Origin of the sequence: Pseudodesulfovibrio hydrargyri (assembly GCF_001874525.1) — a bacterium.
In the GTDB taxonomy this organism is placed as follows: Bacteria; Desulfobacterota; Desulfovibrionia; order Desulfovibrionales; family Desulfovibrionaceae; genus Pseudodesulfovibrio; species Pseudodesulfovibrio hydrargyri.
The window spans coordinates 2,728,494-2,786,164 of record NZ_LKAQ01000004.1 but is presented as its reverse complement, the minus strand read 5'-3'; the positions used below and the strand labels follow the sequence as shown (position 1 = coordinate 2,786,164).

General features: G+C 63.8%; 47 protein-coding genes and 1 tRNA gene (2 of these 48 cut by a window edge). 14 read left to right on the top strand and 34 right to left on the bottom strand.

The window, feature by feature from the left end; all coding sequences use genetic code 11:
- A protein-coding gene (locus BerOc1_RS17235; RefSeq protein ID WP_071546993.1) for an NAD(P)H-dependent flavin oxidoreductase crosses the window boundary here: on the top strand, positions 1–567 show its 3' portion. 603 nt of this gene lie to the left of the window's left edge; the window shows 567 of its 1,170 coding nt (coding positions 604–1,170); its start codon lies beyond the left edge, outside the window; the stop codon is at positions 565–567.
- Between the two features lie 451 nt (positions 568–1,018).
- On the opposite strand, the gene BerOc1_RS17230 is transcribed toward BerOc1_RS17235, so the two are convergent.
- The 9 genes from BerOc1_RS17230 to ybgF form a co-directional block, all read right to left on the bottom strand.
- On the bottom strand, positions 1,019–1,525 hold the full coding sequence (locus BerOc1_RS17230) for a peptidylprolyl isomerase (protein WP_071546992.1): 507 nt from the start codon (positions 1,523–1,525) through the stop codon (positions 1,019–1,021).
- 13 nt (positions 1,526–1,538) lie between these two features.
- Positions 1,539–2,489: a tyrosine recombinase XerC gene (xerC, locus tag BerOc1_RS17225; RefSeq protein WP_071546991.1), complete on the bottom strand. Its 951-nt coding sequence runs from the start codon at positions 2,487–2,489 to the stop codon at positions 1,539–1,541.
- Positions 2,464–3,426 carry a GGDEF domain-containing response regulator gene (locus BerOc1_RS17220; RefSeq protein WP_071546990.1) on the bottom strand — a complete coding sequence of 321 codons (963 nt, stop codon included), beginning with the start codon at positions 3,424–3,426 and terminating at the stop codon, positions 2,464–2,466. The genes xerC and BerOc1_RS17220 overlap by 26 nt, the downstream gene beginning before the upstream one ends.
- A 100-nt stretch (positions 3,427–3,526) precedes the next feature.
- On the bottom strand, positions 3,527–5,950 hold the full coding sequence (locus BerOc1_RS17215) for a methyl-accepting chemotaxis protein (RefSeq protein ID WP_071546989.1): 2,424 nt from the start codon (positions 5,948–5,950) through the stop codon (positions 3,527–3,529).
- Positions 5,951–6,286: 336 nt separating this feature from the next.
- Positions 6,287–7,123 (bottom strand): HDOD domain-containing protein, encoded by an 837-nt coding sequence (locus tag BerOc1_RS17210; protein WP_071547173.1) that lies wholly within the window; start codon positions 7,121–7,123, stop codon positions 6,287–6,289.
- A 2-nt stretch (positions 7,124–7,125) separates the two neighbouring features.
- A complete protein-coding gene (locus BerOc1_RS17205) occupies positions 7,126–7,527 on the bottom strand; it encodes a hypothetical protein (RefSeq protein WP_071546988.1) in 402 nt (133 codons plus the stop codon).
- A gap of 72 nt (positions 7,528–7,599) precedes the next feature.
- Positions 7,600–7,872 carry a TMEM165/GDT1 family protein gene (locus BerOc1_RS17200; RefSeq protein ID WP_014320867.1) on the bottom strand — a complete coding sequence of 91 codons (273 nt, stop codon included), beginning with the start codon at positions 7,870–7,872 and terminating at the stop codon, positions 7,600–7,602.
- A gap of 15 nt (positions 7,873–7,887) precedes the next feature.
- Positions 7,888–9,117 carry a DNA-processing protein DprA gene (dprA, locus tag BerOc1_RS17195; protein ID WP_071546987.1) on the bottom strand — a complete coding sequence of 410 codons (1,230 nt, stop codon included), beginning with the start codon at positions 9,115–9,117 and terminating at the stop codon, positions 7,888–7,890.
- An 87-nt stretch (positions 9,118–9,204) separates the two neighbouring features.
- Complete coding sequence (ybgF, locus tag BerOc1_RS17190) at positions 9,205–10,107, bottom strand: tol-pal system protein YbgF (protein ID WP_071546986.1); 903 nt, start codon at positions 10,105–10,107, stop codon at positions 9,205–9,207.
- 193 nt (positions 10,108–10,300) lie between these two features.
- Between ybgF and BerOc1_RS17185 the strand changes: the two genes are divergently transcribed.
- Positions 10,301–11,227, top strand: coding sequence for a hypothetical protein (locus BerOc1_RS17185; RefSeq protein ID WP_071546985.1), 927 nt, complete (start codon positions 10,301–10,303; stop codon positions 11,225–11,227).
- A 371-nt stretch (positions 11,228–11,598) separates the two neighbouring features.
- Here BerOc1_RS17185 and BerOc1_RS17180 read toward each other — a convergent pair whose 3' ends face one another.
- From BerOc1_RS17180 to BerOc1_RS17160, 5 genes are all read right to left on the bottom strand, one after another.
- Positions 11,599–14,589, bottom strand: coding sequence for a chemotaxis protein CheA (locus BerOc1_RS17180; RefSeq protein WP_071546984.1), 2,991 nt, complete (start codon positions 14,587–14,589; stop codon positions 11,599–11,601).
- A gap of 92 nt (positions 14,590–14,681) precedes the next feature.
- Positions 14,682–15,050 carry a response regulator gene (locus tag BerOc1_RS17175; RefSeq protein WP_071546983.1) on the bottom strand — a complete coding sequence of 123 codons (369 nt, stop codon included), beginning with the start codon at positions 15,048–15,050 and terminating at the stop codon, positions 14,682–14,684.
- A gap of 58 nt (positions 15,051–15,108) precedes the next feature.
- The gene (locus tag BerOc1_RS17170) at positions 15,109–15,984 is read right to left on the bottom strand and encodes a CheR family methyltransferase (protein WP_071546982.1); all 876 of its coding nucleotides are present in this window, start codon (positions 15,982–15,984) and stop codon (positions 15,109–15,111) included.
- Positions 15,985–15,999: 15 nt separating this feature from the next.
- Positions 16,000–17,931, bottom strand: coding sequence for a HEAT repeat domain-containing protein (locus BerOc1_RS17165; RefSeq protein WP_071546981.1), 1,932 nt, complete (start codon positions 17,929–17,931; stop codon positions 16,000–16,002).
- 34 nt (positions 17,932–17,965) lie between these two features.
- Positions 17,966–19,015 (bottom strand): protein-glutamate methylesterase/protein-glutamine glutaminase, encoded by a 1,050-nt coding sequence (locus tag BerOc1_RS17160; protein ID WP_071546980.1) that lies wholly within the window; start codon positions 19,013–19,015, stop codon positions 17,966–17,968.
- Between the two features lie 239 nt (positions 19,016–19,254).
- On the opposite strand from BerOc1_RS17160, the gene BerOc1_RS17155 reads away from it, so the two are divergent.
- Together BerOc1_RS17155 and speA are read left to right on the top strand one after the other, a co-directional pair.
- Positions 19,255–19,331: transfer RNA gene (locus BerOc1_RS17155), tRNA-Pro, on the top strand.
- 297 nt (positions 19,332–19,628) lie between these two features.
- On the top strand, positions 19,629–21,542 hold the full coding sequence (speA, locus tag BerOc1_RS17150) for a biosynthetic arginine decarboxylase (RefSeq protein ID WP_071546979.1): 1,914 nt from the start codon (positions 19,629–19,631) through the stop codon (positions 21,540–21,542).
- Positions 21,543–21,661: 119 nt separating this feature from the next.
- Here speA and BerOc1_RS17145 read toward each other — a convergent pair whose 3' ends face one another.
- Entirely contained in the window at positions 21,662–22,555 is an 894-nt protein-coding gene (locus BerOc1_RS17145) for a LysR family transcriptional regulator (protein ID WP_071546978.1), read from the bottom strand.
- Between the two features lie 132 nt (positions 22,556–22,687).
- Between BerOc1_RS17145 and BerOc1_RS17140 the strand changes: the two genes are divergently transcribed.
- Positions 22,688–23,908 carry an MFS transporter gene (locus BerOc1_RS17140; protein WP_071546977.1) on the top strand — a complete coding sequence of 407 codons (1,221 nt, stop codon included), beginning with the start codon at positions 22,688–22,690 and terminating at the stop codon, positions 23,906–23,908.
- Between the two features lie 153 nt (positions 23,909–24,061).
- On the opposite strand, the gene BerOc1_RS17135 is transcribed toward BerOc1_RS17140, so the two are convergent.
- The 16 genes from BerOc1_RS17135 to BerOc1_RS17060 form a co-directional block, all read right to left on the bottom strand.
- Positions 24,062–26,176 (bottom strand): FAD-dependent oxidoreductase, encoded by a 2,115-nt coding sequence (locus tag BerOc1_RS17135; RefSeq protein WP_071546976.1) that lies wholly within the window; start codon positions 26,174–26,176, stop codon positions 24,062–24,064.
- A gap of 25 nt (positions 26,177–26,201) precedes the next feature.
- The gene (locus BerOc1_RS17130) at positions 26,202–26,777 is read right to left on the bottom strand and encodes an electron transport complex protein RnfA (RefSeq protein WP_071546975.1); all 576 of its coding nucleotides are present in this window, start codon (positions 26,775–26,777) and stop codon (positions 26,202–26,204) included.
- A gap of 2 nt (positions 26,778–26,779) precedes the next feature.
- Positions 26,780–27,469, bottom strand: a complete 690-nt coding sequence (gene rsxE / locus BerOc1_RS17125; protein ID WP_071546974.1) for an electron transport complex subunit RsxE — start codon at positions 27,467–27,469, stop codon at positions 26,780–26,782.
- A gap of 10 nt (positions 27,470–27,479) precedes the next feature.
- On the bottom strand, positions 27,480–28,049 hold the full coding sequence (gene rnfG / locus BerOc1_RS17120) for an RnfABCDGE type electron transport complex subunit G (RefSeq protein WP_071546973.1): 570 nt from the start codon (positions 28,047–28,049) through the stop codon (positions 27,480–27,482).
- A 2-nt stretch (positions 28,050–28,051) separates the two neighbouring features.
- On the bottom strand, positions 28,052–29,023 hold the full coding sequence (locus BerOc1_RS17115) for an RnfABCDGE type electron transport complex subunit D (protein ID WP_071546972.1): 972 nt from the start codon (positions 29,021–29,023) through the stop codon (positions 28,052–28,054).
- Between the two features lie 48 nt (positions 29,024–29,071).
- Entirely contained in the window at positions 29,072–30,217 is a 1,146-nt protein-coding gene (locus BerOc1_RS17110; protein ID WP_071546971.1) for a 4Fe-4S dicluster domain-containing protein, read from the bottom strand.
- A 3-nt stretch (positions 30,218–30,220) separates the two neighbouring features.
- On the bottom strand, positions 30,221–30,649 hold the full coding sequence (locus BerOc1_RS17105) for a cytochrome c3 family protein (RefSeq protein WP_341349798.1): 429 nt from the start codon (positions 30,647–30,649) through the stop codon (positions 30,221–30,223).
- A gap of 812 nt (positions 30,650–31,461) precedes the next feature.
- Positions 31,462–32,505, bottom strand: a complete 1,044-nt coding sequence (locus BerOc1_RS17100; protein WP_071546969.1) for an FUSC family protein — start codon at positions 32,503–32,505, stop codon at positions 31,462–31,464.
- A 131-nt stretch (positions 32,506–32,636) separates the two neighbouring features.
- Entirely contained in the window at positions 32,637–33,983 is a 1,347-nt protein-coding gene (locus BerOc1_RS17095) for a sigma-54-dependent transcriptional regulator (RefSeq protein ID WP_071546968.1), read from the bottom strand.
- Positions 33,980–35,467: a PAS domain-containing sensor histidine kinase gene (locus BerOc1_RS17090; protein WP_071546967.1), complete on the bottom strand. Its 1,488-nt coding sequence runs from the start codon at positions 35,465–35,467 to the stop codon at positions 33,980–33,982. The genes BerOc1_RS17095 and BerOc1_RS17090 overlap by 4 nt, the downstream gene beginning before the upstream one ends.
- A gap of 134 nt (positions 35,468–35,601) precedes the next feature.
- Entirely contained in the window at positions 35,602–36,288 is a 687-nt protein-coding gene (locus BerOc1_RS17085; RefSeq protein ID WP_071546966.1) for a hypothetical protein, read from the bottom strand.
- A gap of 4 nt (positions 36,289–36,292) precedes the next feature.
- Positions 36,293–37,570 carry a sulfite exporter TauE/SafE family protein gene (locus BerOc1_RS17080; protein WP_071546965.1) on the bottom strand — a complete coding sequence of 426 codons (1,278 nt, stop codon included), beginning with the start codon at positions 37,568–37,570 and terminating at the stop codon, positions 36,293–36,295.
- A 60-nt stretch (positions 37,571–37,630) separates the two neighbouring features.
- The gene (locus BerOc1_RS17075; protein WP_071546964.1) at positions 37,631–38,014 is read right to left on the bottom strand and encodes a response regulator; all 384 of its coding nucleotides are present in this window, start codon (positions 38,012–38,014) and stop codon (positions 37,631–37,633) included.
- Positions 38,011–38,421, bottom strand: coding sequence for a response regulator transcription factor (locus BerOc1_RS17070; RefSeq protein WP_242653030.1), 411 nt, complete (start codon positions 38,419–38,421; stop codon positions 38,011–38,013). Before BerOc1_RS17070 ends, BerOc1_RS17075 begins: the two co-directional genes overlap by 4 nt.
- A 4-nt stretch (positions 38,422–38,425) precedes the next feature.
- Complete coding sequence (locus BerOc1_RS17065) at positions 38,426–38,857, bottom strand: response regulator (RefSeq protein ID WP_071546963.1); 432 nt, start codon at positions 38,855–38,857, stop codon at positions 38,426–38,428.
- Complete coding sequence (locus BerOc1_RS17060; protein ID WP_071546962.1) at positions 38,850–40,565, bottom strand: sensor histidine kinase; 1,716 nt, start codon at positions 40,563–40,565, stop codon at positions 38,850–38,852. The genes BerOc1_RS17065 and BerOc1_RS17060 overlap by 8 nt, the downstream gene beginning before the upstream one ends.
- A 568-nt stretch (positions 40,566–41,133) precedes the next feature.
- Here BerOc1_RS17060 and BerOc1_RS17055 point away from each other — a divergent pair.
- A complete protein-coding gene (locus BerOc1_RS17055; protein ID WP_071546961.1) occupies positions 41,134–41,502 on the top strand; it encodes a response regulator in 369 nt (122 codons plus the stop codon).
- A 91-nt stretch (positions 41,503–41,593) separates the two neighbouring features.
- Here BerOc1_RS17055 and BerOc1_RS17050 read toward each other — a convergent pair whose 3' ends face one another.
- Positions 41,594–42,847 carry a glycosyltransferase family 2 protein gene (locus BerOc1_RS17050; protein ID WP_071546960.1) on the bottom strand — a complete coding sequence of 418 codons (1,254 nt, stop codon included), beginning with the start codon at positions 42,845–42,847 and terminating at the stop codon, positions 41,594–41,596.
- A gap of 243 nt (positions 42,848–43,090) precedes the next feature.
- Here BerOc1_RS17050 and BerOc1_RS17045 point away from each other — a divergent pair, with 243 nt between their 5' ends.
- From BerOc1_RS17045 to BerOc1_RS17015, 7 genes are all read left to right on the top strand, one after another.
- A complete protein-coding gene (locus BerOc1_RS17045; RefSeq protein ID WP_071546959.1) occupies positions 43,091–45,262 on the top strand; it encodes a malate synthase G in 2,172 nt (723 codons plus the stop codon).
- Between the two features lie 22 nt (positions 45,263–45,284).
- Entirely contained in the window at positions 45,285–46,646 is a 1,362-nt protein-coding gene (locus BerOc1_RS17040) for an L-serine ammonia-lyase (RefSeq protein WP_071546958.1), read from the top strand.
- A gap of 168 nt (positions 46,647–46,814) precedes the next feature.
- The gene (locus BerOc1_RS17035; RefSeq protein WP_071546957.1) at positions 46,815–47,543 is read left to right on the top strand and encodes an amino acid ABC transporter ATP-binding protein; all 729 of its coding nucleotides are present in this window, start codon (positions 46,815–46,817) and stop codon (positions 47,541–47,543) included.
- Positions 47,544–47,618: 75 nt separating this feature from the next.
- Positions 47,619–48,443 (top strand): ABC transporter substrate-binding protein, encoded by an 825-nt coding sequence (locus BerOc1_RS17030; RefSeq protein WP_071546956.1) that lies wholly within the window; start codon positions 47,619–47,621, stop codon positions 48,441–48,443.
- A 73-nt stretch (positions 48,444–48,516) separates the two neighbouring features.
- Positions 48,517–50,280: an amino acid ABC transporter permease gene (locus BerOc1_RS17025; RefSeq protein ID WP_071546955.1), complete on the top strand. Its 1,764-nt coding sequence runs from the start codon at positions 48,517–48,519 to the stop codon at positions 50,278–50,280.
- A 249-nt stretch (positions 50,281–50,529) separates the two neighbouring features.
- Entirely contained in the window at positions 50,530–50,922 is a 393-nt protein-coding gene (locus tag BerOc1_RS17020) for a cytochrome c3 family protein (RefSeq protein ID WP_071546954.1), read from the top strand.
- Between the two features lie 242 nt (positions 50,923–51,164).
- A complete protein-coding gene (locus BerOc1_RS17015) occupies positions 51,165–51,509 on the top strand; it encodes a hypothetical protein (protein ID WP_071546953.1) in 345 nt (114 codons plus the stop codon).
- Between the two features lie 71 nt (positions 51,510–51,580).
- On the opposite strand, the gene BerOc1_RS17010 is transcribed toward BerOc1_RS17015, so the two are convergent.
- Both BerOc1_RS17010 and BerOc1_RS17005 read right to left on the bottom strand, forming a co-directional pair.
- Complete coding sequence (locus BerOc1_RS17010) at positions 51,581–53,785, bottom strand: RelA/SpoT family protein (protein ID WP_071546952.1); 2,205 nt, start codon at positions 53,783–53,785, stop codon at positions 51,581–51,583.
- 15 nt (positions 53,786–53,800) lie between these two features.
- Positions 53,801–55,438 carry a peptide-binding protein gene (locus tag BerOc1_RS17005; RefSeq protein WP_071546951.1) on the bottom strand — a complete coding sequence of 546 codons (1,638 nt, stop codon included), beginning with the start codon at positions 55,436–55,438 and terminating at the stop codon, positions 53,801–53,803.
- 198 nt (positions 55,439–55,636) lie between these two features.
- On the opposite strand from BerOc1_RS17005, the gene BerOc1_RS17000 reads away from it, so the two are divergent.
- Positions 55,637–57,671, top strand: the 5' portion of a protein-coding gene (locus BerOc1_RS17000) for a DEAD/DEAH box helicase (protein WP_071546950.1). 1,175 nt of this gene lie beyond the right edge of the window; the window shows 2,035 of its 3,210 coding nt (coding positions 1–2,035); the start codon lies at positions 55,637–55,639; its stop codon lies beyond the right edge, outside the window.

Below are 57,671 nucleotides of genomic sequence, written 5' to 3'. Positions count from 1 at the left end.
GCCGTTCAGCCCTACCGCGACAAGCACGAAAAGCCGATCCCGGTCATCGCCGCCGGCGGCGTGTACACCGGCGAGGACATTGCCCGCTACCTCGAGATGGGCGCCTCCGGCGTGCAGATGGGCACCCGGTTCGTGGCCACCGAGGAATGCGACGCGGACATGGCCTTCAAACAGGCCTACATCAACGCCAAGGCCGAGGACGTGACCATCATCAAAAGCCCGGTGGGCATGCCCGGCCGCGCCCTGAAGAACACCTTCCTCGACGCCGTGACCGCAGGCCTCAAGCACCCCAAGAAGTGCGTGCACAAATGCCTGCACTCCTGCGCCGAGGACAAGTCGCCCTACTGCATCGCCCAGGCCCTGGTCAACGCCTACAAGGGCAAGCTCAAGAACGGCTTCGCCTTCTGCGGAGCCAACGCCTACCTGGTGGACAAGATCATCACCGTCAAGGAACTGATGTCCTCCCTCAGCGAAGAGGCCGAACGCAAATACCAGGAAGTCGGCCAGAAAATCGCCGACACCAAGGAACAGGCCGCCCAACGCATCAAGGACGTCCTCAACAAGTAGCCTGACGTATTACTTGAATAAAAAGGCCGCCCAACGCATCAAGGACGTCCTCAACAAGTAGCCTGACGTATTACTTGAATAAAAAAAGCCGCCCAAATGGGCGGCTTTTTTTATTCAAGAATGCCTCCGGCGGCCAGAGGGGAAACTTTTGGAAAAGTTTCCCCTCTGGACTCCCCTTCCAAACTTTTTGTTGCCGCTTCGCGGGGTAGGGGTACATTTTTATACCCCCGACGCATAGGAGACCGCATGGGGGAGCGCTCTTCTTCTCTGAAAGGAATGAATCGAGTGCGCAGCACCCGACAACGGCTCAGTCCTCCGCGCTCGGAATAGGCTTTCGAGAGTGGGTCATATGTGCATTTTCTTCCGGGGGCTTTCACCGCAGCGTAGCCGTCTACGTGAGGATGGAAGCCCCCGGAAAAAATGTGCAGATGGCCCGCTATCGGAAGCCGCGCTACTCAAACCGGCGGGCGGTGATGATTGAGACGGGGTCTTTGGGGACGTCGTCGAAGCCCTGGTAGGAGTGGGTGCGGGTCTTGCTGATCTTTTCGGCCACGTTCATGCCGTCCGCAACCTCGCCGAACACGCAGTAGCCGAAGTTCTCGTCGTCCTCGCCGGTGTGGTCCAGGTCTGGGTTGTCGGCCACGTTGATGTAGAACTGGGAAGTGGCGCTGTGCGGCTCGGGCAGGCGGCCCATGGCCACGGTGCCCTTGACGTTCTTCAGGCCGTTGGTGGCCTCGTTCTCGATGGGCTCACGGGTTTCCTTTTCCTGCATGGAAAAGGTCAGGCCGCCGGTCTGGATCATGAATCCCTTGATGACCCGGTGGAACAGGGTGCCGTCGTAGAACTCGTCGTCCACGTACTGGAGGAAGTTCTCCACGGTCTTCGGGGCCTTGTCAGGGAAAAGTTCGATCAGTATTTCGCCTTCCGGGGTTTCCAGAAGGACCAGGGGATTGTCCATGGGTGGTCTCCGTTCAGTCTTTGTCGGTATCGGTTTTACGCTCGCCCGCCAGCGGGTGCGCGTGGTCGTATACCTGCATGATGCGCTGCATGTCCAGATGCGTGTAGCGCTGGGTCGTGGTCAGGTTCTCGTGGCCGAGCAACTCCTGCACGCTGCGCAGGTCGGCCCCGGCCTCGAGCATGTGGGTGGCGAAACTGTGGCGGAGCATGTGCGGATGCACGTCCTTGGGCAGCCCGGCCAGTTTGGCGAGCTTGGCCACGATGCGGTTGGCCTGGCGGCGGTCCAGCCGCTTGCCCGCGCGGGAGCTGAGGAACAGGGCCTGCTCGGCGTAGTTGTCGTGAAGAAAGGCGTGGCGCTGCCCCATGTAGCGGCGGATGCGCTCGACGGCCGCATCGGACAGGGGCACTATGCGCTCCTTGCTGCCCTTGCCGGTGACGCGGATCACGTCGGAGTCCACGTCGTTGAGGTCCAGCCCGATGGCTTCGCTGATGCGCAGCCCCGAGCCGTAGAGCAGCTCGGCCAGGGCGACGTCGCGCAGCCCCTCGGGGTCCGGGTCCACCCGCGCCTCCATGAGGGCGACGGCCTGGTCCACGTTGAGCACCTGCGGGTGGCGCTTTTCCTGCTTGGGATTGCGGATACCCGCGGCCGGGTCCTTGGTGATGAGCTTGTGGCGCAGGAGATACTTGAAATAGGCGCGCAGGCTGGACAGTTTGCGGCCCATGGAGGTCTTGGTCAGCTGCCTGCGATGCAGTTCGGCCAGAAAGGCGCGGACATGGTCGCGGTTGAGCCGGACCGGGCGCTCCAGGGTGACCTTGCGGCCCTTGAGGAATTCCTCGAACTGGTCGAGATCCGTGGAATAGGAGCGGATGGTGGCCGGGGAATACCCCTTCTCCACCTCCAGGTAGGCGAGGAACCCCCGGACGAGTTCGCCCTGCTGATTACGATTGGCGTCGGTCGATGACATAGCTGCTCTTCGGGTCCTCCTTGGCCTTTTTCTTCAGTTCCATGGCGATGGCCGAGACCTCGCCGTAATGTGCGATGCGCTGGTCGGTGTTGACCACCACGGCCAGGGAGATGGCCATGAGCGGAAAGACCTTGGTGTTCCCCTCCCGGTCCACGGAGGTGATGTTGCCGCGCTTGCGGTCGTCGGGGTCGTAGAAATGGGGCACGATCTCGTCGAACGCCTTGATGATCCGCCTGCAGGCGTCCTCGACTTTGTCCGGCGGCAGGATGAAGACGAAGTCGTCACCGCCCACGTGGCCCACGAAGCTCAGGACGCCCTGGTAGCTGCGGATGGTGTTGACGATGACCCGGGCGGCCATCATGAGCACTTCGTCCCCGCGCGAGAAGCCGTACTTGTCGTTGTAGGACTTGAAATAGTCGAGGTCGCAGTATGCCAGGGCGAAGTCGTCGCCGTTGTCAATGAGCTGCTGGATGCGCTGGATGATGGAGGTGTTGCCCGGCAGCTTGGACAGCGGGTTGGCGTCCAGGGCGCGCATGGCCCGGCACAGGGTCAAGTTGATGCGGTCGCGCACCTCGGACGGGTTGAAGGGCCGGACCAGGAAGTCGTCCACCTCGATCTGGTTCCAGTTCCACGGCTCCTCCACATCCACCGGGTCCACGCACATGACCACCGGGAGCTGGCGGTAGACGTTCTCGCTCTTGACCAGGTTGGCCACCTCGCGGCCGGAGATGTCGGACAAGCGGTTGTCCACCACGAGCAGGTCCGGCGGGTCGGTGAACATCAGCTCGATGGCCCGCGCGCCCCTGTCGAAGACCCTGAACTCCAGGACCTCCGGAGACCAGAGTTTTTGCAGCATCTCGGCCAGGGACTTGTCCGGGGAGAGCAAAAAGCCCGTCTGCTTGCGCTGGAACAGGGATTCTTCAAGGGTCTGGTTCATCTTCGGAATCTAGCACCGGTCCGGGGGCGCGTCAAAGCAAGAACCCTCCCATCCGGACCGGACGGGAGGGTTCTTTTATACATATTGGCGGGCGTCCGGCCTAGTCGTCGTCCTGGCCGATGCGCGTGGTGATCTGCTTGAGTTCCTCGGCCAGCCGGGCCAGATCGCTCACGGCGGTGGTCGATTCGGTCATGGCCGCGGCGATGCCGTTGGACACCTCGTTGACCTCCTCCACGCTGCGGCTGACCTCGGAGGTGGTCGCGGCCTGCTCCTCGGAGGCGGTGGCGATGCTGCGGATCTGGTCGTCGGCCACCTTGACCACCTTGAGGATGTCGTCCAGGGCCTCACCTGCCTTGGCGGCCAGGTCCGTGGACTCGTCGATGGCCTCGGTGGCGCTCTGGAAGGCGGCCAGGTTACGGCGGGTACCGTCCTGGATGGACTTGATGGCCCCGCCCACCTCCTGGGTGGCGTTCATGGTCTTTTCGGCCAGCTTGCGGACCTCGTCGGCGACCACGGCGAAGCCGCGCCCGGCGTCGCCCGCCCGGGCGGCCTCGATGGCCGCGTTGAGCGCGAGCAGGTTGGTCTGATCCGCGATGTCGGAGATGACGGTCATGATCGCGCCAATGGCCTCCACCTCGGTGCCGAGGTCGCGGATGTTGCGGTCCACCAGCCCGGCGCGTTCACGCAGCTGTTCGATGGAATTGACCACGGCCGTGACCACCTCGCCGCCCCGAGTGGCGTTCTCGCGCATCTCGTCCGCGTTCTGGGCGGCGTTGGAGGCGTTGCGGGCGATCTCGAGCACGGTGGCGTTCATCTGCTCCATGGCCGAGGCCACGTCCCCGGACATGGCCTGCTGGCGTTCCGCGCCCTGAGTGGTCTGCTCCACCTGGGCGGCCAGCTCCTGGGAGGCGGCGGACAACATGGTGGCCACGGAATCGGCCTGAGTGGCGGTTTCGAGCATCTCGCGCTGGACCCGACGGATTTCGGTCTGGTCCATGATGACCTTGACCGCGCCGAGCACCTCGCCCTTCTCGTCGCGAAGGGGCATGCCGAAATAGTCGATCTCCATGGACCGGGAGCCGGGGTGCGCCTCGGTGTTGGAGGCGACCATCTCCCCGCTGCGCATGGCCTTGTCGCAGGCGCATTTTTCCGGATTGCAGTCGCCGGTCAGGAAGTAGTCGGAGCAGGTGGTCCCGGTAAGTTCCTCCAAATCGGCCCCGCCCAGGGCCGCGCCCGCCTTGTTCATGAACAGGATGGTGTGGTCCTTGGAAATGGCCATCAGCGGCAGGGGCAATTCGTCGAGCAGGTTGACCATGCCGTCGAGCATGTAGTTGGAGCCGTTGATCAGCCCGGCGAAATCGCCTTCGAATCCTTGGGCGTCGCCCCGTTCGTTGAAGTGGCCGCGCTCGATCAGACGGGCCACCTCGGCGAAGTTTCCGGTCATGGCCCGCACGGTCCGGCGGATGTCGATGAGCGCGGACTGCATGCTGGCGATCTCGTCGCCGTTCTCGTTCTGTTTGTAGACCTGGGCCAGATCGCCGTGTGCCGTGGCCTCGGCCATGGCCACGGTCTTCTTGACCGGGCGGAAAACGAATATGGCCAGCATGAGGTGGACCAGGAGCATGACCGCCAGGATCAGCCCGACGCCGACCATCTGCATGACCTGGCCCTGCCGGGCGGCCACGGCGGCGATGTCGTCCACCGAGGCGCTCATGCACACGAACCAGCCGGTCACCGGGTCCTGGGCCACGGCCATGAACTTGCGGGCCCCCTCCCACTCGTAGGCGACGACCCCTTCCTTCTTCTCCATGGCCGTCTTGATGAACTCGAACCCGCTGGCGTCCTTGCGGAACTGCTTGTCGTCCGGGTGGTGGATGAAGCGGCCGTCGCCATCCAGGACATAGCCGTAGCCGTTTTGGCCGATGTGGACCGGAGAGACGAACTGCTTCACGAAGGCATCCCAGGAGCAGAACAGGACCACCCCGCCGCGCACCTGGCCCTCGCCGTCGCGGATGGGATAGCTGATGCTGAAGATATGCGCCCCGGACTTGCGATCCGAGACGATGGTCTTGTCCATGACCCCGGTGTCGTTGCCCTTGAGCACTTCCTTGGCGAAGTGACGGGACGCGACGTAGAGCCCGACCATTTTGACGTCGTTGGAATTGGCCCCGGCCTTGACCTGGCCCCTGGCGTCGAAGACCTCGACGCCCCAGACATTGGGGTTGGTCTTGACCACGGTGTCGCAGGCCCGCTGGGCCGCCTCGGTGGCGTCCTGCACCGCGGCGAGCATGTCCGGGTTCCCGGCCAGTATCCGGGCCATGGACCGCTGGTCCCTGAGGAACATGCTCAAGGAACGGGCGGCGGACACCGCCTGTTCCTGGGCCGTGCTTTCGGTGGCCGAATAGGCCATGTCGAAAGTGGACTCGGTAACGTAGTAGACCAGACCGCCGATGCCCGCCACGATGACCAGGCACAGGGGGATGAGCAGCTTAAGAGATAGCCGCCGTCGAATGAATGAAAGCATGCACCGCCTCACAATGCTTTGAAAGGAAAACGCCGCCGAGAACGGATGCGCCCGGCATCAGGGCCTTCGCTCGGATCACGAATATGTCAGCCCCTCCCCCACAGGCAGACCAACGTACTTTTTATATCCAGCACCCGGCCCTATGCGACGTAAATATCTCCGTTAATCTGATAACTTAACGACATTGATTGGTCAATCACAGAAGTAGGAATCATTCTTGTTTACTAGTTTTCCACAGCTAAGTTATGTGATTATCGAACGAAAAAAAATGGCCGGTCGTCACCTTGCGGGAACAACCAGCCAAATCGTAGGCTCAAATCTGACAAAAAAGAAAAATCAGAAGGTCACATCCGAAACTTCGAGGAGTTGCCCGGTCATTTCGTCCATGACCTTGTCCAAGTCGCTCATGCGGAACTTGAGTTCGATGAGGGCCTCGGGCCTGAGGTAGGCGGTCTGGTCGTCCCCGGAGTTTCCGAACTCCAGTAAACGGACCAGAAAATCGGCAAGGTGGACCACGCAGGACATGGGCTTGTAGAACTCGGCCAACTGCGGGGCGTGGTGGCGGGTCATGGCTTCGCGGATGTTCGGCGGCAGCCCCCAGTGGCGGGCAAGCCAGGCGTTGATCCGGTCGTGGCCGAAGCCGAGCACATCCTTCTCGGCCTGGAAGTAGGTCAGATCCTTGGCCTTGACCGTGTCGAGGATGGCCGTGTGGGTGTCCGGCAGCTGGACGGCGGTGACCACCTTGCCCAGGTCGTGGAGCAACCCGGCCACGGCGTACTCCTCCGGATCCTCGAATCCGGCCCGGCGGGCGATGATGTTGCAGGCCGTGGCGCAGCCCAGCGAGTGCTCCCACAGCCCCTTCATGGCCTGGACCATCATGTCGAAGACCGAGGTGGAGATGATGATCCCGCGCACCACGTTGAAGCCGAGCAGGACCAGAGCGTGCTGAATGGAACTGATCCGGCCGGGGAAGCCGTAAATGGGCGAATTGACCATCTTGAGCACCTTGGCCGACAGGACCTGGTCCGTGGCGATGACCTTGGCGATGGCCTCGGTCGATGCGTCCGGGTCCTCCACCAGTTGGGTGATCTTGTCCAGGACGTTGGGCAGGGTCGGCAGGTCCTTGACCTGGAGAATCTCCCCCTTGACCCGGGTTTTCAGATCGTCGTCCACGCTCATGCCTCTTCTCCGTCGTTGCCGCCGTCCGCAACGGACTCCTCGCCCGAGGCCCCGGCCCGCACGGCCCGCATCTTGGCCTCCTGGGCGGCGGCCTTGATCTGGAAATACTGGCGCATGCGTTCCCGGACCCGGATCATCCACTTGTCCTCACCGTAGCGCCGGAACAGATGGTCCAGCCGGTCCAGGCGCTCGCCCCAATGCGTCCCGGCCCCGGCCCCGCCCATTTCCACGGGATGGCCCTGCACGGTGATGCGCTCGATGTTCATGCCCTCCAGCCGCGAAATGAGGCTGTCGGTCAACTCCATGCCCTCGGCCATGATGGTCATGCCGTTTTCCCTGGTCACGGCCTTGGCCAGCTTCATGCCCGGGGCGGCGAGGTTGATGGGTATCTTCTGCATGGCGTTCCGGTCAGGGGGTGGGGATTCCGGATTGAAAATACACTGCGGTCCGGCTTCCCACAACCCCGCTTGTCAAATCTTGTCAAAGAAGATCAGACAACCCATGACCACGAAGGCCACGGCCGCTATCTTCTTGATGATGTCCGTGGGCACGTACTGGCAGATGAACTGGGCGAACATAACCCCCAGGAAGCTGACCAGGACCAGGGCCAGGGACGAACCCAGGAACACGGTCCAGGGTTTCTGGGTCTTGGCCGTCATGAGCATGCAGGCGAGCTGCGTCTTGTCGCCGAGTTCGGCCACGAACAGGGTGCCGAAAGTGGTGGCAAGCAGTTTCCAATCCATAATAACCTCAAATAGTTAGTCTTCCCTGGCCAGATACCACATGCCGGGCAGCTGCCGCACGGCGCCGCGCATCTCCAGCAGGAGCAGGACCCGGCTGACCGTGGACGAATCCCAGCCGAGTTCCCGGCCCAGGGCGTCTATGTGCATCTTGTCGGCGTCGTCGAGCATGTCCAGGACGCGTTTTTCGTCCGGGCTCAGCCCCATGGCCTCCCGATCCACGAGAGGCGACCGCCGCCGTTGCCTCCGTTCCGCTCCTTCAACGGGCGCGGTGGATGCCTTCTTCTTTTTGACTACGGCACGTTCCACGTCAACCCCGTTTTCCGTATCTTCCGCATCGGGGTCGGGCACCTCCGCCAACTCGCGGGCGAAATCGAAGCGCAGAATCTCGACGATGTCCGAGGCGGACTCCACCAGGGCGGCCCCCTGCTTGATCAGCCTGTGGCAGCCGGTGAAGGTCGGCTGGCCTATGGGGCCGGGCACGGCGAACACGTCCCTGCCCTGCTCCCCGGCCAGCCGGGCGGTGATCAGGCTGCCGCTGTTGTGGGCGGCCTCGGCCACCAGCACCCCCAGCGACAGCCCGCTGATGAGCCGGTTGCGCACCGGGAAATGTCCGCCCCTGGGCTTCACGCCGGGCCCGTATTCGCTGACAACTAGTCCTTTTGCGTAAAGCTCGCCGCGCACGTCCGCGTTGCCCTGGGGATACTCCACATCCAGGCCGCAGCCGAGCACCGCGATGGACGAGCCCACGCCCTTGAGCCCGCCCAGGTGGGCCTGCCGATCGATGCCCAGCGCCAGCCCGGAGACCACGGTGATGCCGATCTTCGAGAGCTGCGCGCTGATCCGCCCGGCGGTTTCCAGTCCCAACCGGGTGCACTCCCTGGCGCCGACCACGGCCACGCCCGGATTGCCGAGCAGGGACGCGTCCCCGCGCAGATACAACATGGCCGGGGGATCGGGAATCTCCTTCAGGCGCTCGGGGAACCGGGGATCGAACCAGGTGACCACGTCCATCCCCGACCGCCGGGCCTCCTTGTATTCGGCCTCGGCCTTTTCCCGCCAGACCTCCGCCGCGCAGGCCCTGGCCTGAGCCTTGGACGACAGTTCCCGGTCGTGCCAGGATGCCGCGTCGCGCACCGCCTCATAGGCGCTCGGAAACGCGGCAAACAGCTCCCGCCACACCTTGGGCCCCAGCCGGGGGGTGTGCTTCAGGGCCAGACAGGCGAAGAATTCTTGTTGCAGGTCCATGGGCCCGCCGATCCTCTTCGAAAAAAGACAAGGCCGGGCCCCTCGGGGAGACCGGCCTTACGGGAAAAACAAGGGCGGGACGGCGGGCTAGCCGCCCAGCCGGGCCAATTCCTTGCGCCCGAGCCCGGCGGCGGATGACTCGGGGAAATCCTCCACCAGGGCGCGCAGATAGAAAATCGCGTTGTCCGGGTCGCCCACCCGGTCGTAGGACATGCCGATCTTGAGCAGGGCCGCAGCGGCCTTGTCGTGCTTGGGAAACCTGCCCGTGACCTCCTTGAAGGCCAGGATGGCCTGGGCGTAATTCCGCTCGGAATAATAGGTCTCCCCCTTCCAGTACAGGGCGTTGGCCGCCAGATCGTCGTGCGGGTACTTGGCCGTGAACTCGTCAAAAGTGGCCCGAGCGGCCTGGAACTGACCCGCGTTGTACTGGCCGTACCCCCGCTCGTACAGCGCCTTGGCGCCGGATGCCCTGGGCGCGGGTTTCGCGGGTTTGGGCGTCGGCTTGGCAACGGCCGGGGCCGGTTTGGGGGCCTGGGCGCGGGTGATCACCTCGGGTTCGGGGATGGTCTGGGGCGGTTCAGGCACGGCGGGCGGCTCGGGCACCTTGGCCCACGGCTTTTCCGCGTCGTTCTCCACCTTGGGAGCGTCCTTTTCCGCGTTTTTGCCGCCCTCCACCCAGCCGTCCTCCTCGGGTTGGAGGTCCGAGGACCAGGTCTCGCCGCGCGGCGCGTCGGACGGAGCCTGCCCGCCGCGCAGGGCGGCCAGTTCGGCCTCCACCTCGGCCATGCGCTTCTCCAGCTTCTCACGCGAGCGCGCGTCCTCGTCGGCCATCTTGCGCTGTTGCTCGCGGAAGTTCAGGAAACTCTCCTCAAGGCTCTTGATGCGCCACTCGGTGCTCGCCGACTCGGTCTCGGCACTCTTCTGCGAGGTTATGCAGCCCACCAGGGGCAGGCAGAAGGCGGCAAGCAGAAGAAGTTTCAGGCATTTCATCGGGGAGGTCTCCGCGCGGTCTCGTTTGGGCGTTTCATAGGCAATAGGCGATACCCGGACTTTTTGCAAGGAATCTGACGGACATCATGCCCTTCTACCCGGGAAATGCGCCCTTGCGCGCAGCTCGTTTTTCAGGCAAAAAAGCGCCCACGGGGCACGGTCCGTCCCGCAACCTACCGGAGTCCGATCGACCATGAGCACCCAAGAAACCCTGACCCTCATCGCCTACATGCTGGCCCCGGCCTTTTTCAGCCTGCTCGGCATGGCGGCCCTCGGCAGCCCGGCCATCGCGGTCCTGGGCGAAATCTCGGCCAAGACCCGCCAAAAAGTCTTCTTCGACAAATACGGCCAGCAGACCGCCGCCATGGGTCTGATCCTGACCGTGGCCCTGATCCTCATCGGGGGCGCCTCCTTCGGCCTCGCCATGGTCAAGTTCCCGAAACTGTTCCAGGCCTACTTCACCCCGGGCTCGCCCTTCTTCCAGGGCATGCTGGCCTTCGGCGTGTTCCTGGTGGCAGGTCTGCTCTATTTCACCACCTGGAAAAAACTGCGCTCGGCCAAGGCCGCCCACATCGCCCTCGGGCTGGTGGCCACCTTCGGCGCGCTCATCGGCCTGGCCGTCATCATCCCGGCCAAGCTGCTCTTCAACTTCTCCCTGAACGGGTCGACCGGCGACGCCCTGACCAACACCGCCATCCTGGCCCAGCCCATGTCCGCCATGTACGCCCTGCTCGTCCTGTCGGCCGCCGCGGCCCTTTCCCTGGGCTACCTCGTCCTGCGTCGCAAAAAGGACGACTTCGGGCGCGACTACTACGGCTTCGCCCTGCGCATGGCCGCCCGCTGGGCCCTGCTGCCCATGATCGGCTTTCTCGGCTGCCAGGGCTGGCTCTACTCCCGGCTGCCCGCCGACATCCAGACCCTCATCCTGGGCACCCCCCTGGCCTTTGTCTGGACCGCCCTGGTGTGCATAGGCGCCGTCTGCTGCTTCATCTGGCTGTTCCTGAGCCGCAGCGAATCGCCCATGCGCTTCAAGGGCCTCGCCGTCCTGACCATCGCCCTCTTCTGGGTCATGCACGCCCTCAACGTCACCCTGTTCGTCAACTTCATGACCATGCTGTAGGCGACGGAACAGACGACGCAAAAAGGCCGGGGAGCATTGCTCCCCGGCCTTTTTGCGTGTGCCGCACATTGTCAAAAGATGCCTCCGGCGGCTTAAGAACCTCTTGGAAGAGGTTCTTAAGAATCTCCAGAACTTTTTGTGCCGCTTCGCGGAGGCCGTGGGAACGCGTCCAACCCTCCTTCTTCCATCGCCCGGCCGCGCACTCACAAAATCAGGCGAAAAGCACAGCACACCTTTACCCACAGCTCACGCGAAGCGTATACAAAAGATTTGGGAGGGGAGAGAGGATGGGGGGTTCGGGGGAAGGAGAGAGGGGAACCCTTTTCCCAAAGGGTTCCCCTCTCTCCTTCCCCCGGCCGCCGGAGGCTCTTCTACTTGCCGTTGATCGCGCCGCTTACGACCAGGGGTTCCTTGCGGCCGAGCTGGGTGGACAGGCTGTAGATCTCGTGGGGATCGAGGATGAGGACCACGGAGCCGTCGCCCATGATGGTCGCGCCGGACAATCCCTTGAGATTGAAGTTGTTCAGGTACTGGCCGAGCGGTTTGATGACGATCTCCTGGCGTTCCAGGAGGCGGTCCACCACCAGGCCGAGCCGACGGTCGTTGTCCTGGATGACGACCATGGGCAGGACGTCGCGTTCGTCCATGGACTGGGGCATGTCGAGCAGTTCGGCCAGTTCGACGATGCCGAGGACTTCGCCGCGCAGGGTGACGGCCTTGCGGTTGTTGACGTCCGAGAGCTTTTCGACCTCGATCTTGGTGGTCTCGGACACCGCGTCCAGGGGGATGGCGAAGGTGTCGCCGCCGACCTGGACCATGAGCGCGTCGATGATGGCCAGGGTCAGGGGCAGGGTCAGGGTCAGCTTGGACCCCTTGCCCACTTCGGACTGGGTGTTCACGCTGCCCTTGAGGTTCTTGATGTTGGTCTTGACCACATCCATGCCCACGCCGCGCCCGGAGATGTCCGTGACCTTTTCGGCGGACGAGAAGCCCGGGGCGAAGATCAGGTCCAGGGCCTCGCGGTCGTCCATGGCGTTGGCCTCTTCCTGGGTGATGACGCCCTTGCGCACCGCCACGTCCTTGAGCTTTTCCGGATCCATGCCCCGTCCGTCGTCCTCGACCTCGATGGCAACGGAGTTGCCTTTGTGGTAGGCCCGCAGCCACACGTGGCCCTTGGGCTTCTTGCCCGCCGCGATACGGGTCTCCTCGTCCTCGAGGCCGTGGTCGACCGCGTTGCGCACGAGGTGGACCAGCGGATCGCCGATCTCCTCGACCACGGACTTGTCGAATTCGGTCTCCTCGCCTTCCATGATCAACTCCACCTGTTTGCCGGACTTGCGGCTCAGGTCCCGGACAAGGCGGGGGAAGCGGGAAAAGACGGTCTGTACCGGGACCATGCGGACCTTCATGATCGTGTCCTGCAGGTCGTCGGAAATACGGGCCATGGCGTAGGTGGTCTCGGTGAGCTGCTGGGCGACCACATGCACATCCTCCTGGCCCTCCTCCAAGGCGCGGGCGAGCATGGCGTAGCGGTTGCGGTTGATGATCAGCTCGCCGATGACGTTCATCAGGTGGTCCAGCTTGTGATGATCCACTCGGATGGTGCTCGACGCCTTGGGCTTGGCCGGAGCCTGGGCCTGGCTGGGGGTGTTCTTTGCGGCCGTGGTGGGCATGGTCGTCTTTGCCGCCGGAGCGGGCTTGGCTGCGGGTTTGGCCGCGGGCGGCGCGGCCGGAGCGGGCTTGGCCTCGACGCGCGGCCTGGGAGCCGGGGCCGGAGCCGGTTTCGGTGCGGACGCCGGTTTGGGGGCCGGTTCGCGGCGGGGAGCCGAGGCCGCGGCCTTGGGTTTGGCCTCGGGTGCACCCTTGGCTGCCGGTTCGGATAAGACGGCGCCGGGCAAGGTGTCAATAGCCGCGGTGATCATGTCCTTGAGAATAGCGTATTCCTGCTCGAGGATATCGAGCATCAGCGAAAAATCCATGTCCGAATTGCGGGCCTGGTCCACCAGCCCCACGGTCCGGCCCGCGTACTCCTTGATCTCGTCGAACCCCATGTATCCCGTGGAGTTCTGGATGGTCTGGAAGGTCCGGAACAGGCCGTCGACGATGTCCTTCTGTCCGGCGTCCTCGCGGAGCAGCTTGAAGGCCACGATCACAGCCTCGAACTGCTGCTCGATGGTCTGGACGAACAGAGCCACGTCCTCGGGGTCGTACTCGGGCGCCGGCGTTGCGGACTCGGCCGCCGGAGCCGCAGGCTCGACGTCGGCCGCAGCCGCAGCCTTGGGAGCGGGCTCGTCCGGTTCAGCGGCCTGATCGGGCGCGGTCTCGGCGGCCTGCCTGGCCACGGGCACTATGCCGCTGACCGCGTCCACGTTGCCGTCCTCGGTGACCTTCCTGAGCACTTGGACCATGACGCTGGTGTCCAGCGGCTCCACCCGGCTGGTCTCGGTGTCCACCTTGGAGACCAGGGCCTCGATGAGATCCACGGCCGAAAGGAGCAGGTCGATGAGCCCCTGGCTGGAGGCGATCTCGCCCTTGCGGACCTTGTTCAGCAGGGTTTCGGCCTCGTGGGTCAGGGAGTTGAGCTCCTTGAATCCGATGATGCCGCTGTTGCCCTTGAGGTTGTGGAAATACCGGAAGGTGTCGTTGATCAACTCGTCGTTCCCGCCCGGGTCCCCTTCCAGGGCCAGGAGACAGCGGTTCAGGTTCTCGACGATCTCCTGCGCCTCTTCGAGAAAGTCGGCCAGATGGCCTTCGCCGACGGTGGTCAGGGCATAGGGAGTGGGGTCGAAGTCGGGATCGGGTTGCGGGTGAAAAGCGGTCATGTCGGCGTCCCCGGCGTCTTCCGCCGCCACGGCGGGTTCTTGTTCGATGTATTCGGGCTCGGCAACGGCTTCCTCGGCGGGCGCTTCGGATGTTTCGACCGTCTCGGCCTGGGGTTCGGGTTCGTCCCCGCCCTCGGCCGAAAGCTGGCCGAGCAGGGCCGCCTCGATCCGGGCGATAATGGGCGCGGTGTCCACATCGCCCTCCACCCCGCTGGTCTCCAGGTTGTCCACCATGGTCCGCAGGGCGTCGGTGGCCGAGAGGATCAGATCCATGATGGCCCCGGTCACGCGCATGGACCCCTGGCGCAGTTCGTCCAGGATGTTCTCGGCCTTGTGGGCAAGCCCGTTGATCTTGTTCAGGCCGAGAAAGCCCGATGCCCCCTTGAGGGAGTGCATGGGCCTGAAAATCTCGTTGAGGAGTCCGAGGTTGTCGGGGCTCTTCTCCAACTCGAGCAGGTTGGGCTCGATGGTCTCCAAGTGCTCTTTGGCTTCAATGAAAAAGTCGGATAAGATTTCCGGATCGAGAAAGTCCTGGCTCATCGAAGTTCCTCATGCGGCAACGGGGCTCTGTTGGCGGGCCCGTATCCCCTGCCGCGTCGGTTGCGTTATATCGCCGTCCCGCGCGCGGACGGCTACCCCAGCAGCATCTTGACGTTCCGGACAAGCTTTTCCGGCTGGGCGGGTTTGATCATGTACAGATTCGCCCCCACGGTCAATCCCGTCTGGATGTCCTTGTCCTGGCCCTCGGTGGACAGCACCACGATGGGGATGTCCCGGTAGGCGGCCTGTTCCCGGACCGTCTTGATGAAGGTCAGCCCGTCCATGCGGGGCATGTTCACGTCGGACACGATCAGGTCGACCTCGGACAGGCTGTACAGCTTTTCCAGGCCGTCCAGGCCGTCCTCGGCCGTGGTCACCTTGAACCCTTCCTTCTTCATGATGAAGGCCACCAGGTTCCTGACGGTCTTCGAATCGTCCACTATGAGAATATGTTTAGGCATAACTCCCCCTGATTAGCACGGCAGGCGTCACCTTATCAAATCCGCCATGGAACATGTCCTACTCCTCCTTCTGATAGATGATGGCGCCCGGATAGTGAATGGGCTTGAACGCGCGCGTGATGTTGTGCAGCGATTCGGAATGCCCGATGATCAAATACCCGCCCGGCAGCAGGTTGTCGTAAAAGGCGTTGATGACCCGTTTTTTCATCTCGTCGTCGAAATAGATGATGACGTTTCGGCAGAAAACGATCTGCGACCGCTCCACCCGCTTGAGCTGCACCCGGTCGCGGAGGTTGATCTGGCCGAAGCTGACCAGCCGCTTGACCTCCGGCCTAATCCGGTTCTGCCCGTTGTCCATGTCGAAATAGCGGGCGGCGACATCCTCCGGGGTGGTCCGCAGCGTGTAGTCGTTGTACACGCCCCGGCGGGCCGACTCCAGGACCCGCTCCGACAGGTCGTTGGCCGTGATGCGGATGTCCCATGTAGGCAGCTCGGCCTTGAGCATCTCGTGGATGATGATCGAGATGGTGTAGGGCTCCTCGCCGGTGGAACACCCCGCCGACCAGATGCGCAGCTTTCTGCCCTTGCGGCGGCAGGAGTCGAGCATCCCGGGCATGATCTCCTCCTGGAAGACCTTGAGCTGGGGCGGGTTGCGGTAGAAGCTGGTCTCGTTGGTGGTGATGACCTCGTAGAGCTTCTTCATCTCCGCGCCCCGGGCCGGGTCGAACCGCAGGAGGTTGTAGTATTCGTCGAAATTCTTCAAGTTGAGTTTCTTGAGCCTGTTTCCGAGTCTGTTTTCCAATAAATACTTTCGGTTGTCAGCAATATGGATACCGCATTCGGCATAGATGAAATCCCGCAGGTTGGCGAACTCCTGATCCGTGATCCGGAGTTCCTTGCCAAGAGAGATGGTCTTCGAAAAAAGAGACGACATTCCGGTCGGTTGCTCCTACATTTCCTGTATCTTGGAGATGGCTTCCTCAGCGGCGCTGACCAGTTCGTACTCGTCGCTGTTGGTCACCTCCAGCAGGGCCGAAAAGGCCTCGCTGCCGCCGATGTTGCCCAGGGCCTCGATGGCCTTCATGACAACGAACCGGTTGGAGTTGTTCAGCATGTCGATCATCAGCGGCGCGGCCTCGGGCGTGCCGTGCTCGCCCAGGGCGTCCATGGCCCGGACCTTGACCCAGTCGTCCTCGTCGTTCAGGGCGTCGATAAGATGGGGAATCATCTCCTCGTCGTAGTGCTGGCCCATGATCTCGATGACCGTCAACCGCACGTCCTTGCTCTCGTCGGACATCCGATGGAGGATCAGGGGCCGCCACACGGCGTCGTCGCCGCCGGACGCGGCCAGGGCCTCCACGGCCACCTTGCGGATGTCCGGGATCTCGTCCTCCACGGCCTGGGTCAGGATGTCCAGGTTCTCCATGGGGCCGAGTTTGCCCAGGGCGTAGGTGGCCATGAGCCGCCGGATGGGCTCCGCGCTGCCGAACATCTCCTGAAAGCGGGCCTTCACCTCCGGGCCGTCTATGGCGATGCACGCCTCCAGCGCGGCCTCCTTGACGTCGTCGTACTGGTGGTCCATGAGCGGGAATATCTGGTCCACCACCTCGGGCAGCCTGAGCTTTTCGCCGAGCAGGTAGACCGCGCTCTTGAGCACGGTGCCGTCCTCGTGTTCGTTCAGGACGCGAATGAAAAAGTCCTTGGACTGCTCCTCGCCCTTGGCGGCGACCACGCTGACGATCTGCCGCTGCACGGGCAACGCGGCCTTCCAGAAGGCCTCCATAAGCACCTGGCAGACGCAGTCCTCCTCGGTGCAGGCGGCGGGCGCTATCTGCGACAGGACCTGAACGGACACGCGGGCCACGTCCTGGTCCTCGCCGAGCAGCCCCTCCCTGAGGGCGTCGGTCAGGCCGATCTGGGCCAAAAAGCCGATAATCAACCGCAACCGGTCCTGGTCGCGGTCCTGGTCGAGCCCGCCCGCGATGTGGAGGATGCCCGAGGATGCCTCCTCGCCGCCGACAAAGGCCAGTCCCTGGATGGCGGCGTCCTGGATCTCCTCGTCCTCGTCCTGCAGGGCCACCAGCAAATACTCCCGGAACCGCTCGCGCTCGTCGTCGCTGAGCAGGGTCAGTGACTTGCCGCCGAGTATCTTGACGATGGCCTTGACGATCTTGTTGCGCAGGGCCGTGGGCGCGTCGGCCATGCGCTTGAGCAGCATGGTCACGGCCTTGACGTTGCCCATCTCGCCCAGGGAGTCGATGATCATGGAGGCGACCAGGTCGGACGCCCCGTCCAGGGCCTTGACCAGGGCGTTCACCGAACTGGTGTGGCCGATCTTGGTCAGGGCCTCGATCACGGAATACTGGACCCACTCCTCGTCGTTGATGGCCTTGTTCAGGCAGGGGGTGGCGTCCTCCATGCCCAACTCGCCCAGGCTCACGGCCGCCTGGTAGCGGACGTTGACCTCCGGGTCCTTGAGCAGGGCCTCGCACAGGGGCTGGACCGCCAGAAGATTCCCGGTGGAGCCGAGGATGTCGGCCACGAAAATCCGTATGTCCGGGTCCTCGTCCAGGGTCAGGTCGATGAGCGACGGCATGTCCTGGTTGCCCACTTCGCGCAGGATGTCCATGGCCAGGTTGCGCACCGGGGCCTCGTCGGACCGCAGCAGCGGTATGACCGCCTCGACCGTCTCCCGGCCGCCGATCTTGCGCAGGGAACTGTCCACCGCCTCCTGGATGCCCAGATGGTTTGTCTTGAGCAGTTCCGCCAGTTTGGGAACGGCTTCGACACAATTATCCTCCCCGGCCCTGAATGCGCTCTCCCGAACGATTTCCTTGTTGTCGCTGCTCAGCAGGGCCAGATACTCGGTACAATCCGCCATGTTGTCAGACCTCCCCCTTCCTATTGGGGCATACTTATTTATAAAGATTCGCCATGATGGACTCGGCCATGTCGTCGAGATCCACGATTTCGTCCGCCAGATTGTTCTCCACCACCGCCTTGGGCATGCCGTAGACCACGCAAGTGGAGTCGCTCTGCGCCAAGGCCCTGCCCCCCTTCCCCTTGAGGGCGCGGATTCCTTCGCAGCCGTCGTTGCCCATGCCGGTCAGGATGACCCCGAGCCCCCTGCGGCCGACCGCCTGGGCCACCGAGCCGATGAGCACGTTGGCCGAGGGTTTGTACAGGGCGTCCGCGGGCTCGTCCGTGACCAGCACGTTGATGTGGCTGACCTTCTGGTCGAGAATGATGTGCCTGCCGCCGGGCGCCACATAGGCGTGGCCGGGCCGGAGCACGTCGCCGTTCTCGGCCTCCTTGACCGTGATCTGGCTGACGCTGTCCAGCCTGGCCGCGAACGGCCCGGTGAAGGCGGCGGGCATGTGCTGGGCAATGAGAATGCCGGCCGGGAAATCGGCGGGCAGCGAGGACAAGATTTTCTGGACCACGGGCGGCCCGCCCGTGGACACGCCGATGGCCACCACGTCGCGGACCGGCCGTCCTCCGGCGCGGGTCGCTGTCACGGGCCTGCGGACCTTGCGTGGGGCGGCTGCCCGGGCGGCCACGTGGCGCATCTTGCGCGCGGCCACGGTCTTGACCTTCTCGATGAGGTCCCGCTCGATCTTGATGATGTCCAGGGAGACCTTGGAAAGCTGCTTGGGGATGAAGTCCACCGCGCCGAGCTCCATGGCCTTCAGGGTGGATTCCGCCCCCTCGGTGGTCAGGGAACTGACCATGAGCACGGGCCTGGGGCACTCCATCATGATGTGCCTGAGGGCGGTCAGGCCGTCCATCTCGGGCATCTCGATGTCCATGGTCACCACATCGGGATCGAGCTTGCGCACCATGTCCAGGCCGACCCGGCCGTTGCGCGCCACCCCCACCACGGTGATGCCGGGGTCCTTGTCGAGCATCGTGCTGATGGCCTTGCGCATGAACGCGGAATCATCAACAACGAGAACTTTGATCACGTATACAACTCCTTAACAACCCCATATTCCGTCCCGCCACCGCTCCGGGGACCCATACGGCCGCTTGAAGGCGGCAACCGTGCGACACTACCCGGCCGCGACACGGCGGGATATTATTTTGTCTTGCAAATTCCCATTTTAGGGGGCTTTAGCCCCTTTGTCCACAACCTTGAACTTTCATTGAAATTTTGTCTTGCCTTTTAACCAACCGTGCGCTAAACACCCCTTCTCACGTGCATCGGGATGTGGCTCAGTCTGGTAGAGCGCTGCGTTCGGGACGCAGAGATCGGAGGTTCAAATCCTCTCATCCCGACCAGAAAAGACAGGCACTTGCGAATATTTTTCGCAAGTGCCTTTTCTTTTGTCCTGCCGGGCGGCGATACTGCGAAAAAAAGATGGGATTGATATGTTGCCCGGACAACACAGGCGCGTCCCTGGGGGCTGAGAGGCGTCCGGACGGGCACCCCGCTCCCATCCGCCCGGGGGCCGGCCGCTTTTTTCGTCACAATCCGGCGCCGGGGCCATATTCGTGTTGACATTCGCGGACCCCGCCCCTACATGCCGCCGGAACATGCCGGATTTCCCGGCCCATATTTTGAGGGAGGATATATGAGTGACCCATGCACACGAAGGCTGGACCGCTGAGCGGTCCGCGGAACTCTACCGCGTCCGGGAATGGGGCGCGGGCTTCTTCGGCGTCTCCGAGAACGGAGACCTCCAGGTGACCGCCACCCCCGACGACTTCGCCGGGGCGGTGTCCATCCCCGACATCATCGCCGGAATCCAGGCGCGCGGCCTGGACCTGCCGGTGCTCCTGCGCATCGAGAACCTGCTCGACACGCAGATATCCCTGCTCAACGACAGCTTCATCCAGGCCATGAAGAGCCTGGACTACGGGGGCGCCTACCTCGGCGCGTACCCCATCAAGGTCAACCAGCAGCAACAGGTGGTCGAGGCCGTGACCCGCCACGGCCGCAAGTACCACCACGGGCTCGAGGCCGGCAGCAAGGCCGAGCTCATCGCGGCCATGGGCATGCACAGCGACCCCGGGGCCGTGCTGGTCTGCAACGGGTACAAGGACGAGGAGTTCGTGGACCTGGCCCTGCACGCCGTGCAGCTCGGCTTCAAATGCGTCCTGGTCATCGAAATGCCGGGCGAGCTGCCGCTGATCATCGAACGCTCCAGGGCGCTGGGCGTGGAGCCCATCCTCGGCGTGCGCGCCAAGCTCGCCTCCCAGGCCACGGGCCAGTGGGCCGAGTCCGGCGGGGACCGCTCCATCTTCGGGCTCAACGCGGCCCAGATCATCGAGGTCATCGACCGTCTCAAGGAGGCCGGGATGCTCGGCTGCCTGCAGCTGCTCCACTACCACCTGGGCTCGCAGATCCCGAACATCCGCGAGATCCGCTCGGGCGTGGCCGAGGCCAGCCGCATCTACGCGGGGCTCGCGGCCGAGGGCGCGGGCATGCGCTACCTTGATCTCGGCGGCGGCCTGGCCGTGGACTACGACGGCACCCGGACCAGCTTGTCCAGCAGCCGCAACTATTCGGTCTACGAGTACTGCGCGGACGTCATCGAGGGTGTCATGACCGTGCTCGACGAGCAGGGCGTCCCCCACCCGACCATCATCACCGAATCCGGCCGGGCCCTGGTGGCCTACTACTCCATGCTGCTCTTCAACGTGCTCGACGCCGCCCGGTTCGAGCCCGAGCCGCTCCCGGACAGCCTGCCCGAGGACACCAACGTCCACATCCGGCACATGCACCAGACCATGCTCGCCCTGACCCCGGACAACGTCCAGGAGAGCTTCAACGACGCCCTCTACTACCGGGACGAGGTCCGCCAGGCCTTCAACCAGGGGACCATCTCCTTCCGCGAGCGCGCCCTGGGCGAGAACGTCTTCTGGCAGACCGTGCGGAACATCGCGATCCTGGCCCGGGACCTGCCCGCCCTGCCCCTGGAGCTGGAGGGTATCGCCCGCACCCTGTCGGACATCTACTACTGCAATTTCAGCGTGTTCCAATCTCTGCCCGACGCCTGGGCCATCGACCAGCTCTTCCCGGTCATGCCCGTGCACCGGCTGGACGAGGAGCCCACCCGCGAGGGGTCCCTGGCCGACATCACCTGCGACTGCGACGGCAAGATCGACCGCTTCATCGAAGGGCCCGGCGTGAACCGGACCATGCGCCTGCACGCCCTCAGGAGTTCGGAGGAATACTGCCTCGGGGCCTTCCTGGTGGGCGCGTACCAGGAGACGCTGGGCGACCTGCACAACCTGTTCGGCGACACCAACGTGGTCACCATCCGCATCCTGGAGGACGGCAAGTACGAGTTCGTGGGCGAGTTGGAAGGCGACACCGTGGAGGACGTGCTCTCCTATGTGGAGTACGACACCAAGGCGTTGCTCACCCGCTTCCGCGAAACCGCCGAACAGAGCGTGCGCAAGGGGCTGATCACCCCGGCCCAGCGCCGCGAAATCCTCCAGGCCTACAAGAACGGCCTGCGGGGCTACACCTACCTGGAACGGTAGCTTTCGCCTCGAACGACACTAAAAAAAGGCCTTGCGGTTTCGCCGCAAGGCCTTTTTTCGCTGGTCATATTTGAACAAGGAAGGGAAATCTGGATTTGAACCCGGAATTCCCCCGTGAGCTACCGGATGCCGAATCCGCCCTCGCGGCCCAGGCGGAGGAAGGCGTCGCGGGCCGGATTATCCCGGCCGGGGTCCCAGGAAAGCAGCAGCGGGATGGGCTCGGGCGACGGATCGAGCGGGACGTAGGCCACCTGCTTTTCGCGCAGGTTGCGGACGCCCTCCGGGACCACGCTCACGCCCTGCTCGGCCGCGACCATCATGAGCAGCGTGGCCATCAGGTCCGGCGTGTGCTCGACCAGCGGCGAGAACCCGGCCTCGCGGCACAGGGCGATGATCTGGTCGTACAGAGTGACGGCCACGGGGCGGGCCATGAGCACGAAGGGCTCGCCCGCCAGCTCCTTCAGGCCTATCCGCCCGCGTCCGGCCAGGGGGTGCGTCTCGGCCATGACCGCCAGAAACCGCTCCTTGAACAACTCCTCGCACTCAAGATACGGATGGCCGGGCGGCAGAGGCCGGGTGAACCCCACGTCGATCTCGTTCCGCTCAAAGGCATCGAGCTGTCTGTCCGGGGTCAGCTCCCGCAGCCGCAGGCTCACGGCCGGGTATGCGGCCCGGAAACGGCGGACCAGTTCCGGCAGGAAAAACATGGTCGGCGCGGCGAAGAAACTGACGGTCAGCTCCCCCTCCTCGCCCCGGGCTGTGCGCGTGGCCCGCTGCCGGGCCGCCTCCGCCCGGCGCAGGATGTCCTCGGCCTCTTCCAGGAAGACCTCCCCGGCGGCCGTCAGCCGGACTTGGCGCGTGCTGCGGATGAACAACTGCACGCCGAGATCCTCTTCCAGGTCCACTATCTGGGTGCTCAAGGCGGGCTGGGAGACCAGCAGCTTTTCCGCCGCCTTGGAAAAATTGAGCTCGCGGGCCACGCCCACGAAGTAGCGGAGATGTCTGAGTTCCATGCCTATTAATAGGTTAAAATTATTAAATCTACAACAACAATATATTTCACAAACAACTCGTCCATGACTACCTCTGCATCGGAACGAATCGGCGGTTGGCAATCACGCCGCCGCATGCAAAGGAGAATAACAATGACCGCTTCCCATACCATCCCACCGACCGCTCCCGTCAGGGACCATACGCCCCCCGCGTCACTGGTCCTCTTCCTGGCGGCCGGGGCGGGCGCGGCCGTGGCCGCGCTCTACTACTGCCAGCCGCTGATGGGCGTGCTCGGGGCCGACATCGGCGCGTCCGGCGGCGAGGTCGGCTGGGTGCCGACCCTGACGCAGCTGGGCTATGCCCTCGGCATCCTGTTCCTGGCCCCCCTGGGCGACCGCTTCGACCGGCGCAATCTCATCATGCTCAAGGCCGCCCTGCTCGCCGGCGCACTGCTCCTGTCCGCCATGTCGCCGTCCATCGTCCCGCTGCTGGCCGCCAGCCTGGGCATCGGCGTCACGGCCACCCTGGCCCAGGACATCGTGCCCATGGCCGCGCACCTGGCCCCGGACGCACAGCGCGGCAGGATCGTGGGCACGATCATGACCGGCCTGCTGCTGGGCATTGTCCTGTCGCGCGTGGCCAGCGGCTACCTGGCCGCGCATTTCGGCTGGCGCTCGGTCTTCTACGCGTCGTCCGCCAGCATCGTGCTCGTCGGCATCGGCGCGTGGCGCAAGCTGCCCCGGGTCGCCCCGACCATCCGGCATTCCTACGGCGCTCTGCTGCGCTCCCTGGCCGTGCTGTGGCGGGCCCATCCCGGGCTGCGCCGCGCGGCCGTGGCCCAGGGGCTGCTCTCCCTGGGGTTCAGCGCGTTCTGGTCCACCCTGGCGCTGATGCTCTTCAACGCTCCCTTCCACCTCGGCAGCGAGGCGGCCGGGGCCTTCGGGCTGGCGGGAGCGGCCGGAGCCCTGGCCGCCCCGGTGGCCGGACGCATGGCCGACAGGAAGGGACCCGAGTCCGTGACCCGACTGGGGGCCGCCCTGGTGGCCGCGTCCTTCGCGGCCATGTTCCTCATGCCCGCCCTCCCGCCCGTGGCGCAGCTCATCCTCCTCGGCGTCGCGGCCGTGGGCTTCGACCTCGGCGTCCAGGCCTCGCTCATCGCCCACCAGACCATCATCTACGCCCTGGACCCCGAGGCGCGCAGCCGCCTCAACGCGGTGCTCTTCGTGGGCATGTTCAGCGGCATGTCCGCGGGCTCGGCCCTGGGCAGCGCCCTGCAGGCCCGCTGGGGCTGGGGGGCCGTAACCGCCCTGGCCACCCTGTCCGCCCTCGGCGCCCTGGCCGTGCGGCTCGCCCCCCGGAGCAAGGCGGACTGACCCGCTCCCATCGCCCCAAACGATTGCAGCCCCGGACACCATATGGTGTCCGGGGCTGCTTCTTTATGCGCCTGTCCTCCGGGCGACAGGGGGCGCTATCCCCGAAGTGCGGCGCATCCGAGCTCGATCGGGGGATCGTTCGAGGTTGACGGCCTACTCCCCGCCCGGCGCGTTGATGACCGTGACGTCCTCGTCCAGGGTGTATTCGGCCCCGGCGTCGGCGTCGTAACAGGTCAATCCGCAACGCAGGCAGCGGCTCGCCTCTTTGCGTGCCTTTTCGTAGGCGATGGAACCGGCCACTTCCTCCTTGAAGGTGTGCCTGCGCTCGTCCATGCTGATCAGGGGCTCCTGCACCCTGGGGATGGAGTAGTTCACACGCATGTCCTTGAGGATCGACTCCGGGATGACCTGGACCTGCTGGTTGTCAGGTTCCGGAACGGCCCCTTCGGTCACGTGGAAGTGAATGGCGCGGGCGGCCCGGCGGCCGTCGGCCACCGCCTGGATCAGGATGCTGCGGCCGGTATGCACCTCTCCGCCCACGAACACGTTGGGGATGTCGGTTTGCAACGTGGTCGGGTTTGCGGTGATCCCACCGGTCTTCTTGTCTTTCTTGAACATCGGCTTGCCCTCGGCGTCGCACAGCGGACCGTCGTCCACCAGGCGGTCCGTGGCCGCGATGACCATGTCGGCCCGGACGAACGCCTTGGTCCCGGACACGGGCTTGGGTTCGCCCACGGGCTTCTCGGGGTTGTCGTAGGCCAGGTCGCAATAGGTCACGCCGCTGACCGCGCCGTTCTCCACCTCGATGGCCAGGGGCGCGGTCATGTACCGCAGATCCCCGCCGATCTCGACGGCGCGGAGGATCTCCTCCTTGTTGGCGGACATCTTGCGCTGGATGCACGGCACCAGGGCGACGACCTCGGCTCCCAGGCGGGCGGCGGAACGGACCACGTCCATGGCGGTGTTGCTGCCGCCCACCACGGCCACGGTCTTGCCGCGCAGGTCGGTGTACACATGGCCCACGCCGTGCAGGAACGAGATGGAGTCCAGCACGCCCTCGGCGTCGTCGTTGTCTATGCCGAGCGGCGGCACCTTCCACGCGCCCGTGGCGATGAACACAGCCTCGAACCCTTCCTTCTCGAGATCGGCCAGGGTCACGTCCCGGCCGAAGGCCACGCCGGTGCGGGTCTCCACGCCGAGATTGAGGATGGTCTGGACCTCCCAGTCCACCACCTTGGCGGGCAGGCGGTACTCGGGGATGATGCCGCGCATCATGCCGCCGATGTGCTCGCGCTTCTCGAAGATGACCGGCTCATGGCCCACGCGGCGCAGGAAGTAGGCGCAGGACAGCCCGGCCGGGCCGCCGCCTATGATCGCCACCTTGTGCCCGCTGGGCGGGTTGCAGTGCAGGTTCACGCGCGTTCCGCTCTGCATCTCCCAATCGGCCACGTAGCGGTGCAGGGTGTGGATGGCCACGCCCTCGTCCACGATCTTGCGGCGGCAGATGTTTTCGCACGGCGCGGGGCAGACCCTGCCCACGGCCAGCGGCAGCGGATTGTGCTCCTTGATGGTCAGCATGGCGCCGCGCATGTCGCCCTGCTTGAGCTGCTGGATGTAGCGCCGGACGTTGATCTGGGCCGGGCACTTCTGCATGCACGGGGCCAGGCAGTCATCGGTCTGGTTGAGGTGCAGGAGCACGCTGGCCACGCTGGAGATGCGGATGGCCCCGGTGGGGCACGCTTCGGCGCACTTGCCGCAGGACCGGCAGGCGTTCCAGTCCACCACGGGCAGCCCGGCGTCGCTCAGGCGGATGGCGTTGAAGCCGCAGACCTTGACGCAGGTGCCGAGCCCGATGCAGCCGATGCCGCAGGACTTCTCGCCGCCATAGAGCAAGGCTTCGGCGCGGCAGTCCTCCACGCCCTTGTAGTCGAACAGGAGGTTGGCCCGGGAGCCGCCGCTGCAGATGTTCGTGGCCACCTTGGGCTCCTTGAACTGCACTTCGGATCCCATGATCGCGGCTATGCGCGTGGCGGTTTCCATGTTGGCCGCCACACAGAGCTCGGGGGGCGCGTCGCCGTTGACCACGGCCGTGGCCGCGGCCGAGCACCCGGGATATCCGCAGCCGCCGCAGTTGGCGCCGGGCAGGCATGCCTCGACACTGACCACGCGGGGGTCTTCCTTGACGTGGAGTATACGGGCGGCAACCGCCAGGACGGACGCCGCCGTCAACCCCAGGAGAAACAGAACCAGTATGGATGAGGTTACCATATATGCGTCCTTGAACTTGTTTCGGTTAAGCGGCCATGCCCTGGAAAGCCAGGAAGACCAACGACATTACGCCCGCCGTGATGAGGGCCACCGGAATGCCCCGGAAGACCGTCGGCACCGGGGAGACGTCCAGCCGCTCGCGAATGGAGGAGATGATCACCAGGGCGATGAGGAATCCGATGCCCGAGGCAAGGGAAAAGGCCATCGCCTTGACGAACGAATAGTTGCTGCGTTGCACCATGATGGCCACGCCCATGACCGCGCAGTTGGTGGTGATCAGGGGCAGGAACAGCCCGAGCGAGGCGTGCAGGGGCGGAATGACCTTCTTCAGGAACAGCTCCACGAACTGGACCAGGGAGGCGATGACCAGGATGAACACGATGGTCTGCAGATAGCCGATCCCATACGGGGTCAGCACGTAATGCTGCAGGGGCCAGGTGAAGGCCGTGGCCATGAGCATGACGAAGATGACCGCCGCGCCCATGCCGATGGCCACGTCCGTGGACTTGGACGTGCCCATGAACGGACAGGTGCCCAGATACTGGACCAGGACGATGTTGTTGATGAAGATCGCCGAGACGAACAGCATGAAGTAATCCATGGCTACCCTTCCTTCTTGCCCGTGATGCACAGGTTGCAGCCGGCGCAGGAGGCGCAGGCCGCGTTCTGCGGTTCAGTGAGCGGTTCGCCCTTCTTCCGGCTCAGATACCGATTGAAGGCGTTCATGCCCGCCAGGATGACGCCCAGGCAGACGAACGCGCCCGGGGCCATGACCATGAAGTGGGCGGGCCGGAAGGTCTCCCAGGCCACCGGGACACCGAAGACGGTGCCGCTGCCCAGTCCCTCGCGCAACGCGCCCAGAAAGGTCAGGGACAGGGTGAAGCCGAGCCCCATGCCCAGGCCGTCGGCGATGGACGGCAGGACCGGATTCCTGGAGGCGAACGCCTCGGCCCGGCCCAGGATGATGCAGTTGACCACGATCAGCGGCACGAAGATGCCGAGCTTCTGGTACAGGGAATAGGTGTAGGCCTGCATGAGCAGCTCCACGGCCACGACCAGGGAGGCCGCGATGACGATGAAGCAGGCGATGCGCACCTTGCCGGGGATGATCTTGCGCAGGGCCGAGATGATCGCGTTGGACAGGGTCAGGACGAAGAGCACGGCCACGCCCATTCCCAACCCGTTCTCGGCCGTGGAGGTCACGGCCAGCGTGGGACACAGGCCCAGCACCACGCGGAACGGCGGCAGCTCGTCCCACAATCCCTTGAGGAATTCCTTCTTGATGGAACTCATGTATTGCTCCCTAGGACGCCGGCCAGAGGGCGGCGATTTGCGGCTTGATGTCCTTGTAGACGGTTAAGGCCTTGCGCACCGCGTCCACCGCGCCGGTGGACGAATAGGTCGCCCCGGCCACGGCGTCGATGTCGCCGCCCTTGGAACTCAGGGCCAGGGAATCGACCTTGTGGCCCTTGAACTGCTTGAGGAACGCGGGCTTCATGATGCGGGTGCCCACGCCCGGGGTCTCGGTCTGGGTGGTGATGCCGATGCCGATGAGCCGGTCCGCGTCCAGGTCGAATCCGACCATGACGCCGACATCGCCGGAATAACCGGGAGCGGCGGTCTCGAAGGCCACGCCCACGAGCTTGCCGGAACGCCGGGCCGGGAACACGGTCACGCCGTCCACGGTCTGGCGCTCGGCGATGGGATCGTTGTCGCATCCGGCGAGCACGGTCATCAGCGCCGGTCCCTGGACGTTGACGAGCACCTGTTGTTCGATCTTGTCCTTGGTGGCCCGCTTCAGGTTGACCAACAGGGTGCCGGAGGCGGCACAGATGAGCGACAGGACCACTATCATATTGATGATTTCACGCATGGCTATCTGACTCCGAAGTACTTGGGACGGAGGCGGTCCAGCAACGGGCTGAGCAGGTTCGCCACCATGATGGCGAAGGGCACGCCGTCGGGATACACCCCGTAGGTGCGGATGATCACGACCATGGCCCCGGCGAGAAGGCCGAACACGGTCTGGGGAATCTTGCCCACCGGGCTGGACGCGGTGTCCGGGGCCAGGAAGAACGCACCGAAGATGGTGCTTCCGGCCAGCAGGTGGAACATGGGATCGGCATAGGCCGTGGGATCGATGGTCCAGTACACGGCGGCCGTGCCGGCCACGCCGATCAAAAAGCCCACCGGGATGAACAGGCGGATCCAGCGGGTGGCCAGCAGGAAGAGGCCGCCCGCGGTCAGGGCCACAACCTGGGACGAACCCAGGCCGCCGAGCCCGCGGCCCATGAACAGATCCATGTAGTCGAACTGGCCGAGGCTGGACACGCCGAAGTGCATGAGCTGGTCAACCGGGCTGTTGGCCATGTAGGCCGCCAGATTCAGGTCGATGTCCATGGCCTCGGGCCAGGAGAACCGGCACACGGCCCAGGCCACCAGCGGGGCGCAGACCGGATTGCAGCCGAAGCCGCCGAACACGGTCCGGCCCAGGGCGATGGTCAGCACCCCGCCGACGACCGCCAGCCACCAAGGCGCGGTGGCCGGAAGCAGGAAGGCGAAGAGCACGCCCGCGTACAGGGCCGTATAGTTGTCCACGTCCACATCGCGCTTCTGGAGCCGGAGGCAGACGGCCTCGGTGAGCACGGCGGCGGTTCCGGCCATGCCCATGACCGAAAAGGCGCGGTAGCCGTACATGACCACCGCCATGACGGCGGCCGGAGCCAGGGCCAGCAGGTGGGCCCGCATCATGCCCTGGATGGTCCGCCCGCTGCGCCAGTGCGGCGGCGGCGAAACCGTCAGGCGAAGCGAGATGTCGGACATCGCCTTGAGAATTGGAGGATTCATATCGTGTATCTCTCTTGTGTTGTCGATCTTGCTTGATCGGGATCCGGCCTAGGCCTTGGTTCCCTGCCCCTTGGCGCGGATCTGCGCCTTCGCGAAGCGGATGTACTGGAGCAGCGGCCGTCTGGCGAAACAGTTGAAGGCGCACAGGCCGCACTCGAAACAGCTGTTCAGGCCGTATCGCTCAGCCTCCTCGAACCGCTCGTACTCGGCGTAGCGGCTGATGAGGTGGGGCTGCACCCGGGCCGGGCACTGCAGGACGCATTCGCCGCAGTTCATGCACGCCGCGTCCTGGACCTCGGGAATGGCGTCGGAGGAGGTGATGAACATGCCGTAGTCCTCCTTCTTGACCCCCTGGTCGAGGCTATAGATGGACTCGCCCCTGAACGGTCCGCCCAGGACGATGGTGTCGCCCGGTTCGACGTTCAGTTCGAGGGCCTCCAGAATATGGCGAACGGGCGTGCCCACGGGCACCCGGTAGTTGTGTCCGTCGATGGTCATGAAGGTCTCGGTGACGGGCAGTCCGGTCAGGGCCACCTTGCCGAGATCGAACAGATCCATGACGTTGATGACCCGGGTGTGCTCGGGGAACTCCTTGCGGGTCACGGCGCGGACCACCAGGGCGTCCAGGGAATACGGATACTTGGCCCGGATGCCCACGGTTTCCGCACCGGGTATGGAGACGGCTTCGCCCTTGGGCGCGGCCAGGATGGTGCGGTCGGGGGAAAGCAGCTTGCGGGCCATGTCCAATCCGGCGCGCAGTTCCTCGCCGCCGTCGCGCAGGAGCTGCTGGGCCACGGACACGCCCGGCTCGGGGTTCAGACCGTTGATCACCAGGACCTCGGCGCGTCCCGACAGCGGAGAGACATCCACGCCCAGCTCCTGCAGGGCCCGGATCAGTTCCGATCCCTTGCCCATGGACGCCACGTCCACGGGTTCGACGGTTTCGGCGCCGCCGGAGCATTCCACGGTCAGGCTGTGGTAGTTGACGGCCTTGACCTTGCCGCCCAGTGCCGCATGGCAGGCCCCGCCGCAGGGAGACGGATGTTCGGCGACCAGGTCGCCCTTGGCCAGCACGCTGCCCTTCTTGGTCTTCAGGACGAGATTGCGCACCGATATGTTCAAGACCTTGGGCGGTTCCAGGTCACGGATGGAATCGGCCGGTTTCTGATCCAGGGAATAGTGTATCTTCAGCATGGATTACCTCGCGTGGCACTGGTAGCAGGCATCTTCCCCGTAGGGACCGCCGTTTTCCTCGTGGCAGCCCATGCACAGGGAGTGGAAGGCCTCGCCACGGGTCGGGATGGATTCGATGTCCGGCCGTTCATCCTCGGGAAGCGGCCCGGTGGGCACTTCGTCGTGACAGCGCAGACAGGCCTCCTTGTCCGGGAACGCCTTGGGGTGTTCGCGGCGGAACGTTTCGTCGAACTCCGCCGGGTGGCAGGCTCCGCACGGCAGGTACTCCCTGCCCTCGAGTCCGTCATGGTGACAGTCCGCGCAGTCGGCCCCGTAGTCATCCGCGTGCGTCCGGTGGGAAAACACGACCCGCCCCCCGGTGTTGTCCAGGATGATCCGGGCGGGAACCTCCTGTTTTTCCTCCGGGATGGCGTAGCCGACCACGGCTCCCACAAAGAGAAGCGCTACGACTGCCGAAATTATGAAGTATCTATTTTGCAACTGGTCAATCCTCACTCAATAGCTGTTTACATTGTTCGTCGGGCCGCCTTCCGCCCTTTTTCCGGGGACGGGCTAGCACGTCCAGATTGATTAATCAATCAGTTCGTTTTTAGCAGAAAACGTGCCACTACCGGTGGCAATTGCACCAACAGGTAAAATAACCACAATGCGTTAAAATACATTGTTTTTTAGTTGCAAAACAGGCGTTTTATCACGCCAAGATCGCGCAATGACAGGACATATGAAGTTTTTTTCACATCGGGTACAATGGTCGACACAACAAGAGCGCTACTGCTGGGCAGAGATGCCCTTTTTTCGCCCTCATGTGATTTTTCGCACAAATAAAACGGCAATTCGCTGGATTAAGCATGTCGACGAACGGCCTCGCCTTGTTTTGCCAGACCGCCTTCACGTCTCGGCAAAAAAATGAATTTGGCAAAAATAATAGAATGGACGTTGCTAAAAAAAATTTAGAATTTTTTTGGACGTCATCCCAGGCCCCGGTTTTTCAGGTCTTCCGCAGTCCGGGTCAGCTATCGCGGCAACGCGCAAACGCGCCTCTTAGGCAAGACTATTTCGGCAAGACAAGGTGGACGAAAACCCAATGCGGCCGCGTACTTTTTTTCACAAGACAGTGGAGAATCTCGAACTCTTCACCCGCCTCGTCTGGGCCGCAGCCCCCCTCCCGGCCGGAATTACGCGTCTCCACGCAAAAGAGGCCCGCGGCTGTCCGCCGCAGGCCTCTATCTGAGAAGATCGGAAGGCTATACGGTTCCGCGCGGCTTGTTCAGGACAACCAGGAGGAATTCGCCCAGGTGCTGTACGGTGTTGATGAAGCTCATGACCTGGAAGTACCGGCGCACCTCGAACCGTTCGATGACGCCCTGCTCGCGCAGTTCGATGAACCGCTGCTCCACCCTGTCCACGGCCCGGGCCAGGGGGTGGGGATCGTACTGCACGCCCCGTCCGATGGAGCGCAGAGCCACGGCCAGATGCCGGGCCAGGAGGTTCAGTTCCGGTGTCATGATGATGTCGAAGCCGTCGCCCTCCACCTCGTTGAGCAAGGAAGGCGTGGATTGCAGCCGCTCGACCACGGAATTGAGCGTGTTGACCTGCAGGGAGAGCTTGGCCATGTCGTCTCGGAAGACGCGCCGCTCGGTGGAATATATCTTGTTGTAGAGATCCCGGTTGGCCTGGACCTCGCGGGCCAGGTCAAAGAACAGATCCGGGTCGGTCTTGCGTTGACGGTGCAGGAAATTGTCCATGAGCAGCAGGACGTCGTCGGCCACTTGGTCATATTGTCCGCACAGCCGGTCGAGCAGGACCGAGGTGGTCCGGTTGGGCCAGACCGCCACCGAGACCACGAAGGCGCAGAGCACACCGACGCCGATCTCGGCCACCCGGAACAGGGAGTATTCGATGCGGTTCTCCGCCTGCAGACTGGACAGGAAGACGATGGCCATGGTGATGGCCGCCATGCGGTAGCGCGCGTCGTAGCGGGTCAGGTAGGCGCATACGCCCGTGCCCACGAACACGGCGATGAGCGTATAAAGGTGGGTGGGCGGGAAGACGAGGATCATCAGGATGCCCATGCCCGCGCCGATGGCCGTGCCGGTGAACCGGTACAGGCACATCTGGATGGAGTCGGCCACATGCATCTGCATGACGATGACCGTGGTGATGACCGCCCAGTACCCGTAGGGCAGGCCGATAAGTTCCGCCCCGACGTAGGCCAGAACGCTGGCCAGTCCGACCTTCATGCCATGCCGGACGTGGCTGCTGAGGTATTTTTCCACGTTGAAAGCCATGATGCGCCTTGGATATGGTTGTGCGTTGCACCATACCCGACTGTGCGGACAGGTCAACGCCGTCCGGCCCTTTCGCATAAGGACAGGGCCGGGTCAACCCCAAAGGTTCACCCCGGGGCGGCCGGGATGGGCTATTCGCCCTGCCCGGCCATCCCTTCGAAGCGCTTGAGTTTTTCCCGCAAGGTCTTGCGGTTGATGCCGAGGATCTCGGCCGCGCGGGTCTTGTTGTCTCCGGTCATGACCAGGACGTTGCGGATGTGTTCGAGCTCCACTTCCTCCAGGGTCCGGTTGACGCTGCCCTCGCGCGGCAGGCTGAAGCGCATGGCTTCGGGCAGGTCCGTGATCTCGATGGTGTCGTGATCCACGATGACCACCAGCCGCTGGATGAGGTTCTCCAGCTCGCGGACGTTGCCGGGCCAGTCGAAACGGCGCATGGCGTGCAGGGCCTCGTCCGAGATGGTCGGCGGCTCGCGGTGCATGGCCCTGGAGAACTCGGCCAGAAAATGGTTGATGAGCACGAGTATGTCGTCCTCGCGCTCGGACAGGGGCGGCACGTTGATGTCGATGACGTTGATCCGGTAGAACAGGTCCTCGCGGAAAGAGCCCTCCCCGACCATGCGCCGCAGGTCCTTGTGGGTGGCGGCCAGGATGCGCACGTCCACGGTCTTGACGATGCTCGACCCCACCTTGCAGAACTCCTTGGACTGGAGGACCCGCAGCAGCTTGGCCTGCATGGTCGGGCTGGCGTCGCCGATCTCGTCCAGGAAAATGGACCCGCCGTTGGCGACCTCGAAGAAGCCCGCCCTGGACTCCTTGGCCCCGGTGAAGGCCCCCTTGACGTGGCCGAACAGCTCGCTCTCCACCAGGCTGTCCGGGATGGCCGTGCAGTTGACCGGCACGAACGACGCGGTCCGCCGGTCGCTGTTGTAGTGCACGGCCCGGGCCACCAGCTCCTTGCCGGTGCCGGACTCGCCGTTGATGAGCACGTTGGCGTCCGAAGCCGCGGCCTTGCCGATGCGCTGGAAGACCAGTTCCATCTCCGGAGAGGTGCCGATGATCCCGAAATTGTCGGGTGGAGTGTCGGCCGAGGCCAGGACCCGCCTGCGCTGCAGCCGCTCCACGATGCGCCCCACGGACGAAAGCAGCTCCTCGGTGGTAAACGGCTTGGCCAGGTACTCCCCCGCCCCGTCCTTGATGGCCTCCACCGCGCCGGGAATGGACGGGTAGCCGGTTATCATCATGATTTCCACGTCCGGCAGGTTGGCTCGCACGTGCTTGATCAAATCCAACCCCGAGGCCGCGGGCATGCGGTAGTCGGTGATGACCAGGTCGATGACCAGGTCCTCGAGCAGGGCAACGGCCTCGTCCACCCGGCCGCAGGTAAAAACCTCGTAGCCCGCGGGCACGAGATTGCGCTTGAGCACCTCCAGAGTCGATTTGCTGTCGTCCACCGCGAGAATGCGGACAGTCCTGCTCATGGCTCATCCTCCGGGTCGCGCAGATGGCAGGGAAAGGCGACCTCCACCCTGGTCCCCCCGTCCGGCGAGCTTTCCACCTGAATGAATCCCCCGTGGGCCTTGACGATGCCGTGTATCACGGACAGCCCCAGGCCGGAACCCTTGTCCACGTCCTTGGTGGTGAAAAACGGGGTGAAGATCATCTTGAGCACGTCCGGGGTCATGCCCGGGCCGGTGTCCTCCACCACCAGGTAGGCGTCGCTGTCGAGCCCGATGGTTCGGACGGTCACGGTACCGCCGTCGACCATGGCCTGGATGGCGTTGACCACCAGATTGACCACCACCTGCTTCATGTGCTGGGGATCGGCCAATATCTTGGGCAGGCTCCGGTCATACTCCCGGACGATCTCGATGTCGCCGCGCCGGGCCCCGGATTCGGTGATGCGCAGGGCCTGCTCCACCGTGTCGTTGAAGTCGATGAACGCGGGCTGGGGCGGTAGCTGGCGGCCGAAAAACATGAGCTTGCGGATGATCTCGCGGGCGTGCAGGGAGGACTCCACGATATTGTTCAGGTCCGTGGCAACCTGCTCGGGCAGGTCCGGGCTCTGCAGGGCGAGTTCGGCGAAGCCGAGGATGTTGGCCAGGGGCTCGTTGATCTCGTGGGCCACCCCGGCGGAGAACTGGCCGATCTTGGCCAGCCGGTCCGACTGCCTGAGCTGGCGCTCCAGCTCCTGTTTGGCCAACCGCGTCTCCCGTTTGGAGACCAGGATGACCACCTGCTGGACCACGGTGGTGAACAGGTCCCGCTCGTCCTCCAGAAAACCGGGCCGGGCCGCGTCGTTGCGCACGGCGACCGTCAGCGACCCGCGCTTCTCGCCGTTGATCACCAGGTCGGACTTGAGCATGAAATCGCTCTCCTCGAAGCCCGGGGTCTCGTAGATCTTGTGCCCGAGGCGCAGCCGGGCGTAGGTCATCTCCGGGTTCTGGAAGGCCGCCGGGAGCAGTTCCACCACCTGGGTCAGGAGGTCGTCCATGGTCCGGTGGATCTCGCCCATGAGCTGGCTCAGGGAATAGAGGCAGTTGAGCTCCTTGTTGCGCTCAAGCAGCGTGAACCGCTCGCGCAAAAGGCCCTTCTCGCGCAGGACCAGGTCGGTCACGTCCTGGCCCACGCACAGCAGGCTGACGATCTCGCCGTTGGAGTCGGTCAGCGGCTTGAGGTTCCAGTTGACGTAGACCGTGTCCCCGTCCTTGGCCCGGATGCGTCCGGCAAAGGCGGTCACTCCCCTGTCCTGGACGCTCTCGAGCAGGGCGCGCCGGGCCATGTCCCGCTCGTCCCTGGGGATGAAGACCTCGAACCAGTCGCGGCCCGCCAGTTCCTGGAGATGATACCCGGAGAGGTGCTCCAGCTCGGAGTTGCCGTGGATGATCCCCCCGTCGAGATCGAGCGTGACCACGATGCCGTGGGTCAGCTCCATAACGGTGTCGTAATAGTTCTGGAGATTCATGCACGCTTCCTCATGTGAAGAAAATACAATCATTTCGGACAGGAGTAAATCCCCTCATGGCTCGGGACGCGGTCCGACGGCCGGGGGAGGCCGCCGGACCGCGCAGGGCTAGGGTATGATGCGCATTCCGAGACTTAGTGACTGAGCTTGAGTCCCCATCCCTCGAAGACGAACAGGATGGCGAACCCGTACCACAAGGTGTAAAGCACATAGAAGACCAGGGAGAAGATGACCAGGCCTATGTCGTCCGTGATGCTCTGGGCCTCGACCCCGTAGTAGTTGTAGGAGGCCTCCACCGACTTGGTCTGGACCGTGTCCACGGCCTTGGCCGCCGCGAATTCCTTCTGGTTGCCCAAGGCCTTGTTCATCAGCTTGTAGGATATCCACCAGTTGTACAGGACGCGGCGCGGCTCAATGCCGTACCGGGCCTGGATGGCCTCGCCGTCGTTGTCGTACATGACCTGGGCGTCGTCCAGGCTGCTCTTCAGGATCGCGCCCAGGGAACCGGCCAGATGCAGCGCCTTGCCGTCGGCCGAAGCCTGCGCCCCGGCCTTGGCGAACATGTCGGCCGACTGGGCCGCCTGGACTTCGGTGCCGTAGTTCAGGGTCACGTCTATGGCCTTGCCGTCGAACTTGGCCATGTCGTCCTTCAACTGCGAGGAGTAGTTGATGGACCCCTTGGAGATGGAGTTGTAGAGATTGTCCAAAAACTGCATGCCGTTGTGCCCGTGGTAGATGGGCTGGAACATCATGAACAGGATCACGAAAAAGACCACCAGCAGGCTCGCCCCGCCGTAGAATTCCTTCTTGTTGTAGATCATGGCCTTAGGCCTCCTTTCTCTTGAGCTTGGAAATGTTCATCAGGAAGGTGCCCACCACCCAGACGGAGAACCCGCCGATGACGATGAAGAACGCCCAGATGCCGATGGTGTTGAGCACGGCCCCGGCGCCTGGCGAGAGCGAGATGATGTCCATATCGGCCAGCTTGCTCGGCAGGGCGAATATCCGGTTCATGAAACCGGCCAGCACGGCCATGGCGTAGAAGCCCCGGATGGTGATGCCGGGCACGATCTTGGTCACCAGCGCGCCGATCTGGATGCCCAGCAGCGAACCGATGAGCATGCCCATGGCCAGGGTGTAGAAGATGAAGCCGTAGATGGCGTACTGGGTGATGGACGCGAAGCCCGCCGTGAACACGATCTGGAAGATGTCGGTACCCACCGTGGTCATGGAGGACACGCCGAGCACGTAAACGAAGATCGGGAAGGTCAGAAAGCCGCCGCCCACGCCCATGATGCCCGCGGCCAGGCCGACCAGCGCGCCGGACAGGACCAGGAATATCCAGGAGATCTGGCGGCCGCCGGCGACCAGGTCCTGGTCGAACTTGATCATGGGCGGGCACTTGACGTCCTGCAGGTTGCGGCACAGGGCTCCGAGTTCGGCCCCTTCCCCGCCGCCGTGGGCGTCGCCGCCCTTGTCCGCCTTGCGCGAACGCAGGAAGTCGGCCAGGGCGTAGAAGCCCAGGAAGCCGAGCATCAGCGAATAGACGGTGGTGATGAAGGCGTCGCTCAGGATCGGGTTGATCTCGTAGAGCACGCGGTTGATGACGCCGCCCGCCGTGGCCCCGAGCACGGCCCCGACCAGGAAGACCACGGCCAGGGACACGGACACGTTGCCGAGCTTGCGGTGGATGACGCTGCCCATGATCGCCTTGGCGAAGATGTGGAACAGGTCTGTGCCCACGGCCAGGATGCCCTTGATGCCGGCGGACATGAGCGCCGGGGCGATGATGAAGCCGCCGCCCGCGCCGATGCAGCCGGTGATCAGTCCCGCGCCCACGCCGATGGCGATGGAGACCATGAAGATGCCCAGGCTGTAGAAGGCCGGGCTATAGGCCTTCTTGCCGCCGAGCAGATGCGGCAGGGCCGGGCCGATGTCGTCGGCAAAGGCCACGCCGATCAGGATGATGGGTATGATCATCAGCCCGATGAGCAGCAGCTTCTTGCGGCTGCCCACTATGGACTTGGCGTTGTCGATCTCCCACTGGGCAAGGGCTCCGGCCCCGGCCATCATGAATCTACCCCATTGGCTGAAAAATCGCATGACTATCCTCGCTTCCTCTTGTTTTGTTCAACCCGTCCGAAGCACCCACCCTCGGGCCGATCACTTCGAATTGCTTCTTTTTTTCATGGCCGCATCTTCGATCTTGCGGACCAGTTCCTCCACGTCCGCCGGCTTCATAAGGTAATCGAACGCCCCCATGGCCAGACTGGAAATAACGATGTCCGTGTCGGCATGGGCGGTCAGCATGACCACCTCCACCTCCGGGTGTTGCCGCTTGATGGCGCTCAGGGTCTTGATCCCGTCCATGCCCGCCATCTTGATGTCGAGCAGGATCACATCAAAGGACCTTTGGCCCATGATCTCGAGGGCCTGCGCCCCACCGCCCGCAGTGGCCACGGACAGCCCCCTGCGGTCAAGACGCTTGGCCAGGGCATCGGTGTACCCGCCCTCGTCGTCAATGAGCAGCACCCTCACGCCGTTCATGCCCGCTCCCTTCCGGCGCTCAATTCCAGCGCCTTGTCGAGCAGTCTGTCGAACTCCACGGGCTTGGACAGATAGCCCGCCGCGCCGAGCTTGATGCACTCGTCGCGGGCCTCCTCGCTGCCGTGGCCGGTAAGCATGAGCACCGGCATTTCCGGGACCATCAGCCGGAAGACCTTGAGGATCTCGATTCCGTTCATGCCCTGGAGCTTGAGGTCCACGATGGCCACGTCGAACTCCTCGCGGCGCAGCAGCCGGACCGCCTCGTCGCCGCTTTCCGCCGACGCCGCCTCCACGCCCCGGCGGCGCATGCGCTTGCACAGGACCTCGGCGAACCCTGTCTCATCGTCCACGATGAGCAGGCGCACGTCGCGATCCGGTCCGCCGGAGATTTCTCTGGCCCTGTCCACGCCGCTACCCCATGCGCCCGGTGATGTCGCTCAGCCGGGCCTCCACGGCTTCTTCCTCGTGCTCGCTCTTGAGCTCGACGGCCTCGGCGATCTTCTGGTTCAGGTCCTCGAAGCTGCACGGCTTCATCAGGTAGTCGTAGGCCCCGTGCTGGATGCCTTCGACCGCCGAGGGGACCGTGGCGTGGCCGGTCAGCATGATGACCTCGACCAGGGGATGGGCCTCCTTGATCTCCTGCAGGACGACCAGGCCGTCCTTGCCGGGCATCTTCATATCCAGGATGACCACCTGGATACTCGGCTGCTCGGCCAGCCGGGCCATGGCCTCGTCACCGTCAAAGGCTTGGAAAACCGTCATGTTGCGCTTTTCGAGCCGCTTGGCCATGGTCTCGACGAACCCGCGCTCGTCGTCCACGATCAACACAGTGGCATCAGTCATGTCTCATCTCCTGTCGCGTTTCAGGTTGCCGTGCGGGCGGCGGCACCGGCAGACGGATGGTGAACCGGGTGCCCCTGCCCACTGTGCTTTCCACGTCTATCTCTCCACCCATCTGGTGGATAATTCCGAAACATATGGACAATCCCAGGCCGCTCCCCTTGCCCACCGGCTTGGTGGTGAAGAACGGGTCGAAGATACGGCCCAGGTTGGCCGCCGGAATGCCGGGCCCGGTGTCGGCCACGGTGATGGCCGCCTGTCCCTCGTCCATGGCGCAGCCGATGGACAGCCTGCCGCCCTCGGGCTCCATGGCCTGGATGGCGTTGTTGACCAGGTTGAGCAGAACCTGTTGCAGTTCGGTGGCCGAGGCCGAAATACGCGGCATGGTCTCGTCCAGGTCCAGGTCGAACTCCACCTGGGCGAAACGGGCCTGCTGCATGGAGATGTCGACCACCTCGCGGATGAATTCGGGCACCGACATCTCGGTCGCCCGGGAGTCGCTCTGCCGGGCGAAGGAGAGCAGCTTGTGGGTGATGTCCTTGCACCGCCGCCCCTGGTTGCCCACCTGGGTCAGCGCCCGCTGGATTTCGGCGTAGGACGGCAGTTCGCCGCCCTCGTCCTCCATGAGGTCGCTGACCCAGCCCGCCTCCTCGATCATGATGGCCACCGGATTGTTGATCTCGTGTGCGATGCCCGCTGCCAGCTCGCCGATGGCCGCCAGCTTGCCGGTCTCCACGATCTGCTTGCTCATGAGCTCGGACTCCTGGTCGATGGCCTGGAAACGGACCACCAGCTTGCGGGAGATGAGCAGGGCCATGACCACGATGGCCAGGCCGCCGATGAGGAAGATGCCCAGGGTGACGAGTTCGGTGCGGGTCATGGCCGAAAAGGCGTCCGAGGACTTCTGCTGGTAGACCAGCTGCCACTCCCCGCCCTTGATGGGCGCGGTCACCGTGACGTAGGCGTCGCCCTCGCGGTCCACGGACTCGAAGATGGACACCCCGGCCAGGGAGCCCACCCGCCCGAGCTGGCGGCGCGGGGTCAGTTCCAGATCCTGGTTGCGCTCGTCCCTGGGCCGGGTCTGGTACACGCCCCGGCTGTTCAGGATGTAGGCGAACCCGGTCTCGCCGATACGGATGTTCTGGACCAGGTAGCTGAAGGCCAGAAAGTCGATGGTCGCGCGCAGGGTCCAGCGCGCCTCGCCTCGCCCCTGGCTGACGGAAATGATGAAGTGGGGGGACTGGCGCAACCCCTCGAAGACGTCGCTGATGATGGCGTCGCTCTCCTTGGAGTTGCGGAACCAGTCCGCCCCCGAGTAGTCCGCGCCCAAAAGGCTGAACGGACCGGCATAGGCCACCTGGCGGCCGTGGCTGTCGACCACGCCCAGGTCGACGAAGATGCGGCCGTACTGCTGCTGCATCCCGCGCAGGGCCATGGCCAGGTGGCTCGAGGTGGCCAGATGGTCGAACGACGAGGTCCGGCTGACGTATTGGACTTCGGTGAGCTTGTCCCGCAGAAAGGTGTTGATGTCGGCCGCGTGCTTGTCCACCACCTCGGCCAGGTGGGCGAAGACCTTCTCAGTATATATGGAACGGAACTGATGGAAGATGAGCCCGCCCACCAGGATGAGCGGAGCAAAGGACACCGTGATGACCGTCAGCGACAGGTTGCGCGACAGGTTGTCGTAGGAGGACTTCTTTTCAGGATGCATGGCCCCGCTCTCGGTCGCAGTCCCGGGCTCGCTGCCCGATACCCAATACCTCTGCCTGTCCTGCCATGAGCAATCCGTGTGCCACGATCCCGTCCCCGGCCTCTGCCCGGCGACCCCATCTCTGATGTGATTACATCTTGAGATACCTCACTTTATTCAAACTCCTTCCGCCATCCACAAAGCCCCGGACTGTCCGCCGTCAACGGACGAAATCCTCCTTCGACCCTGTTTTACGGCCAAAATCGGTACATTTTGCCCCGATGGTACAAAAGGTGCCGATGGCGAGATTCCACCCGCAAGGCCCCGCCACAGGGGGCACCTGCAACTGTCGCGACTCACAACGGGTAAAAACGCCCCACTCCTGGCGGCAGTCACCTGAATAGCCTTGGAATATTATTTCGAAGCGCGTGGAATGGGCGGTGGTTCCTTCCGAACCATGCCCATACAACATACTCAAATCAATAGTCTTATCCCGGACTCGACAAATGGAGAAAAAAGTATCAAGACGTGTTGCGTTTTCAACCGCTGGCATGTTCATTGTAAGAAGCACAACAGGAGAACCCGCGCCATGACCGTCCCCATCCGCATACTGCTCGTCGACGACGAGGCCGCTTTCGTGGAAACCCTGGCCAAACGGCTGGGCCATCTCGGTGCGCTGGTCAGTACAGCGGAAGGCGGGGTCGAGGCTTACGCCGTCCTGGAAACCGACCCTGTGGACGTGGTTCTGCTGGACATGAACATGCCCGACCTGAACGGGCTCGAGACGCTGAAGATCATCCGCAAGAACTTCCCGTCCACCGAGGTCATCCTGCTCACCGGCGAGGGGGACATGACCCGCCACATGCAGTCCCTGGAGGCCGGGGCCTTCGACTTCCTGCACAAGCCCGTGCCCCTGGAACGGCTGTGGAAGCGCATCCTGGACGCGGCCGGACGATAGCGGCGTCCCCCTTCCGCAAAAGAGTCAACCACAAGCGGCGCTCGGCCCGGAAGCCGGCGCCCCCTGGTCGCCGCGGCCGGCAAGTCGCGGGTCAATGCAAGGCGTCCAATCCCCTTCCGCCCAGCCAACCGGCATAGAGTTCCGTCAGAACGGGCTGCTCCAGGCGCCGGCCGAATTCCGCCATCTCCCGCGCCTTGGCGGGCAACTCCGGGTCAGCGGCCAGCCGGACGTAGGACTCGACGATATTTTGCCCCTCCCGGCGCAAACGTTCGTCCCCCGCGCGGACGGCGGCGTCCAGGAATCGGACCCCGGCCTCGCGGCGGGGAAAGAGCCGGGCCTGGAGGAAGCGGACCTCGGCGAGCACGGACAGGTCGCCCTGCGCCTCGCACAGGTCGGCCAGCCGTTCGTAGGCCGGGCCGTAGAGCGGCTCGCGCTCCATCATGGCCAGGCAGACCGCCCTGTCCGGCACCCCCGAATCGCGGCCGAACGCCCGGTCCAGGATTTCCGCCCGCCGCCGGGGCAGTCGGGCATAGGGCATCTGGCACTCGTTGAGGGCCATCTCATAGCCGTCTTCCTTGAGCCGCAGATGAAAATCAGGATAGATGTCCCACAGGTTTCGTTCCTTGAACAGCCGGGCGTTATCAGACTCGTGGGCATAGCGGCCCTGCGTCCGGCCCTGGAGATGGTAGACGCGGCTCTGCGGGACGCAACGCAGGGAACGGCCCGTCTGCCGGATGCGCACGCACAGCTCCAGGTCCTCGGCCCCGTTGGCGTACCCCTCATGGAATCGGCCCGCCTCGAGGAAGACCCGCCTGGGAAGCAGCAGGGCCGCGCCGGTCAGGAACTGCGGGGAACGGGGCCGGTGTGCCACCGGATGGGTGACCGGAAAGAGTTCATACAGATGCCGGAAGTGCAATTGCGGTTCACAGACCACGGCCAGGTGCTGGATCCGATCCACCGGCAGCGGTCCGCGGGCCGGATACATCAGCAGCGGCCCGACCCCGCCGCAACCGTCCATCAGGGCCTCGGCCAGAGGCGGATACCACCCTGGTGTCAACAAGGTATCGTTATTCAAAAAGAACAGAAAATCACCCGTGGCCTCCTGCGCCCCGAGGTTGCAGGCAGGTCCGAAATTACGGTTTTCGGGCAGGTGGATTGCCCTGAATCGGTCGCCGAACAGCTCCGCGCCCAGAGGATCGAGGCCGGTGGCGGTTTCGTCCGTGGAGCCATTGTCCACCACGAGGACCTCGTAGTCCGTCTCCGGCGCGTGTTCGCGCAGGGAGCGCAGGCAATCGCGCGTCAGGGAAAACTGGTTGAAGACCGGAATGACAACACTCAGCGGCATGCTCGTTCCTTGTTCGGTCAGCGGCCTGGCGGACCGTCAAAAATTCCATATCAACGAGAACCGGTTACAATTTTCATTCCAGCGGAGCCACACGGGCAGTATCATAAAAAAACAGTCCCTAAATATCCAAGATTTGGTGCCAAAAAAAGTCGGTTGTAGTTGCAATACCGTACATCTCAGGGCAATCTGGAAAGGATGTCTCCCTGAGGAGACCGTTTTCAAACCAGAGCACCAGGAGTAGACGTGAAGCAAAGAATTCAGGCAGGCAAGCTGTCCGTGCACCAGGCTCTTGCCGAAGCCATCAAGACGATTTTGGACGGAACCGGACTGGATGAAACCGCTTTCTGGGCAGGCGCCGAAACCGTGTTCCGGGACTTCACCCCGCGCAACAGGGAACTGCTGGCCGAACGCGACCGCATCCAGGCGGCCATGGACGAATGGCACCGGGCGCACCCCGGCCAGCCCGGCGACAAACGGACCTATCACGCCTTCCTGCGCGAGATCGGCTATCTCGTGCCCGAGGGCGGGGACTTCGCCATCACCACGGAGAACGTGGACCCGGAGATCTCGACCATCGCGGGGCCGCAGCTGGTCGTCCCGGCGACCAACGCCCGGTTCGCCCTGAACGCGGCCAACGCCCGATGGGGCAGCCTGTACGACGCGCTCTACGGCTCGGACGTGATCGAAAGGGACGAGGTCCCGAGCAAGGGATACGACCCGGTGCGCGGCCAGAAGGTCATGGCCTGGGCCGCCGCCCACCTGGACGTGGCCGTGCCCCTGGCCGAGGGGTCGCACAGCAACGCGACCGCGTTCGAGGTCGTGGACGGCCCGTCCGGCAAGCAGGTGGCCGTGACCCTGACCGGCGGCGAGACCACCGCCCTGCGTGACCCGGCCCAGTTCGCGGGTTATGCCGAAGAGGACGGCGCGCTCAAGTCCCTGCTCTTCGCCAAGAACGGCCTGCACATCGAACTGCAATTCGACCCCGAGCACCCCGTTGGCCGCGACCATCCGGCGGGCATCAAGGACGTGGTCCTGGAATCGGCCATGTCCACCATCCTCGACTGCGAGGACTCCGTGGCCGTGGTCGACGGCGAGGACAAGGGGCAGACCTATCTGAACCTGTTCGGCCTGATCAAGGGCGACCTGACGGCCAGCTTCGACAAGGGCGGCAAGACCGTGACCCGCGCCCTGAACGACGACCGGACCTACAGCGCGCCCGGCGGCGGGAGCGTGACCCTGTCCGGCCGAAGCATGATGCTGGTCCGCACCGTGGGCCATTTGATGACCACCGACGCGGTGCTTCTGGATGGAGAGGAAGTGCCCGAGGGTATCCTGGACACCCTGGCCACCGGTCTGATCTTCCTGCACGACCTGAAGGGCGGCGGCCGCTGGCGCAACAGCAAGACCGGCAGCGTATACATCGTCAAGCCCAAGATGCACGGCCCCAAGGAGGTAGCCTTCACCTGCGAGTTGTTCGCGGCCGTGGAAAAGGCGCTGGGCATGCCCGCCCTGGCCCTCAAGGTCGGCATCATGGACGAGGAACGGCGGACCACCCTGAATCTGAAGGAGTGCATCCGGGCGGCCAAGGACCGGGTCATCTTCATCAACACCGGCTTCCTGGACCGCACGGGCGACGAAATCCACACGGCCATGGAGGCCGGCCCCGTGGTCCGCAAGGAGGCCATCAAGAACGAACCGTGGATCGCGGCCTACGAGGACTGGAACGTGGACATCGGCCTGGCCTGCGGTTTCTCGGGCAAGGCCCAGATCGGCAAGGGCATGTGGGCCAAGCCGGACATGCTCAAGGAGATGGTCGAGACCAAGGGAGCGCATCCCATGGCCGGGGCCAACTGCGCCTGGGTGCCCTCGCCCACGGCGGCCACCCTGCACGCCCTACACTACCACCAGGTGGACGTCTTCGAGCGCCAGCTCAAGCTGGCCGGGAAGATGCGCGCCTCCCTGGACGCCCTGACCACCCTGCCGCTCATGCGCGACGGCCGCCCGTCCGAGGACGACGTGGCCCGGGAGCTGGCCAACAACTGCCAGTCCATCCTCGGCTACGTGGTCCGATGGGTGGACCAGGGCGTGGGCTGCTCCAAGGTTCCGGACATCAACGGCGTGGGGCTGATGGAGGACCGGGCCACCCTGCGCATCTCCAGCCAGCACCTGGCCAACTGGCTCAGACACTCCGTCTGCACCGAAGAGGCCGTGCTGGCCACCCTCAAGGCCATGGCCGAGGTGGTCGACCGCCAGAACCAAAACGACCCGGCCTACCGCCCCATGGCCCCGGACTTCGACAAAAGCATTGCCTTCCAGGCCGCCCGCGACCTGATCTTCGAGGGCGCGAGCCAGCCCAACGGCTATACCGAACCGATCCTGCACGCCATGCGCCGCAAGGTGAAGGCGCTCGGGTAACCCTTTGCCAGGAGAAATCGAGATGGTGCCCGTCACCACGTCCATATTCGAACTGCTCAAGATCGGCCCCGGCCCGTCCAGTTCGCACACCATCGGCCCCATGAAGGCCGGGTTCGACTTCATGCGGCTCATACGGGAGCTGCCCGAGGCGGACCGCAAGCGGGCCGACGGCCTGGAGATCAGGCTGTTCGGCTCCCTGTCCGCCACGGGCGAGGGCCACGGCACGCCCAGGGCGATCCTGTCCGGCATGCTCGGTTCCCAGCCCGACACCTGCGGAGCCGACACCCTGGAACGGTTCATGGACAAGGATAAACCCTTCGACCTGGACCTGGGCGTCAAGTTCCTGCCCTTTGCGCCGGGTGAGATCATCATGGACGCGGTGCAGCACGACTACGCCCATCCCAACACCATGATCTTCCGGCTCAAGGCCGGGGATACGGTCCTGCTGGAGCGCATCTACTACTCCGTGGGCGGGGGCTTCCTTCGCTGGGAGGGCTGGGAGGAACCGCAGCGGGGCGACCCCGTCTACCCCTACTCGACCATGGCCGAATTGAAGAAGCACCTGTGCGAGCGGTCCATCCGCCTGCACGAGCTCATTCTGGCCAACGAGATGTCCATCACCGGAGCCACCGAGGATGAGATCAACATGGGGCTGGACCACATCATCTCGGTCATGGAGCAGGCCGTGGAGACCGGCATTCAGACCTCGGGCGTGCTGCCCGGCCCCATCGGACTGCAGCGCAAGGCTGCGGCCATGTACAACCGTGCCCGCCAGGAGTACTTCCAGGGGCCCGGCTTCATCAAGGCGCTCAACGCCTACGCCCTGGCCGCCTCCGAAGAAAATGCGGCCGGGCACTGCGTGGTCACCGCTCCCACCTGCGGGGCGGCGGGCGTCATCCCGGCCATCATCTTCATGCTCAAGCGCCACACCGGGGCCCTGCAGACCGAACTGCGCGAGGGGCTGCTGGCCGCCTGCGCCATCGGTTTCCTGTGCAAGCACAACGCCTCCATCTCCGGGGCCGAGGTGGGCTGCCAGGGCGAGGTGGGCGTGGCCTCGACCATGGCCGCGGCCATGATCGCCTACGCCCGAGGCTATCGCTTCCAGGTCACGGAGAACGCGGCCGAGATCGCCCTGGAGCACCACCTGGGGCTGACCTGCGACCCGGTGGGCGGGTTCGTGCAGATCCCGTGCATCGAGCGCAACGCCATGGGCGCGGTCAAGGCGTTCAACGCCTACCTGATCGCCTCGACCCTGGACGAAAGCTACCAGAAGGTGGACCTGGACAAGGCCATCCGGGCCATGGCCCAGACCGGCCGGGACATGTCCGGCAAGTACAAGGAGACCTCCGAGGCCGGACTGGCCCTAAGCTTCACGGAATGCTGAATATCCGCCGGACGGCCAGGCCGTCCGGCGGAAGCGTTCTTTGCCTGCGGACCGACACAGAACAAGGTTCAGTGCTACCGCCCGAGGGCAGAATTTTGATTGCTTTTCAGCCGGTTCCCTGTTAGAAAATCCTCTTGGCTTTTGCCCATTTTTATTTCGGAGTTCGCTGTGATTTCTTTCAAAGGCGTCAACAAGTGGTACGGGGACTTCCAGGTCCTCAAGAACATCAATCTCAATATCACCAAGGGCGAAGTGGTGGTGGTCTGCGGGCCTTCCGGGTCCGGCAAGTCCACCATGATCCGCTGCATCAACCGGCTGGAGCCCATCCAGGAGGGGGACATCCTGGTGGACGGCATGAACGTGTCCGACCCGCGCACCAACATGACCCTGTTGCGCGCCGAGGTCGGCTTCGTCTTCCAGCAGTTCAATCTCTACCCGCACATGACGGTCATGGAGAACATCACCCTGGCGCCGACGCTCGTTCGCGGCATGAGCCGGGGCGACGCCACGGCCATCGGCATGGACCTGCTCGGCAAGGTCGGCATCCCGGACAAGGCCGGGTCCTACCCGTCCCAGCTCTCCGGCGGCCAGCAGCAGCGCGTGGCCATCGCCCGGGGTCTGGCCATGCAGCCCAAGATCATGCTCTTCGACGAGCCCACGTCCGCGCTCGACCCCGAGATGATCAACGAGGTCCTGGACGTCATGAAGTCCCTGGCCCGCGAAGGCATGACCATGGTCTGCGTGACCCACGAGATGGGATTCGCGCGGGAAGTGGCGGACCGGGTCATCTTCATGGACGACGGGTACCTGATCGAGGAGAACACGCCGGAGGAATTCTTCCACAACCCGCAATCCGACCGAACCAAGGATTTCCTCAGCAAGATTCTCAGCCACTAATAAGGATTTATGCCCTTGCCGGACACGGTGTCCGACAAGGGCTTTTTCATACGACTCATCAACCAGGAGAGGTAAATGAGAGTTCTCAAAATCACCGCCATGGCCGCGCTGCTGGTCCTGGCCGCTTCGGTTGCGTTCGCCGGTCCCACCTACGACCGCGTCATGTCCACCAAGGTCGTCAAGGCCGGCCTGTCCAACCAGGGCATCCCGTTCGGCTTCATCAACGACAAGAACGAGTGGGTCGGCTTCGACGTCGACATGGCCGCCGAGATCGCCAAGCGCCTCGGCTGCAAGCTCGAAAAGGTCGTGGTCAACAACAACACCCGTATTTCCTTTGTCCAGACCAACCCGCCCAAGGTGGACATGGTCCTGTCCAACATGACCCACAAGCGCGTGCGCGACGAGAAGATCGACTTCTCCATCACCTACTTCTTCGACGGCCAGAAGTTCCTGGCCCGGAAGGGCACGGTCAAGGACGTCGCCGACCTGGCCAACATGAAGATCGGTTCCATGCAGGGCACCACCTCCATCGTCAACGCCAAGGCCTATCTGCAGGAGCTGGGCAACCCCAACCCGCAGGTCACCGGCTATGACGGCGAAGTGGCCATGTTCGAGGCCCTGAACTCGGGCCGCGTCCAGGCCATCTCCACCGACTCCACCCTGCTGCTCGGCTACGCCGCCAAGGTGCCCGGCAAGTACGAACTGGTCGGCGACTTCATCTCCGACGAGCCCTACGGCATCGGCCTGCCCCAGGACGATTCCGCCTGGCGCGACGCCATCAACTTCACCCTCCAGGACATCTGGAAGGACGGCACCTACAAGAAGATCTACGACAAGTGGTTCGGCCCGGATTCCGACTACCCGTTCCCGCTGACCTCCAAGATCGAGATGTGGCCGTAGGCCCCTTTCCCGAAGCATGACAACGGGTCCCGGAGCGCACCGCTCCGGGACCCTCTTCCGTAAAAAGAGCACGATGTTAAAACGGTATTTCGAAAAACCTCCGGTCCAGAATGCGACCCTCGTGGCCCTGACCGCCCTGGTGGTCTACTATTTCGCCTTCGTCTTCGAATTCAAATACGATTTCGACTGGGCCGTGTTCTCTCACGAGGGGCAATACGGACACATGGGCCTGCTGATGCTCAAGGGGCTGAACACCACCCTGACCATCACGCTCTACTCCTCGATCATCGCCCTGGGCATGGGCACCATCTTCGGCCTGGCCCGGCTGTCCAAGTTCAAGCCGGTCTACTGGTTCTCCACCTGCTACGTGGAGCTGTTCCGCAACACCCCGCTGCTCATCCAGCTCTTTTTCTGGAACTTCGCCCTGCCCTACGCCTTTCCCGAGGATATCCGCTTCAAGCTGTTCGACATGCATTTCGAGTTCTGGTGCGCCACGGTGGGCTGCGGTATCTTCACCGGCGCGTTCATGGCCGAGATCATCCGCGCGGGCATCCAGTCCATTCCCAAGGGGCTGCTCGAGGCCTCCTACTCCTCGGGCCTGACCTTTCCCCAAACCCTGCGCAAGGTCATCCTGCCCCTGGCCTTCCGCGAGATCATCCCGCCGCTGGGCAGCGAGTTCCTCAACAACATGAAGAATACCTCCCTGGCCATGACCATCGGCGTGACCGAACTGTGCTGGTCCATGACCGAGGTATACTCCCTGACCTACCGGACCTTCGAGTCCTTCAGCGTGGCCACCCTGGTCTACCTGGGCATGTCACTGGCCATCGCGGGCATTCTCTACATCGTCAACGAACGACTCAAGATCATGTCCCCGGACCGGCTCACCCCCCTGCGCAGGGTGGCCGACATCCTTTTCTGGCCCTTCGACTTTCTGGGCCGCAAGCTCGAATACGTCTTCTGGTATTTCCGCAAGAGCCCGGATCAGCGCACGATCTCGCCCCTGAGGCAGTCCCTGCGCACGGTCGGCAAACAGACCGTCCGGGCCCTCAAGGCCCTGTTCGTGGCCGCCCTGGCCTACGTCCTCTACGAGGTCGGCACGGCCGTGTTCCATTTCAACTGGGAAATCATCCTGGCCAATCTCAAGACCCTGCTCATCTGGCGCTTCCCCAACGGCGATGAAACCGAGTTCTTCCTCGGCCTGGGCGGCCTGGCCGGTTCCCTGCTCATGGCCGCCATCTCCATTGCCGGCAGTTTTCTCATCGGCCTGGTCCTCGGCATGGGACGCACCGCCAAAAACCGCGTCTTCCGCATCCCGAGCCTGCTGTACATCGAAATCATCCGGGGCATCCCGCTCATCCTGGTCATCCTGTGGTTCTACCAGGCCATCCTTCCGGTCGTTTTCAAAGTGGACCTGGACGCCTTCTGGGCGGCCACCATCGCCCTGACCTTCTTCTTCGGAGCGTACATCGCCGAAACCGTGCGCGGCGGCATCGAGAACATCCCCCCGGGCCAGGTGGAGGCGGCCAAGGCGTCCGGCCTGACCTACTTCCAGACCATGCGCAAGATCATCCTGCCCCAGGCGCTCAAGCAGATGCTACCCGCCCTGGTCGGCATGTTCATCGCCGACTTCAAGGACACCTCGCTGGCCTATATCATCGGCGTCATGGAACTGACCCGCGCGGCCTACGCGGTCAACAACCGGATCATGGTTCACCCGTTCGAAATCTACACCACCGTGGCCGTGCTCTACTTCGTCTTCAGCTACTTCATGAGCCTGTACGCCAAGCGGCTGGAACGCAGGCTCAGCCCCGAGACCGTGCGCATCGAGATGTAGCCGCGGTCCGCGACAACGCCATACGGAAGGGGGAGCGCCGACGCGCTCCCCCTTTTTTGTTTCCGGCACGCCGCCCTCTTTCCCTGCCCGGGCACGGTTCCTGTCCGGCAAATCTGCGCAAGGGCGCGCAAAAACGGTACGTTGCGCGTTTTCATGTGATTACAACGTACCGGAATAACAAAATGTTTCTCTTGGCACGTCCATTGCGACGGACATTGCGGCATTCAACGACAACCGCTGGAGGTTCGCATGTCCCGCTTTTCGACCGTCACCCTGTCCCTCTGCGCGTTGCTCCTGGGCGCGAGCCTGGCCCCGGCCGCCCCACAGGCGCCCGGCGATCTCAGACTCGGCCCGCCTGAGGGGATCAAGGCGAGCAAGGCCCTGGTCGGTTTTTCCCACGCACGGCACGGCGCGGCCGACGTCCTGTGCGTCACCTGTCACCACACCTGGGACGGCAAGTCCGAAATCCAAAGCTGTGCGGCACCCGGCTGCCACGACCAACCCGGCAAGAAGGGCGAGACCGCTTTCTACACGGCCTTCCACGCCAAGAACTCCGACCGCAGCTGTGTCGGCTGCCACAAGCCCCTGAAGAAGGCGGGCAAGGCGGTGCCGGTGAGCTGCGGCCAGTGCCACGAAAAGTAAGCCATACGACCATCCCCAACATCCTCCCCAAGCCGAAGACCCCGCTCCGCCAGGCGGGGTCTTCCCGTTGCTCCCCCTCCCCCGGCCGACGGGCGGACCGTTCCAACCTGGCGCTCGCGTGCGCAAACACTGCGCTTCACCCACTGAGATGCTGTCATTAAGAACCTTTAATTCAGCGTGTTACCAACGGCACACCCCTTGCCTTGTGTCAGGCGACGCAACCCGCAACACCAGGAGACACCATGCGACGCATTCTCTTCATCACCGTGACCCTGTGCCTGCTCACCCTTTCCGCCCCGGCCTGGGCCGGTCCCGGCAACCACCGGATCCCGCCGGGCCAGGCCAGACACATGGTCATGCCTCGGACCATGGTTCATGGACCGGGTTGGGGGCACAGGAACGTACACCGCCATGCGCAATGGGCCCCCCGCCCGGGCCACCGTTACGGACAGCGGTTCCACCATCACCGGGCGCGCCATGTGGCCGGACGCCGCGTCCCGGTCCGTCGCCCCGTGATGGTCAAGGAACGGTACACCAACCGGGGATCGGTCCAAGAGTACACGATCCGGATCCGGACCATCAACTAGCCCTCTGCGCCCCCCAAAAGAAAAGGCCCGCTCAAAAGCGGGCCTTTTGCCGTCTATCTGGATTCCTCCGGTCAGGAGACGCGGATGGCCTCGGTGACCGCCTTGAGCTTCTTGACTTCGGCCAGGGCCGAATAGAGCTGGTCCAGGTCCTTGACCTCCACGGTAAAGTTGAGCAGCGAGGTGCCGTCCACCTTGGACTCGAAGTTGCCGGAGTCGATGTTCACGTCCATGTCCGCGAGCATGTTGCAGATGCGCCCGAGCATGCCGGGCTTGTTCAGGCACTTGATCTTGACCTTGGCCGGATACGGCTTCTCCTCCACGCCCTCCCAGCTGACCTGGATGAGGCGCTCGTCCTCGAAATTGCCGACGTTGGGGCAGTCGATGCGGTGCACGGTCACGCCCCGGCCACGGGTGATGTAGCCGATGATCGGCTCGCCGGGCAGCGGGTTGCAGCAGCTGGCGAAGCGCACGAGCACGTTGTCCACGCCGGATATCTGCAATCCGTCCGCCTTGGGCTTCTTGCCGATCTCCACGCCCGAGGCGACGATCGGCTCCTCTTCGGGTTCGGGCTGCTCGCCCTTTTCCCTGACCTTGCGCTCGTCCAGGGTCTCGCCGTGCAGGACCGCGTACAGCCGCTTTATGACCTTGCGCGGGGTGTAGCGCGAGAAGCCGATCTGGGTCAGCAGCTCGTCCAGGCTGCCGCAGTTGAACTCCGCGGCCAGCTTGGTCAGTTCGCCGTCCTTGATGGCCTTCTGCACGTTGATGCCCACCCGGCGGCCTTCCTTCTCGAGCATCTCCTTGGCCAGGTTGATGGCACGTTCCTTTTCCACGGTGCGGATGTAGTGCTTGATCCGGGTCCGGGCCTTGGCGGTCTTGACGAACTTGAGCCAGTCGCGGCTGGGCACGCGGTTCTTGTCGGTGATGATCTCCACCGAATCGCCGTTCTGCAGCCGGTATTGCAGGGGCACGATGCGTCCGTTGACCTTGGCCCCGGCGCAGATGTCGCCCACCTCGGAGTGGATGGAATAGGCGAAGTCCACGGGCGTGGCCCCGTCCGGCAGCTCCTTGATGTCGCCGTTTGGCGTGAACACGTAGACCTCTTCCTGGAACATCTCCAGCCGCAGGGAGGACATGAACTCGCGCGGATCGGACAGCTCGCGCTGCCAGTCCATGATCTGCTTGAGCCAGGTGTACCGCTCGGCGTCGCGCCGGCCCGCGGTCTTGCCACGCTTGGCCCCCTTGCCCACTTCCTTGTACTGCCAGTGGGCGGCCACGCCGTTTTCGGCGATGCGGTGCATCTCCTCGGTGCGGATCTGAATCTCGATGCGCTCCCCTTCGGGCCCCATGACCGTGGTGTGCAGGGACTGGTACATGTTCGCCTTGGGGATGGAAATATAGTCCTTGAACCGGCCGGGCACGGGCCGCCAGGCCGCGTGGATCAGGCCGAGCACGGCGTAGCAGTCCTTGAGCGAGTTGACGATGACCCTGAAGGCGATGAGGTCGTATATCTCGTCGAAGGTCAGCCCCTGCTGCTCCATCTTGACCTGGATGGAGTGCAGATGCTTGGTCCGGCCGAAGACCCGGCCCTTGATCCTGTTCACCTTGAGCATGTCCGAGATCAGTTCGATGACCTTCTCGATGTACGGCTCGCCCGCTGCCCGGTGCTCGTGCACGGCGTCGGAGAGCTGCGCGAACACGTCCGGCTTGAGGTACTGCAGGCAGAGGTCCTCCAACTCGGTCTTGACCCGGTGCAGGCCGAGCCGGTTGGCCAGGGGCGCGTAGATGTCCTGGGTCTCCTGGGCGATGAGCCGCCGCTTGACCGGCTTCATGTACTTGAGCGTGCGCATGTTGTGCAGCCGGTCGGCCAGCTTGACCATGAGCACGCGGATGTCCTCGGCCATGGCCAGGATGAGCTTGCGGATGTTCTCGGCCTGCTGCACGGCCTTGGACTCGAAGTCCATCTTGCTGATCTTGGTCACCCCGTCCACGATGTCGGCAACGTCCGAGCCGAACAGCTCCTCGATCTCGTCCACGGTGGTGTCCGTGTCCTCCACCGTGTCGTGCAGCAGCCCGGCGGCCACGGTGGCCTCGTCCAGCTGCATGTCGGCCAGCAGAAAGGCCACGTTCATGGGATGGGAGATGTACGGCTCGCCCGAGCGCCGGACCACGCCGTCGTGGGCCTGGGCGGAAAAGACGTAGGCCCGCTGGATCAGGTCCAGGTCGGGCTCCTTGATGTATGAGGCCACCTTGTCGGTGATTTCATTGATGCGAATCATGTATGTCCGTCCGTCTTACGGCTGATGCTGCAGCCTGCGCGGTATCCACCACTTCTCGGAATTGTAGCCTATCCCCGCCGGAGCCGCCTTGATATTCTGTATCCGGGCCTGAACGATGGGCAGGGACATGGGGATGTAGAGAAAGCAATAGGGCACTTCGTCGTGCAGGATCTGCTGCACCCGGTCGTAGATGGGCTTGCGCTCCTCCTCCCGGACCAGATGCCGCCCGCGATCGAGCAGTTCGTCCAGTTCCGGGTTGATGTAGCGGATGAAGTTGAGCCCCCCGTCCACGGCCTGCGACGAGTGCCAGACGTTGTAGATGTCAGGGTCCTGCAGGATGTTCCATCCCAGGATAATAGCGTCGAACCGGCCCTTGTCAATGAACTCCTTGATGAACGCGGCCCACTCCACCGTGCGCAGGGAGACCTGGATGCCGATGTCCTTGAGCCGCTGCTGCAGGATGACCCCGGTCTTGATCCGCTGGGTGTTGCCCTGGTTGGTGATGATGGAGAAGGCGAACCGCTTGCCGTCCTTGTCCAGCCAGCCGTCGCCGTCCGAGTCGGTCCAGCCCGCCTCGGCCAGGAGTTCGCGGGCCTTGTCCGGGTCGAAGGGACGCGGCCTGACGTTCACGTCATACTGCCAGGTGCCCGGCTTGTACGGCCCGTTGGCCGCCTCGCCCAGCCCGTAGAGCACGCCCTTGACCAGTTCCCGCCGGTCGATGGCGTAGTCGATGGCCTGGCGCACGCGCGCGTCCTGGAAAAAGGGATGCTTGAAATTGAAACCCAGAAAGGAATAGCCGAAGGAGAGGAACTTGAACTTGCGGAAGCCGCCGTCCCAGCCCGGCCCCGAGGTCTGGTAGAGGTACTGCAACGGGTCCAGCCCCATCATGTCGAGGTTGCCCGCCTTGAGCTCCAGGAACTGGGTGCCCATGTCCGGGATCATGCGGTAGACCAGGCGGTCGATGTACGGCTTGCCCTCGAAATAGTTCGGATTGGCCTCGAGCACGATCCGGCTGCCCGCGATCCACTCCTTGAGCATGTACGGCCCGGCCCCCACGGGCTGGCGGCTATACTTGGTGTCGACGATGTTCTCCCCTTCCAGGAGATGTTTGGGCAGGATGTCCGTGGCCCAGGAGACCAGCGCCTTGGCGAACGGCTGATCGTAGGTCACCTCGAAGGAGAACCTGCCGGTCTTGCGGAACTCCTTGACCAGCTTGAAGTTGCCCGCATAGGCCGTGGGCGTCTTGGGATCGATGGTCAGCCGGTAGGTGAACTCCACGTCGTCGGCCGTGAGCTGGACCCCGTCGGTCCAGTAGATGTCCTCACGCAACTTGAACCGGAGCAGTTTGCCGCCGTCCAGAACCTCGTAGGACTCGGCCGCGAAGGGCACCAGGTTGATGTCCTTGTCGTACTTGAGCAGGCTGACGTAGATCTGGCCCCCGATCGTATGGGAGGGCTGATCCGAGGACAGGATGGTGATCAGGTTGCTCGGTTCGCCGAGCATGGACTGGACCAGGGTGCCGCCCTGTTCGGGCTCGGCCGGAACGTCCGCCGGGTTGACCGGGGACACGGGCGTGGCCGGTCCCCCGCCGTCGGAACAGGCGGTCAAAAGCATCAGGCAGAGCAGGGTCGCTAGCAGGTTCTCGAGTCTCATTTTCCCTTGCAAAAACAATTTGGTTGGACCATACAATTATGCGAGCATGGCAGACGTTCCCAGTATGGACCAACGGGTGCGAAAAGCCAAGGGTCCACATGGACGCGGGGGGAAACAAATCCAGCTTGCCCATTGCCGGAGTTATATGTAAGAAGTTCTGTTCGATTTTATTGACGTGATGATTTCGTGAGACTTTCGATGAGTAGCGGTGAAGAACAGATAGTCAAATCCATACTGCAGGATTTCATAGGGGACAGCGTTCCGGATTACATCCTGGAAAGCGCCCATGGGATCGTGGCCGAGAACGGCGTTTCCAAACTGGACCTCAAGAAACGGGAACAGTATTGGGACATCGACGGCCAGGTGCAGGGCGACGATTTCCAGAATTACACCTCGGAAATCGGGCTGAACCTGTCCGACAAGACCATCAATTACTACTGCAACTGCCCGGATTCCTTTTCCGGGGTCTGCCGTCACGTGGCCGCCACGGCGGTCAAGCTGCTCAAATCCCTGGACACCGATTCCGGCGGCGAGATGCCCACCCCGCGCACTGACTGGCGCCAGACCTTCCGCCCGTTCTTCGCCACCGAGCTCGAGCCCGAGGCAGGAAGGCACTATCTCATCTACCGCATCTACCCCGAACTCGGCCGCCTGCAGGTCGCCTTTTTCCGCGCCCGCCAGAACAAATCCGGCATCTCCCAGGTACAAAACGAGGTCACCCTGGCCCAGATCGTGGAGAACCAGGACTGGTGCGACACCTCCCCGGCCCTGCCCGGCGTGGCCGAGCAGATCGGCCACTACCTCGACTACTGGGGCCACAAGGTGGAAATTCCGGCGGGCTTGCACTCCTGGTTCTTCCGCGCGGTCAAGAACGAGTACTACCTCTACCTGCGCGAGACCGACCAGCCCGTGACCATCGAGTCCAAGACCATGCAGCTGAAGCTCTCGCCCGCACTGAGCGAGGACGGCCTGTCCTTCGACATCCTGCTGGCCAGAGAGGACAAGATGCCCTTCCCCATCACCGATGAGGAGGAGATCTATTTCTACGGACGGCTACCTCTGTGGGTCTACTACAAGAACTCCTTCTACCCGGTGCAGACCGGGCTGGACCCCAAGCTGGTCCAGGGCATGGTCGAGCAGAAGCCCATCGTGCCCCACGCCGACGTGTCCGAGTTCCTGGACCGCGTCTGGACCCAGATTCCGGTCAGCGACCTCTACGGCCAGGAGGACTTTCTGGAGCGCGTGGGCCCCATCTTCCAGGACGCGGACTACGATCCCAAGCTCTACCTGGACGAGGAAGGCTCCCTGCTCGTGCTCAAGATCCAGAACATCTACACCAACGAGCACGGCGAATTCATCATGCCCGGCCCCAACCCGGACCTGCAGACCGGTTCCTACCACGACGGCGGCAAGTCCTACCTCATCCGGCGCGCCCAGGACGAGGAGGCACGGCTGCTGACCGAGCTCCAGGACATGAATTTCCAGCCCAGGAACAACCACATCTGGTTCATGGAGCAGGAGGAGGCCATCAATTTCCTGCTCGACTTCTACCCGCAGCTCGTCGAGGCCTACCGGGTCTACGGTGAGCAGAACCTGACCCGCTACAAGGTGCGCACCACGCAGCCCCAGGTGGTGGCCGAGGTGGAGAGCGACGAGGAGGACAAGTGGTTCAACCTCGAGCTGTCGGTCCAGTACGACGACCAGCGGGTGCCCATCGAGGTCATCTGGGAGGCGTGGACCAAGGGCAAGCGCTACGTCCAGCTCAAGGACGGCTCCTACACCAGCCTGCCCGAGTCCTGGCTGAACAAGCTCGGCCACAAGCTCAAGGCCCTGGGCTTCGACCCTGAAAAGGCGCCCAAACAGCAGTTCAACCAGTTCGAGGCCCCGGTGCTCGAAAAGATCCTGGAAGACCTGCCCCAGGCCCAGACCGATGAATTTTTCGTCAAGCTGCGCGAGAAGATCAACAACTTCGACCAGATCAAGATCGTCGCCCAGCCCAAGGAGCTGCAGGCCACCCTGCGCCCCTACCAGATCCAGGGGTTGAGCTATCTGAACTTCCTGCGCGAGTACGGCTTCGGCGGCATCCTGGCCGACGAGATGGGCCTGGGCAAGACCATCCAGACCCTGTCCTACATCCAGTCCCTGGTGGACAACGGCGTGGACGGCCCCAACCTGATCATCGTGCCCACCTCGGTGCTGCCCAACTGGGAGCGCGAGGCGCAAAAGTTCGTGC

Coding starts and splice junctions, on each gene's coding strand:
- BerOc1_RS17230 (WP_071546992.1), bottom strand. CDS start 1,525: ATGGACAATCCCCTGGTCCTTCTGGAAACCCCGGAAGGCGAAATACTG.
- xerC (WP_071546991.1), bottom strand. CDS start 2,489: ATGTCATCGACCGACGCCAATCGTAATCAGCAGGGCGAACTCGTCCGG.
- BerOc1_RS17220 (WP_071546990.1), bottom strand. CDS start 3,426: ATGAACCAGACCCTTGAAGAATCCCTGTTCCAGCGCAAGCAGACGGGC.
- BerOc1_RS17215 (WP_071546989.1), bottom strand. CDS start 5,950: ATGCTTTCATTCATTCGACGGCGGCTATCTCTTAAGCTGCTCATCCCC.
- BerOc1_RS17205 (WP_071546988.1), bottom strand. CDS start 7,527: ATGCAGAAGATACCCATCAACCTCGCCGCCCCGGGCATGAAGCTGGCC.
- BerOc1_RS17200 (WP_014320867.1), bottom strand. CDS start 7,872: ATGGATTGGAAACTGCTTGCCACCACTTTCGGCACCCTGTTCGTGGCC.
- dprA (WP_071546987.1), bottom strand. CDS start 9,117: ATGGACCTGCAACAAGAATTCTTCGCCTGTCTGGCCCTGAAGCACACC.
- ybgF (WP_071546986.1), bottom strand. CDS start 10,107: ATGAAATGCCTGAAACTTCTTCTGCTTGCCGCCTTCTGCCTGCCCCTG.
- BerOc1_RS17185 (WP_071546985.1), top strand. CDS start 10,301: ATGAGCACCCAAGAAACCCTGACCCTCATCGCCTACATGCTGGCCCCG.
- BerOc1_RS17180 (WP_071546984.1), bottom strand. CDS start 14,589: ATGAGCCAGGACTTTCTCGATCCGGAAATCTTATCCGACTTTTTCATT.
- BerOc1_RS17175 (WP_071546983.1), bottom strand. CDS start 15,050: ATGCCTAAACATATTCTCATAGTGGACGATTCGAAGACCGTCAGGAAC.
- BerOc1_RS17170 (WP_071546982.1), bottom strand. CDS start 15,984: ATGTCGTCTCTTTTTTCGAAGACCATCTCTCTTGGCAAGGAACTCCGG.
- BerOc1_RS17165 (WP_071546981.1), bottom strand. CDS start 17,931: ATGGCGGATTGTACCGAGTATCTGGCCCTGCTGAGCAGCGACAACAAG.
- BerOc1_RS17145 (WP_071546978.1), bottom strand. CDS start 22,555: ATGGAACTCAGACATCTCCGCTACTTCGTGGGCGTGGCCCGCGAGCTC.
- BerOc1_RS17140 (WP_071546977.1), top strand. CDS start 22,688: ATGACCGCTTCCCATACCATCCCACCGACCGCTCCCGTCAGGGACCAT.
- BerOc1_RS17135 (WP_071546976.1), bottom strand. CDS start 26,176: ATGGTAACCTCATCCATACTGGTTCTGTTTCTCCTGGGGTTGACGGCG.
- BerOc1_RS17130 (WP_071546975.1), bottom strand. CDS start 26,777: ATGGATTACTTCATGCTGTTCGTCTCGGCGATCTTCATCAACAACATC.
- rsxE (WP_071546974.1), bottom strand. CDS start 27,469: ATGAGTTCCATCAAGAAGGAATTCCTCAAGGGATTGTGGGACGAGCTG.
- rnfG (WP_071546973.1), bottom strand. CDS start 28,049: ATGCGTGAAATCATCAATATGATAGTGGTCCTGTCGCTCATCTGTGCC.
- BerOc1_RS17115 (WP_071546972.1), bottom strand. CDS start 29,023: ATGAATCCTCCAATTCTCAAGGCGATGTCCGACATCTCGCTTCGCCTG.
- BerOc1_RS17110 (WP_071546971.1), bottom strand. CDS start 30,217: ATGCTGAAGATACACTATTCCCTGGATCAGAAACCGGCCGATTCCATC.
- BerOc1_RS17100 (WP_071546969.1), bottom strand. CDS start 32,505: ATGGCTTTCAACGTGGAAAAATACCTCAGCAGCCACGTCCGGCATGGC.
- BerOc1_RS17095 (WP_071546968.1), bottom strand. CDS start 33,983: ATGAGCAGGACTGTCCGCATTCTCGCGGTGGACGACAGCAAATCGACT.
- BerOc1_RS17090 (WP_071546967.1), bottom strand. CDS start 35,467: ATGAATCTCCAGAACTATTACGACACCGTTATGGAGCTGACCCACGGC.
- BerOc1_RS17085 (WP_071546966.1), bottom strand. CDS start 36,288: ATGATCTACAACAAGAAGGAATTCTACGGCGGGGCGAGCCTGCTGGTG.
- BerOc1_RS17080 (WP_071546965.1), bottom strand. CDS start 37,570: ATGCGATTTTTCAGCCAATGGGGTAGATTCATGATGGCCGGGGCCGGA.
- BerOc1_RS17075 (WP_071546964.1), bottom strand. CDS start 38,014: ATGAACGGCGTGAGGGTGCTGCTCATTGACGACGAGGGCGGGTACACC.
- BerOc1_RS17065 (WP_071546963.1), bottom strand. CDS start 38,857: ATGACTGATGCCACTGTGTTGATCGTGGACGACGAGCGCGGGTTCGTC.
- BerOc1_RS17060 (WP_071546962.1), bottom strand. CDS start 40,565: ATGCATCCTGAAAAGAAGTCCTCCTACGACAACCTGTCGCGCAACCTG.
- BerOc1_RS17055 (WP_071546961.1), top strand. CDS start 41,134: ATGACCGTCCCCATCCGCATACTGCTCGTCGACGACGAGGCCGCTTTC.
- BerOc1_RS17050 (WP_071546960.1), bottom strand. CDS start 42,847: ATGCCGCTGAGTGTTGTCATTCCGGTCTTCAACCAGTTTTCCCTGACG.
- BerOc1_RS17040 (WP_071546958.1), top strand. CDS start 45,285: ATGGTGCCCGTCACCACGTCCATATTCGAACTGCTCAAGATCGGCCCC.
- BerOc1_RS17030 (WP_071546956.1), top strand. CDS start 47,619: ATGAGAGTTCTCAAAATCACCGCCATGGCCGCGCTGCTGGTCCTGGCC.
- BerOc1_RS17025 (WP_071546955.1), top strand. CDS start 48,517: ATGTTAAAACGGTATTTCGAAAAACCTCCGGTCCAGAATGCGACCCTC.
- BerOc1_RS17020 (WP_071546954.1), top strand. CDS start 50,530: ATGTCCCGCTTTTCGACCGTCACCCTGTCCCTCTGCGCGTTGCTCCTG.
- BerOc1_RS17015 (WP_071546953.1), top strand. CDS start 51,165: ATGCGACGCATTCTCTTCATCACCGTGACCCTGTGCCTGCTCACCCTT.
- BerOc1_RS17010 (WP_071546952.1), bottom strand. CDS start 53,785: ATGATTCGCATCAATGAAATCACCGACAAGGTGGCCTCATACATCAAG.
- BerOc1_RS17005 (WP_071546951.1), bottom strand. CDS start 55,438: ATGAGACTCGAGAACCTGCTAGCGACCCTGCTCTGCCTGATGCTTTTG.